The sequence below is a fragment of the Exiguobacterium sp. s160 genome, assembly GCF_018617575.1.
Taxonomy (GTDB): Bacteria; Bacillota; Bacilli; order Exiguobacteriales; family Exiguobacteriaceae; genus Exiguobacterium; species Exiguobacterium aestuarii_A.
In genome coordinates this window covers 769,796-827,466 of record NZ_JACSKK010000001.1, presented here as the reverse complement: position 1 = coordinate 827,466, position 57,671 = coordinate 769,796, and the positions used below count along the sequence as shown (strand labels likewise).

The window sequence follows — 57,671 nt, the reverse complement described above, 5'->3', positions numbered from 1 at the left end:
ATATGCCCGTCCAAAACCAAAAATTGTTCTACCGGTCGAGCATTCTCCTGAAACGAGAGAACCGTTCGAAATGAGCACAGAGTCTGATGTGGTTCTGCCAGAAGAGTCACTTCAAGATGAAGAGGCCACAAGCACTACTAGTCCTGAAATAGACGTAGAGCATGTTGAAGACATTTCCGGGGAAACAACCGAAGAAGAAAAATCGATTCTCGGTCAGGTTTCGATTCTAGATAACGGTTTTTCGTCCGTCTTTATGCAATCGACGGATTTATCCCGCTCGAAAAAAGAAGAGGTTGTAGAAGTTCATCATAGTGCAGCGCCAGATGAAAGTTTAGACATCGACGGATCTGTGGAACAAATCGGGGAATCGATTGAGCAGATTGCAGAAAAATTACAAACGCCATCTGAACAAGAAGAATTACCGGCTGACACCGAATTGACACCGGCTGTTCAAGTTTCGTTTAAAGCCGACCAACCGCCTGTAAACGTGATGATGACGCCAAAAGATCGCATGGCGATGTACCGTAGCCGACGACTTGCGCAAAAAAACAATAATCTGTAATAGCACGACTCAGTGAGTTTTGCTATAATGACAAAGGTTTGTCGCATTTTGACGAGCCGCAATGAATTAGGGGGGCTATTTACAGATGAACCGTTATCACTTCGTCGGAATTAAAGGAACGGGCATGAGTCCTTTAGCTCAAATTTTATTTGATATGAATAATGAGGTCCGTGGATCGGACGTTGAAAAAGCATTTTTTACAGAAGAAGCATTGAAACGAAAAGGGATTGAAATTTTGCCATTCGACCCTGAAAATATTTCTGAAGATCAAATCGTCGTACAAGGAAATGCGTTCAGCGACGATCATCCAGAAATCGTACGCGCGCGTGAACTCGGATTGACGATTTATAAGTACTACGAGTTTTTAGGTGAGCTCGCGAACCATTACACAAGTGTCGCCATCACAGGGTCACATGGTAAAACATCGACTACAGGCTTGCTTGCACACGTCATGCGTGGAATCGAACCGACATCATTCTTAATCGGTGATGGAACAGGTGAAGGTGTTGCCGATTCGAAGAACTTTGTCTTCGAAGCTTGCGAATATAAGCGTCACTTCTTATATTACCGTCCAGACTATGCCATCATGACGAATATCGACTTTGACCATTCAGATTACTTCTCTGGTTTAGACGATGTCATCGATGCATTCCAGGAGATGGCAAAACAAGTGAAGAAAGGAATCATTGCTTGTGGCGATGATGAGAATCTTCAGCACATTCAAGCGAACGTTCCACTCGTTTATTACGGGTTTGGGACGCATAACGATTTCCGTGCAGAAAACGTTACGTCGACAGAGAACGGAACGACGTTCGATGTCTTTTTACGTGATGATTTCTACGGAACGTTCCGCATTCCTGGATACGGCGACCATAGCGTGTTGAACGCACTTGCTGTCATCGCTACGTGTGATTACGAGAACTTACCGAAAGAGTTGGTGAAAGAGCGTCTTGCATCATTCAACGGGGTGAAGCGTCGTTTTAGTGAATCAACGCTTAACAATCAAATACTCGTTGACGATTACGCACACCACCCACGTGAGATTAGTGCAACGGTCGAAGCAGCTCGGAAGAAGTATGGAGAACGGGAAGTCGTTGCGATTTTCCAACCACATACGTACACACGTCTTAAATCATTCATGGATGACTTTGCAACAGCATTGGCTGAAGCAGATACGGTCTATCTTTGTGATATCTTCGGTTCAGCCCGTGAACAAGAAGGGACTGTCACAATCGAGGACCTTCAATCACGCATCGACGGTGCGCATATTTTGAAACGTGGTGGTACGAGCGTCTTACGCAATCATGACAAGGCAGTACTGTTGTTCATGGGTGCAGGTGACATCCAAACGTATCAACGTGAATATGAAGAAATCGTAAAACTTGAAGCATAAGACGGGGGAGGGACGAATGTCTCTCCTTTTTTATGTTTAGCCAACCAAAATCTCGGTAATAGTAGTATCGATGAATATGACAAAGGAGATGTTTGGAATGGCTAGTCAAGGTGCACTCAACACGTTAAACAAGGAAGTCGCAAACTATGGGTTACTGTTTGTGAAACTGCATAATTATCATTGGTACATTAGCGGTCCTCACTTCTTTACGTATCATGAGAAACTCGAAGAGCTCTATAACTTAGTGGCGGAACTCTACGATGACGTAGCGGAAAGACTTCTTATGAATGACGGTGAACCGTTTGCGACGATGAAAGAGTATTTGGAGCACTCGACGCTGACAGAAGGTGATCGTCATGCGGAAACGGATCAGATGATTAAAGATATCATCAACGACTTCAAACAAATTCGCCAAGAGATGCAAGATGCGATGGAAAACTTTGAAGACGGGGATGAAGCGATTGAAGATACGTTCGTCTCTCATATCGAGCGACTCGAAAAAGAAATTTGGATGATGTCTGCCGCACTCGGTAAAAAAACAAAATTGTAACCACAAAAATGGTGCGCCTTCGACAGGCGCACCATTTTAGATTATTTCAAGTTTTCGGGATTGAGTGGAAGCAACGCATCGATGACGAAACGTCCGTCTTTACGAATGAGGACATCATCGAACCAGATCTCACCACCGCCATAATCCGGGCGTTGGATGTTGACGAGGTCCCAGTGAACTGACGAATTATTGCCATTATAGGCATCGTCATACGCTTGACCTGGCGTGAAGTGGAAGCTGCCGTCAATTTTCTCATCGAAGAGGATATCTTTCATCGGATGTTGAATGTATGGGTTCACACCGATTGCGAACTCACCGACGTAACGAGCTCCTTCATCTGTATTGAATACTTCATTGATTCGTTCTGTATCATTGGCCGTCGCGTCCACGATTTTGCCGTCTTTGAACGTCAACTTCACATTCTCGAACGTGAATCCTTGGTATGGAGATGGAGTGTTGTACGTGATTACGCCATTGACCGAATCTTTTACCGGTGCCGTAAACACTTCACCGTCTGGAATGTTCATTTGACCAGAGCACTTGATTGCCGGAATATCTTTAATAGAGAACGAGAGGTCCGTTCCTGGTCCTTTCAATGTGACACGGTCCGTCTTGTTCATCAATTCGACTAATCCGTCCATTGCACGGTCCATTTTGCCGTAGTCGAGTGTACATACATTGAAGTAGAAGTCTTCGAACGCTTCGGTTGATTTACCTGCCAATTGTGCCATTGATGGAGAAGGGTAACGAAGTACGACCCATTTCGTCCCTTTGACGCGGTCTTCCGTGTGCATTTTACCGAGTGTGGCACCGACGAATTTTTGTTGCTCACTCGGCACATCAGAGAGTTCGTTAATGTTATCACCGGCACGTAAGCCGATGTAAGCATCCATTGCCTGCATCTGTTTCCGTTCGATGTCAGCCATGAGTTCGAGTTGCTCACGACTTGCTCCCGTATACAATTTACGTAAGATGCGGCTTTCTTTCAACAAGACGAATGGGTGTCCGCCTGCCTCATATGCTTTTTCGACGAGTGCCTCGACGAGCGATTCCTCTACGCCAAAATTCTCAATCAGTACTTTTTCCCCCGGTTGTAACTTGACGGAATAATTGATTAAACCGTCTGCTAATTGTGTAATTCTTGGATCTCTCACACGACCACCCCTAATTATTTTTATGAATTTCTATTTTAGTGTAATCGAAAACATAAAAACGGGTAAAGGAATAATCAGACCGAATGGCGAAAACGGTTGTAGCAAATCTTTTCAGTCATAATGGTGCTATAATGAAACAAGAAACGATTGAATAGGAGGAATGGATTGAATGGAGATCACATTAGGAGGCATCGCTGGCCTGATTGCGGCCCTCGCGTTTGTCGTACTCGTCATCTTCTTGGCACGTGTCTTATCGAAAGTAAACCGTACACTCGGTAGCGTCGCCAATACGACAGAAAACTTAGAACGCCAGCTCGACGGAATCACAATGGAAGTGACGGCGCTCTTACATAAGACGAACCGTCTCGTTGACAACGTGGAAGAAAAAACAGAGTTGCTCGCACCTGTTGCCCATGCACTCGATGAATTAGGTACATCACTGAACGAAGTAACTGAATCGGTCCGTACCGTCTCAACTTCTGTCCACTCGGCAGCGGATGAAAACAAAGAACAGATTGCTCAAGCGGTTCGATGGGGATCGGTCGCGGTAGAACTGTTCAAGAAAAACAAACCAGAATCATCAACTACGAAAGAACGTCCACGTCGTCGCACGCGACGTGAAAAGAAAGAGGAAGCACCTGTATCGCCCGACATGATTAACACGGACGATACAATCAAATAACGATACATCGGGGAGGAACTCACACATGACAGACCAAAAACAACCAACAGAACAGAATCAATCAAGTAGTGGATTTTTGACGGGTGTCATTCTCGGAGGGATCGTCGGAGCGGCTGTCGCACTATTGACATCACCGAAAAGCGGACGGGAAGTAAGAACATACCTAGACGAAAAGACATCTACATCGCGTGAACGATTGACTGTCAAATCGAAGGAAATGCGTGAAAAGGCAGAGCCAGTCGTCGGGGAATGGATTAAAGTGGCGAGTGATAAAGCGGCACCGGTCCTCAATATCGTGAAAGATAAGGCGCGTGAAGCGGCCGAATTGAAACAACAGATGGACGAGGATGACCTCTCAATCGAAGAAGCGATGGAGAAAGCGGATCAACTTGTCGCAGAAGCGGAATCCGAAGTGAAAGAACAGATGGAACGCGCGGCTGAAGAAGAGACGACGGACTCATCACTTGAATCTGAGTCGGACGATACGCTCGAAGCACCTGTCAATGAGATGCTCGATGATGAGTCGAAAGAAGAACTCAATGATTTGAAGAAAGACCTTAAAAAAGAAGAATGATGTAAAAGGACCGAACGCATTCGGTCCTTTTTTGGTGATTTTGTGACGTAGAAGGTTTCCTTATGACAAAGCGCACAAAGTTCGATATAATTAGGTTTCTGGAAAGAACGGCTTAAGAATGTGAGGGAAACGAATGAGTCCACAAGATCAATTGAATCGATTACGTCGAGAAATGGATGAATTGAACCATGAAATGCTCGACTTGCTGAGTCGGCGTGGTGCACTTGCCGTCGAAATTGGAAAAATCAAACGTCTTCAAGGCGTCGAACGATACGACCCGGTCCGGGAACGAGAGATGCTCGATTTCATCGCAGCTTCGAATCAAGGACCGTTCGAAACGTCACGTCTTCAACATATTTTTAAAGAAGTATTCAAAGCGTCTGCTGAACTGCAAGGCGAAGACCGGGATAAGACGTTACTCGTTTCGCGTAAACGTCAACCGGAAGATACGTTGGTCCATTTGAAGGACGTGACGATTGGAAATGGACGTCCGCAGCTGATTGCGGGGCCATGTGCCGTCGAATCGTTCGAACAAGTTAACGCGGTCGCAGAGAAGCTCGCCTTGTCTGGAGTGAAAGTGATGCGAGGCGGGGCATACAAACCACGTACATCGCCGTATGACTTCCAAGGCTTAGGTTTTGAAGGGTTGAAAATGCTGAAGGCAGCAGCGGACCGTCATGATTTACGAGTCATTACAGAGATCATGACGCCAGGAGCAGTCGAGTCGGCCTTGCCATATGTCGATATCATTCAAGTTGGTGCCCGGAATATGCAAAACTTTGATTTGTTGAAAGAAGTCGGTAAGACAGACAAACCGGTCTTGTTGAAGCGTGGATTATCCGCTACAATCGAAGAGTTCATTTATGCGGCAGAGTACATTATGGCGAGTGGGAACAGCCAAGTCATCTTGTGCGAACGAGGGATTCGGACGTATGAGCGTGCGACACGCAATACGTTAGATATCACGGCGGTGCCGATCTTGAAACAAGAGACGCATTTACCGGTTATGGTAGATGTCACCCATTCGACAGGTCGTCGTGACTTGTTGTTGCCGGCTGCGAAAGCGGCACTTGCCATTGGGGCAGACGGTGTCATGGTCGAAGTACACCCGAATCCTGCCATTGCATTATCGGATGCGCAACAACAATTGGATTTCGATCAATTCGATCAATTTGTGGAAGGACTAACGGTCCAGTTTCCTCAACTTGATTTGGTGAAAAAGTAAGCTTTCCAAATGGAAACGTTTTATATCGCATGAAGACAGGGTAAATGGATGACAGATACCTGTCTTCCTTTTTTAAGACGTTTTATGAAAACTTTTTGAAAATCATGACTTGTAGGAGGAGTAGTTTATGAATAGTAACAACGTAACGATTTACGATGTCGCACGAGAAGCCGGGGTGTCTATGGCAACCGTCTCTCGTGTCGTCAACGGAAACCCGAACGTCAAACCAACGACACGTAAGAAAGTACAAGATGCGATTGACCATCTCGGTTATCGTCCGAACGCCGTCGCACGTGGACTAGCAAGTAAGAAAACGACGACGGTCGGTGTCATCGTACCGGACATCTCAAACATTTTCTTCGCCGATTTGGCACGAGGCATTGAAGATGTGGCGACGATGTACAAATACAACATCATCCTTGGAAACTCGGATTCAAGTCGTGACAAAGAAGTCCATTTATTGAACACGCTATTAGGGAAACAAGTAGACGGCATCATCTTCATGGGTGGACGCTTGCATGAAGATCTCGTCGAAGAGTTCAAAAAATCACCGGTTCCAATCGTTCTCGCAGCGACGTTGAACCAAGGATATGACCTCCCGGCCGTCAACATCGATTATGAGCAAGCAGCATATGACGCGACTCAGATGTTGATCAACCACGGACATGACCGTGTTGGATTCATCACTGGACCGCTCGAGCAACAGATCAATGGCGAGAAGAAATTCGCAGGATACCGTCGCGCCCTTGAAGATGCAGGTCTTCCATTCCACGACAACGATATGATTCTCGGGAATTACACATACGCATCAGGTCTTGAAGCGATGCAAAAAATGTTGCAGCGAGACGATTGCCCGAAAGCAATCTTTGCTGGGACTGATGAGATGGCCCTCGGTGTCATCCATGCCATTCAAGATGCCGGCTACTCGGTTCCGAACGACTTTGAAGTAGTCGGTCACGATAACACGCGTCTTGCGACGATGATTCGTCCGAAGTTGACGACTGTCGTTCAACCGATGTACGATATCGGAGCCGTCGCGATGCGTCTCTTGACAAAGATCTTGAACGCAGAAGAAATCGAAGAGAAAAACGTCGTGCTTCCTCACCGGATTGAGCGTCGTGATTCGCTTCGCCAAGACTAACGAAAAGCCTCCCCATCCGTCACGTCATGTGAGGGAAGGGGAGGCTTATTTTTATAGGTATATTGACTTTCGGTCATTTGAAATAAACGGCCAAAAGGCTCGTTTCGTGACTTCCCAATTTTTTTCTTCGATTTGTTGACGTCGCGGGATATGGTCAAACGAATATAGAGAGTCGTCCCACCGAGTAGGCAACGGTTGATCCGCGATACCTGACCACTTCTCAATCCACTCGCGCGGGATATCTCCAGAGTAGGGCGCCTCTCTCGTCAACCCTGCCCACACTTGAGCCCAAGCGCGTGGTACGGCACGATACCAGTCATACCCACCGCCACCAAGGGCGACGAGACGGCCATCTGTATATTCATCGGCCAGGCGTGAGGCAATCTGTGGAATTTGTTCGAACGTCCGAATTGTTGATGCCAAATGGGTGAGCGGATCAAAGACATGTGCGTCTGCACCGTTTTGGGTCAAGATGATATCGGGTTTGAACCATTCGCACGCCTCGCGTAAGACAGTTTCATAGCATTTTAAGAAAGAATCATCTTGGGTGAACGCATCGACCGGTACGTTCCAGCTGTAGCCATATCCTTTGCCGTTTCCTCGTTCTGTCACCATTCCGGTACCTGGGAACAAATAACGTCCCGTCTCATGAATCGACAGTGTCATCACATCATCATCGTCATAGAAGAGCCATTGGACGCCGTCCCCATGATGCGCATCGGTATCGACATAAAGGACGCGCGACCCGTATTGTTTTCTGACATGTGCGATGGCGACAGCTGCATCGTTATAGACGCAAAATCCGGATGCTTTGCGTCGCATGCCATGATGTAAACCGCCGCCCACATGAAAGGCGCGCTCCGCTTTCCCGCTCGCGACCAGATCGAGTGCATGAATCGTCCCACCGACAAGACGAGCGGCCCCCTCATGTATCGTCGGAAAGATAGGTGTGTCTTCCGTACCGAGACCAAACTTATTCGCTTTCAGCGTAGAAAGTTCTCCCGCAGCCGCAGCTTGGACGGCTTCGATATAATCGAGATCGTGAACGAGCGCTAACTCTTCAACCGAGGCAAGTGGAGGAGACACACATTCCGATTTGGAAAGTTTTCCGGCTGCAATCAAAAGCGATGTCGTCAATTCCAGCCGTAGCGGATTGAACGGATGATCCTCATGAAAACGATAAGACGTCTCGTCTTCGCCAAATATGTAAATCGGTCTCATCGTGACATCTCCGGACCGAGGACATCATAGCCTTCACGTTTCAACCGTTCGATGATTCGGAGCGGGTTCATCGTCTGGACGCGGAACGAGATGATGCGTTTATACGGATCGCTCGTCGGATGAACGAAGACGTTGATGATATTGACGTTCGTTTTGGCGAGGAGTCGGGTCACTTTTTCAAGTGTTCCGGTTGTATTTTCGACGAGGATTTCAATTTGCGAACTTGGTTCGAGTGCCCCGGTCAATTGTACGAAATAACGTAATAAATCGGTCTCTGTCAATACACCAACGAGTTTCCCTTGTTCGACGATGGGGAGACAAGTTAGCCGGTTTTCGTAAAACAAAGCAGCAGCATCTTCAAAGAAGTCGAAGGGATGCGCTGTCGGTACCTCGGATCGCATGATGCTCGATACAGGGTTTTGAAAGTCTGCATTTTCACTTTCGGGATGAAAGACGCTCGTCGCACCACTCATCTCGAATTGTCCGACGATCCCGACGACTTGGCGGGCCGGATTTGTCACAATCAAATGTCGGACACGATGCTCGCGCATCAATTTAGCGGCATGAGCGATCGTATTGGTCGGTTGAATCGTCACGACATGTCGATTCATCATCTGTTCGATTAGCATGAAATCCCTCCTTAGTCGTACATAAATCGCCGGCGAAGTCGTAGCGAATCAAAATGATCGATTGATTCTTGGCGCACGTTTTTGCCGATGCGAGCCATCAAACAGTTGGCAGGGTGAGAGGCGATTTCAGGATCGTCTGTCGGGAAGAAGACAAGTCCACCGTGATTCATCATCTTCTCCATGACTTTTCGATAATCCCAAATCGAGAGTCCGCTGCCTTTCAAATCCCAGTGCCAATAATATTCGGTCGTCAAAATTAAAAAGTCATCCATATGTGGGTCCATCATCGATACTTCGAGTAATTGCTTCCCGATTCGTTGACCACGGAAGCGGGGACTCACCTCGATTGCCCCAAGTTCAAGGATGTATGGGTCGTTTCCTTCACTCCAACGCTCATATGGGTCCGGATAAAGGAATGTCACGTAACCGATCACGAGATCATCCTGTCTGGCGACGATGATTCTTCCTTCTTTCAACCCAGCAATATCGACAAGAGCCTCGTGCTGATCTTCTGGTTCACGAAAAGCCGTCAATCCTTCATCAAGACGATACGTCTGCAGCACGTCGGGCGCAACCGGACCGTCAATCGTGACGTCACCTTGTGAGGTCTGCCACACTTTTGAATGATATTGTTTTTCCATTGGGTCACCACCTTTTCCACCTCTTATTATAGCGCTTTCATCAAGTAGGAATCATCCTGTTTTGATGAAATTGGAAATTCATTGATTTGTCATAATTTTAACACTATACTGAAAGTGGTTATACCAATCTGTACAGGGGAGGCGAATCTTTAGCGATGGAAAAATTGAAAGCGTTAACAGGGGAACATCAATTAGCGTCGTATGAAGAGGCTTGTCAGTCGTTTGAATGGACACAAGCAGAAGCTTTATTTTCTTGGAACTTAACGGGGAAAGTCAATTTGGCATACGAAGCAATCGATCGTCATGCGGAAAGTGAATTGGCGACGAAAGTAGCATTGCTCTATTTCGATGGGGATCGGGAAGAGCGCTACACGTATGCGGATATGAAGCAAGAAAGTAATCGTTCTGGAAATGTTCTGAAGTCGATTGGTGTGGAGAAAGGCGACCGCGTCTTTATCTTTATGCCACGTCAACCAGAACTTTATTTTATTTTACTCGGTGCCATCAAACTCGGTGCCATCGTAGGACCGTTGTTTGAGGCGTTCATGGAACAGGCAGTACACGATCGATTGCTCGACTCTGAAGCAAAAGTGATCGTGACGACGAAAGAACTGTTGCCACGTGTACCGGTCGACCAATTGCCGCACCTCGAGACGATTCTGCTCGTCGGTGACGATGTCGAAGAGTCAGAGAAAGTGCTCGACTATCGGAAATTGGCGAACGAGGCGACGACAGAACTCGGGTTAACATGGGTCGATCGAGAGGACGGTCTGATTTTACACTATACATCGGGATCAACAGGGAAGCCAAAAGGGGTCCTTCACGTTCATAACGCCATGATTCAACATATGATGACCGGTAAATGGGTGCTTGATCTTCAGCCAGACGATATTTACTGGTGCACCGCTGACCCAGGCTGGGTAACCGGGACGAGCTACGGGATTTTTGCACCGTTCTTGAACGGGGCGACGAACGTCATCGTCGGGGGCCGATTCAACCCTGAGTTCTGGTATTCGGTCATCGAACGATTCGGTGTGACGGTCTGGTATAGTGCACCGACGGCGTTCCGCATGCTTATGGGTGCGGGCGATGAGGCGTTTGAAAAGTATGACTTATCGTCACTAAGACACATTTTATCAGTCGGTGAGCCGTTGAATCCTGAAGTCATTCGTTGGGGGCACGAAGCGTTCGACCTCCGGATCCACGATACGTGGTGGATGACAGAAACCGGCGCGATGATGATTTGTAACTATCCGACGATGGACATCAAACCTGGTTCAATGGGGAAACCGATCCCAGGATGTGAAGCTGCCATTTTGGATGACCGGGGTCAACCACTTCCGCCACACCGAATGGGGAACTTGGCACTCAAGACGCCTTGGCCATCGATGATGCGGAAGATTTGGAAGAACGATGCGAAGTATGAGAGCTATTTCTGGGGAGATTGGTACGTATCGGGCGACTCGGCTTACATGGATGAAGATGGATACTTCTGGTTCCAAGGACGTGTGGATGACGTCATTATGACGGCTGGAGAGCGTGTCGGTCCGTTTGAAGTCGAAAGCCGACTCGTAGAGCACCCGGCTGTCGCTGAGGCGGGTGTCATCGGGAAACCGGACCCAATCCGAGGCGAAATCATCAAAGCGTTCATCGCGCTTCGGAAAGGCTATGAGCCGTCGGATGAGTTGAAACAAGAAATCCAGCAATTCGTCAAAGAAGGATTAGCTGCGCATGCGGCACCACGTGAAATTGAATTCAAAGACAAGTTGCCGAAAACGCGAAGCGGTAAGATCATGCGTCGCGTCTTGAAAGCTTGGGAGTTGAATCTGGAGACAGGTGACCTCTCGACGATGGAAGATTAAGATAAATAAAACGGTCGACACGCGATGTGTCGACCGTTTGTTTATGCACCGTCCGAATCGGCATTCTCTTCAGCTGGTTGCTCAGCTTCTTGTTGCGCCTCTTCTTCAGCCTTCTTCTTCGCTTCTTCCTCAGCTTTTTTCTTTGCCTCGGCTTCGGCTTTTGCTCTAGCTTCTTCTTCAGATTTTTTCTTAGCGGCAGCATCGGCAGCGGCTTCTTGTTTCTTCTCTTCAGCCTCTTCCTTCGCTTCCTCCGCCTCTCGTTTCTTCTCTTCTTCTTCCTTCTTCTTCTCTTCCTCTTCTTTTTCTTTCTCTTCTACTTTCTTCTTCTCAGAGAATGAACCAGAGTCTTTGAAGTCTTTCGCAGTTACGCTAGAAGGTTGCTTGAAGCGGGCGTTGACATTGAAGGCATCGGCATTGGCTGCATACGCGAGGTTCATCGTTTCTGACCAGATCCGTTGCGTCCGTTGATAGTATTGACCATACCCGTTACCATTTTGCATGGTTGCCAATTGTGTGTCGTAGCCAGACCATACTGCTAAAGTCACTTCAGGATTAGAACCAATTAAATATGAATCTTTTCGATCGTTGTTTGTACCCGTTTTCCCAATCCAGTCGCCAGGCACATTGAATAGAGAGTTTGCATAAGTTGCAGTTCCGGATGTGAAGACATCACGAAGCATATCAACTACAAGATATGATGTGCGATCAGAGTATATCCGTGTTTTCTTTGGATTTGCCTCATAAATCGTTTCACCTTGATAGTCAATGCGTTCGACGAGATATGGGTCAACATGTTCTCCGTAGTTAGCTAACATTGCATACGCAGAGGCTAACTTAACTGGTGTGACTTCGCCTACCCCTAGTGCCATCGATGAGGCATTGCGGTTAACTTCCGAAACGGGAATGCCCATATCAACTAATTTTTTGGTGTCCGCGTATTTTTGGTTGTGTTCTTCATAAATTTTAACAGCTGGTACGTTTAAAGAAAGTTTTAACGCTTCGCGTACCGTGACAGGGCCTCGGAAATTCCCTCCTTCATTGGAGACAGGCTTCTCATCTTGGCCAGGACCAGTGAGTTGGTAAGAATATTTTTCGTCTACCACAACTGTAGCTGGAGTGATAAGTCCGGCTTCAATAGCGTTCGGATAGACTAGAATTGGTTTTGCAGTGGAAGCGATTTGTCGGTTTGCATAAAATGCTCTGTTCAAATCATCCGGCTTACCATTCACATAACGACCACCCACAAATCCGAGAACTTTTCCGGTTTTGTTTTCAATCATGATAGAAGATGTTTGTTCAGGATACGTTTTATCATTTTCCTTAACATACTGATTTGGACCGAAGTTCCCTGCATTTTTGGCGGGTTGTTGCATCGCTTCATGAATCTTTTTATCAAGTGTCAGGTGAATATTAAATCCGCCCTGCCGCAACATGTTGTGAGCACGTTTTGCGTAGCTAGATTCAATTTCTTTCAGTTCTTTTGGTTCAAGGTCGTTCACATTGATTCCGTCTTGTTTAATCAAATAGTCTGTAACGATTTGTCGTGTTTGAAGCTCGGCTTCATCAATAACGTACGGATATTTATCCCGTGGTTTCGACTGCGTCTTCATGAAGTCTTGTGTAATGTCGTAGTTATACGCTGCGTCATACTCTTCTTGTGTAATCTTCCCAGCGACATACATTCGGTTCAAGACGGTCTTCATTCGGTTGACCGCACCTGACACATCTTCTTTAATGACCCCACCTTGGTAGTAAGGTGTATAGAAGAATGGGTTTTTCGGAATACCTGCTAAAAATGCTGCTTGTGGAAGCGTCAACTTCTCGGCAGATGTGTTGAAGACGCCGTTTGCAGCGGCTTCGATTCCTGAAATGTTACGTCCCATCGAGTTACGACCGAATGAGACGACGTTTAGATAGGCATTTAAAATCTCATCCTTATCCATTGCTTTTTCAAGACGAAGGGCAAGTAGGATTTCTTTTGCTTTCCGTTCGAACGATACTTCATTCGTCAGCATTTGGTTTTTAATCAATTGTTGCGTCAAGGTCGAACCACCTGTGCGATCCTCTGACCCTGTCGCTTCTTGTAAGATGGCACGAAGCGTCGCTTTTGGCACGACACCATCATGTTCATAAAACTCGACATCCTCTGTCGCAAGAAGCGCATCGACCACATAGGGTGATACTTTTTCTACGGGGATTGGAATGCGTACTTCATCGGTCGTATAGTTCCCGATCCGTTCTCCGCTCCCGAAATAAATATTTGACGTCGACGTGTACGTATTGATTTGTGACGTCATCGTCTTATAGGCAGGGGTCGGCATATCTTTGACAAGGGATGCGAAATATCCGACACCGATTCCAGCACCTAAAAATCCGATTAGTACAACAGAAATGATGGTGAGGAGTAAGACGTTCCAGGACACATCATAGATCACATTGGCATAGCGACGTGCTTTCATGGACGTCGGATTATTCCATAAGTCTCGAATCTTCTGCAGCATGACAGCCTCCTTAATATGGTGTAAAACTATTTTAGACAGTAATATATTCGATTATAGCACAATTCAACCTACACCTTACCTTGAAACCGAAGTCTCGTGCAAGTTTCATAATGGGAGTTGACAAGTTGAAAACGATGCTTATAAAATGAATAGCATAATCAACGATATCATGACGCGATGAAGAAAGCGAAGTAGTCGGTGGGCCTCTTGTCCAGAAAGCTAGTGGTTGCTGTGAACTAGCCAATGCCAAACGATGAATTACACTTTTTGAGCGTGCCTTTATGCCGGTTCGAGACCGTTATCTCTCGCTCAAGCGGTCGCAAATTGCGACAAGTAGGGTGGTACCGCGGAATCTCCGTCCCTTCTCATATGAGAAGGGACGTTTTTTTATGTCAATTGAAGGAGTGGAACAGATGGAATTATTAAAAGACTTAGAGTTTCGAGGGCTTGTCAACCAAATGACAGATGAAGAAGGATTGAAAGAACAACTGAAACAATCAACGACGTTGTACACGGGATTTGACCCGACAGCTGACTCGCTTCATATCGGGCACTTGCTCCCGATTTTGACGCTGAAACGTTTCCAACAAGCAGGCCATCAGGTCATCGCGCTCGTCGGTGGGGCGACAGGTATGATTGGAGACCCGTCTGGTCGTTCGGATGAACGTTCATTGAACACATTGGATACGGTCAAACTCTTCTCGGACCGCATCAAAGATCAGTTGAGCCGATTCCTTCCACTTGAAGGGGAGAACCCGATCACGATTCGCAACAACTACGAATGGACGGAAGAGATGTCAATCATCGACTTCCTTCGCGACATCGGGAAGCACTTCCCAATCAGTTACATGCTTGCGAAAGATTCTGTCGATTCACGCATGGAGAACGGGATTTCGTACACAGAATTCTCATACATGTTGCTTCAATCTTACGACTTCTTGAAACTATACGAGACAGAGAAATGTCGTCTTCAAGTCGGTGGAAGTGACCAATGGGGGAACATCACGGCAGGTCTTGAATTGATTCGTCGCTTCGGCCATTCAGAAAAAGCATTCGGACTTACGGTTCCGCTCGTCACAAAGTCGGACGGACAGAAGTTCGGGAAGACAGCTGGCGGTGCGGTCTGGTTAGACGCTGACAAGACGTCACCATACGAGTTCTACCAGTTCTGGATCAACGTCGACGATGCAGATGTCATCAAGTTCATCAAATACTTCACGTTCATGTCGCATGAAGAGATTGAAGCACTTGCGACTGAAGTGGCAGAAGCACCTGAGAAGCGTGTGGCGCAGCGCCGTCTCGCAGAAGAGATGACGAAGCTCGTCCATGGTGAAGCAGGTCTTGAACAAGCGGAACGCATCACGACAGCATTCTTTAGCGGAGATTTGACGTCGCTTCAACCAGAAGACATGGAAGATGCTTTCAAAGGAATGCCGCAATTCGAGCTTGACGGCGAGCGCAACATCGTCGACCTCCTCGTCGAGGCGAAGATCTCACCATCGAAACGTCAGGCACGTGAAGATGTGACGAACGGAGCGATTTACTTGAACGGCGAACGCGAACAAGCGCTTGATAAAGTCGTCACGCGCGAAGACACACTCGGTGAATTTACAATCATTCGTCGCGGTAAGAAAAAGTACTTTGTGATTCGTCACGTATAATCATCACGTCCATTCCTCATTTGTTGAGGAATGGACGTTTTTTGTACATTCTATGTTATTCGGATTTGATAAAATGAGGAGATAGGAGGGATGACGATGGAGATTGAAGAATTTTTCGGCGACCAGTTCCATCAATGGCGCGAACACTTTCGATATTATGAAATGGCGATCACGGAGCTCGAGAGCGATCTCGGAATCATTGACTTGGATTGGCAGACGCGACTCGGTTATTCACCGATTGAACACGTGAAGACGAGAATGAAGACGTTACCGTCCATCGTGCGCAAAATGAAGCGGAAAGACTTACCTCTAGAGGTGTCTGCACTTTGGGAACACGTCCATGATGTGGCGGGGATTCGGATTGTCACGAGCTTCCGTGATGACATTTATGAGATCTTGCGTCATTTAGAGGCACGGGATGATTTGGACATCATCGAAATCAAAGATTACATCGAACATCCGAAGCCGAGCGGGTATCGGAGTTTACATCTGATCGTGAAGACAAAAGTCTATTTGGCCGAGCGGATCATCTGGGTACCGGCTGAAATTCAAATTCGTACGCTTGCCATGGATTTTTGGGCGGCGACGGAACATAAACTTCAATATAAATATCAGCACGAGGTACCGGAGTCGTCGAAAGAAGAACTCATTGAGGCGTCACGGATGGCCGATGCCCTCGATACGCAGATGGGACGCATTCGACAAGAAATTCTGAAGAAATAAAAAAATCCCCTTCGTAAAGAAGGGGATTAAAAGCATTAACGTGAGTAGTACTCGACGATAAGTTGCTCTTTGATTTGGTCGTTGAGTTCAGCGCGTTCTGGGAGACGTACGAATGTACCTTCGAGTTTCTCAGCGTCAAACGATACGAAGTCTTTTGTAGCTGGTGCTACTTCAAGAGCTTCAGCGATTGCTTTCACGTTTTTCGACTTTTCGCGAACTGCGATTACTTGACCTGGTTTTACGCGGTAAGACGCGATGTCTACGCGTGATCCGTCAACTGTGATGTGACCGTGGTTGACGAGTTGGCGTGCTCCACGACGTGTGCGAGCGAGGCCGAAACGGTAAACGAGGTTGTCAAGGCGTGATTCGAGCAAGAACATGAAGTTCTCACCGTGGATGCCTGGCATTTTACCAGCATCGTTGAAGATGCGGCGGAATTGCTTCTCGTTCACTCCGTACATGTGACGAAGTGCTTGCTTCGCTTGAAGCTGAAGACCGTATTCTGAGATTTTCTTACGACCATTTCCGTGTTGACCTGGTGCGTAAGGACGTTTTACTAATTCTTTACCCGTTTCGCTAAGCGAGATGCCTAAGCGACGCGAGAGTTTCCAAGCTGGACCTGTGTAACGAGCCATGATTGGACTCCTCCTTGTTGTTCATGTATTTTGCACAAAAGAACAACGGTGTCAAAGACGAGTAACGCCCCTTTCAAGGTGCAAGCACCTTCACTTGATAGCGAAGCTACGAGATGCCCCTCCGACTAAGTCGAGGCCCGAAAGGTGGATACGTTTGTCTATGACTGCTATCGTCATTTCATGCACAAAGATGAGTATACGATGAAAGTAAATGCTTGTCAATCAAATAAAGCGAAGTAGCGTCTCACAAAAACGTTCGAGTCCAACACGATCGACTTCGGAGAAACGATCGAATTCTGGACTGTCGATATCGAGGACACCGATTGTCTTCCCATCCCGTACGAGTGGGACAACGATTTCAGAGTTTGAAGCCGCGTCACACGCAATATGTCCTGGGAATTGATGAACGTCAGCGACGAGCTGCGTTTCCTGTGTAGACGCCGCTGTTCCACAAACGCCTTTTCCGAACGCGATATGCACACAAGCTGGAAGACCTTGGAAAGGACCGAGAATGAGGCTATCCTCAGAGTCTGTCACATAAAAGCCGACCCAGTTGATTCGATCTAAAAATTGGTTCAGTAAAGCACTTGCGTTGGCAAGGTTGGCGACCGCATTTGTTTCGCCTTCTAATAGAGCAGCGAGTTGTTTATTTAATAGATCGTAACCGGCAGCTAAATCACCTGAATAGGATGTTGTTTGGAACATATTGAATCCCCTCCATCTTTCTTGTTTTTAGAATTTAGCATTATGGTACACGCTAATTTCGGATTTGTCTTGCGTGAAAGTTCAGAAAAAATGAACAATCTCCACTGAAACCATTGGAAAACCTATGCAAATCATTGGTTCTATAATATGATTAGGTATATCTATTCTTATAAAATACTTCTTTTTTATATAAGGTACATAAGTCCACGAAAGCGGCTTGGAGGTTGTGACAAAGATGGATTACGGAATTTATGGGTTAATCATTGGAATCATCGTCGTCGTATTAGGCGGCATGTTGGGGAGTATGCTCATTCGAAGGAATTTTTACCAAAAAATCGATGACTTAGATATGAGAAAACAAAGTGTGCTCAGCGCGAGCATCCCGGTTGAACTTCAGAAGTTCAAGCAATGGCCAATGGAAGGGGAAACGAAAGAAAAGTTCGATCGTTGGCATCAATCTTGGGATGAGTTGGTCAGTGTGCATGCAGGTCAAATCGATGAAGCGCTATACCGAGCCGAGGAAGACTTGGACAAATATCGCTTTATGAAAGTGAAGGCGGACTTGAATGCGACAGAACAACTTATCGAAGAACTCGAGACGATGGTACACGCCATGCTCGATGAGATGGATGAGTTCACGACACACCACACTTCGCTCATGGACATCGTGAAGCAAGACGAGAAAGAATTGTATCAGTTCCGCAAAACATTGAATTCACAAAATCATGCGTTCGGCCCGACGTATGCGCTTGTCGAGCAAGAGATTGCCGCCGCTGAGGCGAAGCGCAGTGAAATGATCAACTTGAAACAAGTCGGTCAAGTCTCTGAGGCGTTCGAGACTGGACAAGCCTTATCGAACCAAGTCGGTCATATCCGTGAATTGATTCGAATCATCCCGCAATTCGTACGTACAGTCCAAGTAGAGTTGAAACAACAACTTCAACAGTTACGGGCTGGACACAAAGAAATGCAAATGGACGGGTATGCGCTCGAACCGCTCGGATTAATGGAAGAAATCGATCAAGCGGAAGAACGTCGTGAGGAACTGATGGCTCGCATCGAACGATTGGAATTTGATCATTTCGAAGAGGACATGCAACAGTTGAGTTCCGATATCGACCAGCTGTTTGAGGCGTTCCGAACGGAAGTCGATGCACGCCAATATGTGAAGAAGGAATTTGCGACGATTCAGGAACGTGAACGTCAGTCTTCCGAAATCATGGGCAACCTGCAAACAGAAATGTCTCGACTCGTCAGTAATTATGAGATCAACGCTCGTGTCGGCGAGGAGTTTGAACAGTTAGAACGCGAACGGACGACGCTCACGGCGAATGTACTTGATATCGAGCAAGCGCTCGTCGCCCAAATGTTGCCGTATAGCATGATTAAATCGAAAGTCCAAGAAGCGAAACGTTCGCTCGATCAATTCAATGCCATGCATGAGCGATTCATCGAGGACACGAATTCGTTACGTAAGGAAGAACTCGAAGTACGACATAAGCTCGAAACGTGGAAGAAAGAATTGTCTGCGCACCGCCGCCTCTTGGCGAAAAGCGCGATGCCTGTCGTCCCGAACGATTTATCCAACGACTTACGTCAACTTCAAAAAGGCGTCCAGTCTCTAGATGAACAGTTCGATAAAGCGCCATTCAATATGACTTATATCGTCGGACTCAGTCATGATGTAGAAGAAATGATGGATCACTTCCGCGACCGTGTCCATGCGCTGATTCGTCAAGTGACATATGCTGAACAGTTGTTACAATACGCCAACCGATTCCGTCGTCGTGACAACGAAGTGCACATCGCTTTGACACTCGCAGAAAACAAGTTTTTGCACGGAGAGTATGGTACTGCCGTTGAAATCGGTGAGCGTGTGCTCGGCCGCTTCGAAGAAGATGGGGCGCATGAGATTCGTCGACGCGTCGATCAAGGGTTAGAACAGCAAGAACTGCTAAAAAAATAAACGATGCATGAAGATTGACGGAAACGGGAAAAACGTAGACGTCAATCTTTTTTCAATCAAGGAGGAATCGTCAGATGGGTACGTTATGGGTTAATGGGAACATCTATACGTTGAATAAACCGGGTGAAATGATGCGGGCCATGTTTGTGGAGCATGGACGAATCTTAAAAATGGGCGAAGAGGGTCATCTCCGTCGTACATACGCCGGTCGGATTGAAGAGATTGTGAACTTAGAAGGAAAGAGTGTCTATCCTGCTTTCACAGACTCGCACATTCACCTTGTCGGTTACGGGGAAGCGCTAGACCGTGTCGATGCAAGCGAGGCGACCAACCTTCGAGAATTACTTGAGACGATGAAACAACAAGGGTCAGATGATGAATGGGTGGTCGCAGAAGGATTTGATGATCGATTACTGGGTGAAATGCCGACGCGAGACATGATTGATGAAGTCATTTCGGATCGTCCCGTCGTCTTGAAGCGTGTCTGCCGTCATGTTGCGGTCGTGAACTCGAAAGGACTCGAGCGCCTCGGCTTGATTCATCACACGGTCATCGAAGGCGGGAAGCTCGGGCGGGATGAGGAAGGGAAGTTGAATGGTGTCCTGTATGATGCCGCGCTCGACCTCTTATATAAAGAATTGAGTGGGAATCGAAAGAAAAATGCTGCCTCACTCCGACGTGCCATCGATTCGTTGTTCGCACACGGGATTGTTGGTGCCCACACCGAGGACTTGTTTTATCATGGTGACCCGTTAGAGACGATTCAAGCGTATGAGGACGTGCTAGATGAATTGCCATTCCAAGCGCATCTTCTCGTTCATGAACAAGTTGTGGACCGTGTCATTCAACATGATGCGATGACAAAACGAAAACGATTTGACTTTGGGGCGATGAAACTGTTCGTAGACGGCTCGTTCGGGGGACGGACAGCGCTGCTCTCAGCACCGTATGCCGATGACCGGGCTCAGCGAGGGATCGAAGTGCACCGACCGGATCATTTGGAAGCACTCGTGAAAAAGGCGCGTACGTACGGAATGAACGTCGCGGCTCACGTGATTGGGGATGCGGCCGTCGAACAGTTTGTCAGTCTGCTTGAGAAATATCCAGCTAAAAAAGGAACGCGGGACCGCATTATCCACGCTTCCTTGTTAAACGATTCACTGATCAAGCGCATCAAATCCTTGCCTGTTCTAATCGATGCGCAACCGGTCTTTCTTTCTGACGACTTAGATATGTTGTTTGAACGGTTAGGGAATGAACGCGTTCATGATGTGTATCGCTTCAAGTCACTTCTTGATACGGGAGCATTATTGTTAGGGGGAAGTGATGCCCCGATTTCATCCGTCGATGTTCGGAAAGGGTTGTTCGGAGCGGTGGCGAGACAGTCGTTTAAGGGTTCGAGCACGTTAAATCCGAGTGAGCGTCTATCGATGTATGAGGCACTTCGTAGCTTTACGTATTCACCTCATGTCGCCACGGGTACGCACGGAAGAAACGGATTATTGATTCAAAGTTACAACGCGAACTTCACCGTGTGGGACGAGGACTTCTTCCAATTACAAGGGGAGGACATTTTTCACAATCGTTTAGCCATGACGGTCGTCGAAGGAAAACCGGTATATGAGGCGGAAGTCGTCACATCGTAAATAAAAGAGGAGCCAATTGATCCGAGTTAGGATCAACCGGCTCCTCTTCTTGATTAGAAGAATGAACGTTGTACTTTATGCCAGAACGAGTTCGTGCGAAGTTTGACGGTCTTGATGACTTTGTCAGAAAGTTCGATGTCGATCCGGTCTGTGTACTTCAAACTGAGTGCTTCATTATCCATACCGATGATCGGGTAATCGTTTCCGTCTTCAACGATGCGAAGCGATAGCTTACGCGATTCGTGTACGATAAACGAAGAGCCGAGTGTGCGGTAACGGTTGTTGTTGACCGAAGCAATCTCGCTGACTTGCATACATGGGATGAGTGGGTCGACGACCGCGCCGCTCAACGATTTGTTATAAGCGGTCGAACCGGTCGGAGTCGACACGACCATTCCGTCCCCACGGAATGTCTCAAAGTGCAAGTCGTCGATATATACCTCGATTGCGAGTGATTTGATGATACTCGATTTAATAGAAGCTTCATTTAAACAAAGAAGCGGTGTCGATTCGTTGATTGATGCGGAGAGAAGTGGATATTTGCGTACTTCGAGACCTTCTTCGATTCGCGTCGAGTTGTCCGAGAAGAGGCGGTCGACTTCATCGAGTTTATGTATGTCAAAGTCACAATAAAACTCGTTCAATCCGCGTCCGAATCCGACATAGATAGCGTCCTGACGAAAGCCTGTATAGCGAACAGCCTGTAAAAAGGCGCCGTCTCCACCAACCGCAGCGATGATATTCGCATCTTCTGGTTGATTGACGATGTTAAACCCGTGTTTTTCCCCGATTTCTTTTAGCTTCTTCACTTCTTTAGTGAATTCGTTGACGTTACGATGGTACAAATAGACGTTATTTCTCATCTGAGTCATCCCCTTTGTCAATGGTGTCCCCCTTATTATAACGTGTTTCCTTCAACCAATATAGGGAAAACTGAAACAGAGCCAAAAGCAGGAAGTTTGTCAAAGGCTCAATTTCATCGATATGATGAGAAGGTAACTACAACAAAGGGGATGAGTTCATGCCAACATTTAAAGGGAACAACGTGACATTACAAGGAAATCCAGTGAAAGTGGGAGACCAAGCTCCTGACTTCCGAGTGTTGACGACAGCTTTAGAAGAAGTGACATTAGCAAGCTATCCGGGGAAAAAATTGATCAGTGTCATTCCTTCAATTGATACAGGCGTATGTGACGCACAAACGCGTGAATTCAATGAGAAAGCATCATCACTTGGCGGAACGGTCTTGACTGTGTCGAACGACCTCCCATTTGCACAACGTCGTTGGTGCTCGGCTTCAGGTCTTGACAACGTGGTCACGCTCTCTGATCACCGTGATCTATCATTTGCGAAAGCGTACGGCGTATTAATTGAAGAAATGCGTCTCCTCGCTCGTTCTGTGTTCGTCGTCGATTCAAACGATGTCGTCCAGTACGTTCAATATATGGATGAAATGACAGACGAAGTTGATTTTGAAGCAGCGCTTCAGGCATTCGAACAAGCGAATTGATTCGTTTGGCGAAATTGATTAAAATAGCTTACACTAGTACGTGAACCGACCGGTCCTCTTATGGGGGCCGGTTTTGTATGGAAAGGATGAACGAAAATGGAACGTTTTGAACAACTGTATCGTGATTGGAAGAAAGAAGCGAAAAAACTTGTCAACGACCTTGATGTATTACCGATTGAGGCACTCGTGCAAGTGTTTGACCATGTCGACATCGATAATGAGAAGATGGATGACGTGCGGAAAGCTATCAGTCTACTTGTGCTTGAAGAAACGACGCAACTCCCACCGAACAACCAACCGACTCCGGATGCGGTCAGTTTGTTCATGGGCTACTTGGCAACGAAGCTCCTCAAAGATGGTGCGACGATTCTCGATCTTGGGAGCGGCACAGGCACGTTGACACATGCGGTCCTCTCGCAATTGAAAGAAGCGACGGCACAAGCGGTCGAAGTCGATGAATTGTTGCTTCGTCTCTCTTATTCGATCAGCAATTTATTAGGAAAGCCGGTTTCATATTTCCATCAAGACGCGCTCGCCCCGTTGTTTGTCGAACCGAGTGATTTGTCACTTGCGGATCTACCGATCGGTTACTACCCAAATGATGAAGTCGCGGCCGAATACGACATGAAACGTAATGAAGGGCATGCCTATTCTCATTTCTTGATGATGGAACAGGCGATCCGTCATACGAAACCTGGTGGACACGGATTGTTCGTCATTCCGAACAATTTGTTTGAACAGGATGATGAAGGGAAATTAAAACAATGGATGGACCGTGAAGCGGTTGTCAAAGGTGTGATCCAACTTCCGACGACAATGTTTAAAGACGAACGTTATGCGAAAAGTTTGTTGCTCCTGCAAAAAGTGGGGGAAGGCGTCACACGCCCGAAACAAGCCTTATTCGTTGAGCTTCCGTCATTCACAGACGTTCGAGCGGTTGCCAATGTAGTGAAACAGATTGATGATTGGTTCAAAACAACGCAAAAATAATAGACAAAATACTTGAAAAAGGTATTCAAAATCAAGTATCTTCATTATGATACAGTTATCAGTTTTAAATTGAACAGATAAAGAAACGCGTTTAAAACGAAAGGTAAGAGGTGTATGACATGACGAAAATTATGGCAGTCAATGCTGGTAGTTCATCGCTCAAGTTCCAGTTACTCGAGATGCCAACGGAAGAGTTGCTCGCAGTTGGATTGGTTGAGCGTGTAGGGAAAGAAGATGCAATTTTTACAATCAAGTACGGTGAAGGACAGAAGTTCAACGTGGTCACGCCACTTCACACGCACAAAGAAGCGGTTGAATTGACGTTAGAGAAACTGATCGAACTTGATATCATTCAATCGTTCGATGAAATTTCTGGCGTAGGTCACCGTGTGTTACACGGGAAAGAGTTGTATGCGGATTCGGTTGTAATCGATGACGAAGTCATGAAGAACATCGAGTCTTTCACAGAGCTCGGACCACTTCACATCCCACCAAACTTGACTGGGATTCGTGCTTTCCAAGCAATTCTGCCAAACGTTCCACAAGTTGCGGTATTCGACACGGCATTCCACCAATCGATGCCAGAAGAGAACTTCTTGTACAGTCTTCCGTATGAATACTATACAGAGCACGGCGTTCGTAAATATGGTTTCCACGGGACTAGCCACAAGTATGTGACACAACGTGCAGCAGAACTTCTCGGTCGTCCGCTCGAAGACTTGCGTTTAATCTCATGTCACCTCGGTAGCGGTGCGTCAATCGCAGCCGTTGCAGGTGGTCGTTCAATCGATACAACAATGGGCTTCACACCGCTTGAAGGAATCACGATGGGAACTCGCTCAGGTTCGCTTGACCCAGCCCTCATTCCATTCTTGATGCAAAAAACAGGGAAGTCTGCTGAGGACGTCTTGAACGTCATGAACAAAGAGTCTGGTGTTTACGGTCTCTCTGGTATTTCAAGTGACTTACGTGACATCGAGCAAGCGGCTGCAGAAGGAAACCACCGTGCAGAAGTATCTCTCAAAATCTTCTCAAACCGTATTCACGGTTACATCGGTCAATATGCTGCTGAAATGAATGGTGTCGACGCCATCATCTTCACTGCCGGTGTCGGTGAAAACTCGGATGTCATCCGTGAGCGTATCCTCCGTGGTCTCGAATTCATGGGCGTCTACTGGGATCCTTCACTTAACAATGGTGCACGAGGCAAAGAGTTGTTCATCAACTACCCACACTCACCAGTTAAGGTCATCATCATCCCGACGAACGAAGAATTGGTCATCGCTCGTGATACGGTTCGCATTGCAAACCTCGTTGAAGAGCACGCATAAGATCACTCAAACCCACGTTACCTCGCGTAACGTGGGTTTTTTTTGAGTCTTTTTTCCTAACGTGCTAGAGGATGAATAGGACAAATGAATTTTCGCTTTGTAACAATGGGTGCATGTTTTATATCGTTTTGTAACATTTGAGTCATAAAAAAACCATATATTGGATGATTATTTATATAAATATCGCTACTTCGTTTCGGAAGTGCAATTTAAAGCAAAGAATCGGCTGTTTTGACATCAAGTTGTAACGTTCGTGACATTTAAATGAACCGTAAGTGTAACGGCACTGCTACATATTTCATCATATAGTTATCTGGACGAAATATTCGATGTGAAATTCATCGATGACACGATCTGAATTAAGGGAGGAACAATTGCATGCTTAAAAAGTTAGGATGGATGATGCTAATTACGATTTTAGTTTCAACGCTTTTCCTGCCACAATCGCAAGTGCAAGCTGCCTCTTCAAATAAAGTTTATGTCGTTAGTAAAGTGAACGATTTAAATATCCGTTCAGATGCACGAATGGGTACAAAAATTTTAGGTAAGTTAAACAAAGGTCAAAAATTGCAACGTTTAGGTTCAAAAGGAGCCTGGACACAAGTTTATTATAAAAAGAAAAAAGCATGGGTTGCGACAAGTTATGTCACGACAACAGGAGCGAAGAAACAGTCTGTCGGCAAAACGTACACGATGAAAGCATCGGCGTATACACCTTATTGCAAAGGTTGTTCTGGGAAAACGGCTCTCGGTTGGGACGTCCGTAAACAAAAACGTAATGTGATCGCGGTCGACCCGCGTGTCATTCCACTTGGAACGAAAGTTCAAGTATACGTAGGAAGCAAGTTGTTAGGAACTTATACGGCTGCAGATACTGGCGGCGCCATCAAAGGAAATAAAATCGACATCTTAATGTATTCGCACAGTGCGGCGATTCAATTCGGTCGTAAAACGGTTACGGTCAAGGTGTTGTAATAAAGAAAGGGGTCTTGCGATTGCGCAAGACCCCTTTTTCGAGAATAAATGATTATTGACGGACGATGAGCACGTCGCACTTCGCATAGCGGACGATGCTTTCTGAAACACTTCCGATAAAGAAGCGTTCGACAGCGTTCAACCCAGTCGCGCCACAAATAATAAGATCAATATCATGGTTAGGAGCAATCTTTTTAGCGATTGTCACTTTTGGAGAACCGTATTCGATCACGGTCTCGACTTCTTTCACGCCACGTTCTTTGGCACGGTTCACATAGTCTTCGAGTAACTCTTTAGCATACGTTTCTGCGCGTTCGGTAATCGTCCGATCGTAGGCTTCAACTGTCGCGAATGTACGCGTGTCAATCACGTGACCTACATACAGTTTCCCTTCGTTACGAATGGCGACATCGATTGCGGTCTCAAATGCACGTTCCGCCTCTTTAGAGCCGTCAACGGCAGATAGAATGTGTTTGTATACAATTGCCATGTAAATCCCAACCTTTCGCTCGAATTATACGTTCGGCTTACATATATAGTATACCACTTCTTTCGAATTTCACGCTTTTTCGTCATGAAAAGGAGTGAATTTTTTCATAGAATTGTTCACGACATGTCCAAGTTTGGAATTCACGTGAAAGAACGGGTAAAATAAGGCGGAGGAGGTTGGACGATGAAACATGTAATGATTACTTCTGGTGCGAAAGGGATTGGGCGTGTCGTGACAGAACGTCTTTTGCAAGAAGGGTGGCACGTCAGTATATTGCAGCGGAATCCGATTGATTGGGAACATGAGCGGATACATATGATCGAGGCAGGATTGACGAACCGCGAACAACTGCTCTCGGCTTATGAGGAGGCGGTCGAGCGGTTTGGTGAACCGAATGCCTTGATTCTAAATGCGGGTCCATACATTTTTGAACGGAAACCGCTCGTCGAATTGACGGATGAGGAGTGGGATGAAGTGGTGACAGGTAACCTGTCTGCCTCGTTTTGGTTGATGCGTCGCGCGATTCCTTCGATGCGCTCCAATCGTTTCGGGCGCATCATCTCATACGGGTTTCCGGAAAGTGCATCAGCTCCCGGATGGATTCACCGTTCAGCGTTTGCGGCAGCAAAAACGGCACTCGTCAGTTTGACGAAATCGGTCGCTCTTGAGGAAGCGCCTTTTGGGATTACGGCAAATATGGTCAATCCAGGAAACATCGTCGGATCTCAAAAAGAGATGCGTATCGAGGAGGCGGAAATCGATGAAGGAACTCCAGTCGGACGACACGGAACTGGAGAGGATATCGCACGACTCATTTCCTTCCTGTTGCATGAGGAATCAGATATGATTACGGGCGCCGTCATCGATGTGACCGGCGGGGTCAACGTTGTCCATCAGTATCGAAAGTGAGGGGGAGAGCGATGAAGATTGGCGTTGTGACTGACGTTCACGGAAATCTAGAGGCGCTAGAGGCAGTCCTTCATGCGTTAGATACAGAGCAGGTCGACATCATCTGGTCACTTGGTGACATGATTGCGATGGGTCCGGACTCAAACGCGGTCATGGAGCGATTGATTGACCGCGGGGCACACATGATTTCCGGTAATCATGATGAAGCGGTCGTCTCGCTTTTAGCCGGACAGGGACATCCAGAAAGCTATGCGCATACGCGACCGCATCACGAGTGGGTCGCGCGTCATCTTCAATCTAGATATGTGGATGTTCTTGGGTCTCTTCCGCGGACAATCACGGGTGAGTTGGCTAGTCAGAAGGCGTTCGGTATCCATTACCACATCCCGAGCGAAAAGCGTCAAGCTACCATCGTCGAAGAACCATTCCATGATCTTCTAGAGCCGACACTTGAAAACATGCAACGGTTGTATGGAGAGTACGATGGGGATGTCATCTTATTTGGACATCACCACCCGGTTCACCTATTCCAAGACGAGAAGAAGCGGTACGTCAATCCAGGTGCGCTCGGTGTAGCACGAGATGAACTTGCGCGGTTCGCGATTTTGTCAGACGGGGAAAATGGGATGCAGATTGATGTGCGGGCTGTGCCTTATGACAAACGAACATTTCTAGAAAAAATGGAACGTTATGAAGTTCCGCAACGCGACGTCATGTTCCGATTGTTCTATTGAAGAGTGCGTAAAAAGGTGAGGTCCTTGGACCCCACCTTTTTCTTATTGAATCTCTTGAAGTGTTTTCGGATAGCTCGTCAACGTAATCGGACCGCTCTCTGTCATGACGAGGTCATCTTCGATGCGGACACCACCTACGCCCGGTAGATAAATACCTGGTTCGACCGTAAACGTCATCCCGACTTGGGCTGTCATGTCATTGTTCGCCGCCATCGATGGATGTTCATGAACTTCGATTCCGATTCCATGACCGATACGGTGCGTGAAGTACTCACCGTATCCAGCGGACGTGATGACTTGACGGGCTGCGATATCGATCGCTCCGAGCGTCGTACCAACGTTCGCCATCTCGATCGCTGCTTCTTCTGCTTGTAATACCGTTTCGTAAATTTCACGTTGTTTCGTACTCGCTTCACCGAAGACTACCGTTCGGGTGATATCCGAGCAATACCCTTGCCAGACGACACCGAGGTCGAACAAGGCGAAATCGCCTTTCTTCAAACGGTTGTTACCTGGTACACCGTGAGGGTCAGCGCTGTTTTCACCGAACAATACGAGTGTGTCGAATGACATTTCACGAACGCCTTGTTGTTTCATTGCATATTCGATGTCCGCGATGACTTCGAGCTCGGTCACGCCTTCACGAAGTGACCGAATTCCTGCTTCGATTGCCATGTCTGCAAGTTCAGCGGCACGTTTCATTATACGTACTTCATCCGGTGATTTGATCATGCGTAACGTTTGGAGTTCGTCTGTCAAATCGATAATCGACAATCCGGCAAAACCAGCGCGGAGTTGCTCGACACGATTGAATGTCAAATGCTCGCCTTCAATCCCGATACGCTCAGGAACGATTTGGTTATCGAGGAACAACTTGACGATTTTATCCCACGGATTCTCGTGGTCCATGTACGTCACGATTTCACCTGACCAGTCACTCGCTTCGACAATTCCTTTTTCAAGGGCAGGACAAATGATGGCAGTTGTCCCATTCTTTAGGACGAGGATGGCAATCAGCCGCTCGTGTGCTTCTGCGTATACTCCCGAGAAGTAAAATACAGATGCCTTTGATGTGACGAATGCTGCGTCTAATCCTTTCGTCGCTAAAGATTGTGCAATTTGATTGGTGCGTTGATTCAAGATGAATCCCTTCCCTTCTCACTCTTACGTTGACTACTCGTCTATTATAGCTGTTTCGAAAACAGAAAGGAAATGTTGCAATTTGATTAGTACAGTTTGAACAAGTTTGACTGATACAGTATACTAGAAAGAGTAGAAAATGTATTGAGAGAAGGGACTCCGCGTATGACCACAAAACATGAACAGATCATAGCACATATCGAGTCACTCGATGTTGGGTCAAAAATTTCGGTCCGCCAAATCGCCAAAGAGTTAGCTGTATCAGAAGGTACGGCTTATCGGGCCATCAAAGAAGCTGAGAACCTAGGCTTCGTCTCTACCATCGAACGTGTAGGGACGATTCGGATCAAGCGTAAACAAAAAGAGAATATTGAGAAGCTGACATTTGCCGAAGTCGTCAATATTGTCGACGGACAAGTGTTGGGTGGACGAAATGGTTTGCATAAGACATTATCTAAATTTGTCATCGGCGCCATGAAATTGGAAGCGATGATGCGTTATATCGATGTCGATTCACTCGTCATCATCGGAAACCGGGAGAAGGCGCATGAACTCGTCTTGCAGTCCGGAGGGGCCGTGTTGATCACAGGGGGATTTGATACGACGGATGAAGTAAAGCGAATGGCGGATAAGTATGATATGCCCGTCATCTCGACTTCTTACGACAGCTTTACCGTCGCAACGATGATCAACCGAGCGATTTATGACCGCCTCATCAAAAAAGAGATTCTACTTGTCTCGGACATCGTCATCCCGCTTCATGACACGTTTTATTTGAAGTCGGATGACACGGTGAAACGTTGGCACGAATTGAATGAGCGGACGAAGCATAATCGTTATCCGGTCATCGATGAGCAGATGAAGGTGGTCGGGGTGATTACTGCGAAAGATGTAATCGACAAATCGCACGACTATGATATCGAGAAAGTCATGACAAAGAGCCCGATCACGGTCGGCGTCCAGACGAGCGTGACCAACGCTGCGCACCAGATGGTATGGGAAGGGATTGAGATGCTCCCTGTCGTCGATAACTATGGTCGCTTGCTCGGAATCATCAGTCGTCAAGATGTGTTGAAGGCGTTGCAGCTTGCGAATCGTCAGCCGCAAGTCGGTGAAACGTTCGACAACATGATCACGAACCAATTGAAAGAAGATCCTGCGTCGAACGGTACGGCGTTTACTGTCGAGGTTGCTCCGCAAATGACGAGCCATATGGGGACCGCGTCATCAGGTGTGTTGACGACTTTGTTAGTCGAAGGGGCGACGCGCAGTCTGCGTCATATGAAAAAAGGGGATTTGGTGGTCGAGAACATCACCGTCTATTTCATGAAACCGATTCAGATTGAGAGTCAGATTCGAGTGTCGGCAAACGTCTTCGATCTTGGGCGGAAGTTCGGGAAAGTTGATGTGGAGATGACACAAGGTACACAACTTGTCGCCAAGGCGCTTGTCACGGCACAGTTGATTGATCGGTAACTTAAAAGAGCACCGGCTACACGAGTAGCGGGTGCTCTCTTTTTATGAAGGTGTATTCGTCGGTTCTTCTGCGGCGAGCGGATAGATTTTACGGTAACGGATAAATCCAACGACCGCATTGCCTAAGCCGACGACCAACATGACGATACTGACAATCCAACCGACCGATGAATTCAAACCGAATCCACCAACCATTTGGTTCGCGGCGAATAGCGCGAGGAATAAACTTAACCAGATTAAAGCTTGTGTATTGAACAAGGCTTTACGGTTTGGCGTCTTTGTCAAAAAAGCACGACGCTTGAAGACAAGGTACGCTCCGAGCGCAAACAAAATGAGTCCAATCATGACAAGTTGCAAGTGAAGGAACCCCTTTCTTTCTCGTAATCTGTTATCATCATACCATAATAGTGTGTAGGAAAGTGAGGAATCATCATGTGGGCATGGGCGAAAGCGGATTCAATCAAAACAGAAATCGAGGCGGCTGACACCATTTTTATTCATCGACATGTCAGACCAGACCCCGATGCATTGGGGAGCCAGCTCGGGCTCCAACGTATTTTAAAGTCGGTTCATCCGGATAAAAAGATCTATGTAGTCGGCGGTATGGTGCCCGACCTTGAATTTTTAGGAAAGATGGAACACGTTGAGGAAGAAATGTATAAGGATGCGCTCGTTTTGATTCTAGATACAGCGAATCAGGAACGAATCGATGGACCATATGCGTTAAAAGGAAAAACAATCATTAAAATCGACCATCACCCTGATGAAGACCCGTATGCGATGACACAAATCGTGGACACCACGGTCAGTTCGACGTCCGAGATGATTGTGGAGCTGGCGAACATTTGGGATTATCCGATCGATCAAGAAGCGGCATTCTTATTATATGCCGGTATCGTAGGTGACACGGGGCGCTTCCAGTTCCGTAATGCCACGGCACGTACGTTTGAGATTGCTTCGAGATTGATTGACAAAGGCATCGATACGAACAAACTGTACCGACACATGTATAAGACCAACTTAGCGACGCTACAGTTACAAGGGTATGTGTTACAGCACGTCAATGTCACAGAAGAAGGCGTCGGGTATGTGAAGATTGATAAAGATGTGCTCCGGACGTTCCATGCGTCCCCGGAAGCGGCATCGCAACTCGTCAATAGCTTCTCTGGCCTCGAAGGATTGAAATGTTGGGTCATGTTCGTCGAAAACAAAGAAGAGATTCGTGTCCGGATTCGGTCGAAAGGACCTGTCATCAATGAAGTGGCGAAGCGTTACCGTGGTGGTGGCCATCCGATGGCGTCAGGTGCCACGATTAACACGTGGGATGAAATGGATGACGTCATTGCTGCTTTGAATGAAGTCGCAGGAGAGTTCACGTTTGAAGAAAATGAAGAGAGCTGACCGCGGTCAGCTCTCTTCATTTGTCTCCGTTTTCTTGTGGGATAAACCACGTGCCGCGGTCGGTCACATCTTCGACGACATCGAGTTGATATTCTGCAATATACTTTCGAAGTCGGTCGATGATTTCAGGACTGTCCGCAAAGACGGTTTGACCGTTCTGTAATTTTTCTAACTTATCGCGCGCAATTTGTCCCCGATTGATAATCATACGCTTTTGCCCCCTTTTGTCGTGAGTTTTGTCTATAATTATTGTATCAGAGAAGTGGAGAATTGAGTTTGACAATATCATTAAATAGAGAGGAGGACGAAGATGATTCATCTTAATGTCAGAACTGCTTATAGCTTACTACAAAGCACGATTCGACTAGAACAATATGTGATGCAGATGACAGAGCGAGGGAGTCGAGCGGTCGCCATCGCAGACGATGCCTTTTATGGTGTGCCGTCGTTTCTATCCTACTGCAAACGCTATGGGGTGAAGCCGCTCATCGGACTGAGAACCGTCCTTCGACTAGACGGGCTCGATGTGTCGGTACTTGCTTATGCTTCGAACGAAGCAGAACTACAAGAGCAATACCGAATCATCAAGAAAGGCGGGATCGATGAACGTACGACGATGCCCCTCATTGTCCTACCGGAAAACTGGAAAGCGAGCGACCCGGTCCATCGACGTCGTCTTTATCATCAACTGCTGTCTTTTGTAGACGAGAACAGACTATGGCTCGGTCTCCCGGCACCGCAGACGACAGAACAGGTACAGCTGTTAAAGCAACTTCGCATGATGAGAGAAGAGCTTGCCGTCCAATTGATTCCGGTCCCTGAAACGAGATATATGCGACCTGAAGATGTGGAGGGTTTCCGGGCAATCTCTGCCATTCGAGAAGGCGAAGTGATGTCAGAGGAGGATGTACGTCAAAAAGGATTGCACGTGCGGCTTCCAAGCGAAATGAACGACTGGTTCACCGCAGATGAACTGGGCGAACTTGAGCGATTTGAAGCACTGATTCAACTCGAGCAGCTTCCACAAGCGGAAGGCGCGATTCCAGAGTTACCGGACGCTGATCAAAAGTTGAAGCGGCTCGTCGGTGAACGGTTAAAGGCGATGGAACTGATGAAAGAGCCGTATATCGGACGAGCGAAGTTTGAGCTTGACGTCATTGCCAAGACCGGGTTTTCTTCGTATTTCCTGATTGTCGAAGATATCATCCGATTCGCCCGTGAGTCCGGGATCGAGGTCGGTCCAGGTCGGGGGTCGGCGGCCGGCTCGCTCATCAGTTTTGCACTGCACATTACAGAAGTCGACCCAGTTCGCTATGGCCTCCTATTTGAACGGTTCCTCAATCCGGAACGCGTCTCGATGCCGGATATTGACTTAGATTTTGAAGATGAGCGTCGGGAAGAAGTCGTTTCATACGTGCTATCGAAATATGGGGAGGCTCATGCGGCGCAGATTGGTACACTCGCAACCTTTGGGGCAAAGGCGGCCATCCGTGACGTCGCGAGGGCGCTCGGCATGACGTTAGAAGAAGGGCAGGCTGCAAGTAAACAAGTGAAATCAGGTGGGTTGGACGAATTGATGGCGAATCCAAAACAGATGAAATGGTTCGCAGGTAGCCAGAAGCGTCAACAGTTGATTCGGATTGCGAAACAGCTAGAAGGGTTGCCACGTCAATCATCCATACACGCCGCTGGGGTTGTACTCAGTCGTCAACCGATTGAAGACGTGACACCACTTCAACCCGAACTCGAGGATCATGTGACCCAATATAATATGAAGGATTTGGAAGAAATCGGACTACTCAAAATTGATTTGCTCGGGCTCCGAAACTTGACTCGCCTTCGTCAAATGGAGGAATTGGCCCGCGAGAGTGACGCGATGTTCTCCTTAAAGACCATTCCCTTACATGACGCCCGAACGTACCGATTGTTAGCAAGAGGAGAGACGGACGGAATCTTCCAGTTTGAGTCGTCGGGTATGAAACAGGCGTTGCGCCAAGTCAAACCGACAGAGTTTGAGGATATCGTCGTGACGATGTCGCTCTATCGACCAGGACCGATGCAGTTTATTGAAACGTATGCAAAACGAAAACATGGTATGCCATATCAACCGATTCACCCGGACGTCGAAGAAATCATGAAGTCGACATATGGCGTGCTCGTTTATCAAGAACAGGTCATGCGACTTCTTCGAAAACTCGGTGGATATTCATATGCCGAGGCGGATTTAATCAGACGAGCGATTGCCAAAAAAGATACCGGTACGATTGAACGAGAACGAGAGCGGTTTTTACGTCAATCTGAAGGAAAGAACCGAGATGTCTTGTCACAAATCTTCTCTTGGATTGAAAAGTTTGCAGGGTATGGGTTTAACCGTTCCCATGCGGTCGCCTACAGTTTGATCAGTTATCGATTGGCTTACGTCAAAGCGCATTATCCACGTGTTTTCCATGTCGTGACGTCGGAGAAGACAAGTCAACTCGTGAGACTATTGCGTAAAGACAAAATCCCTGTGTATCCGCCAGACGTATTGCACGGTCATGCCGATGCGACACTTGAAGGTCCTGGCGTCCGTCTTGGGCTTAAAGCGATTCAAGGACTGACGAAACGAGACGTCGAACGACTCATCGAGCTGAATGGACAGCTAAAAGACGTCCGGACTCTTCAAGAAGCGATGGAATGGAAGAGTAAAGATCAACTCAAGTTGAGACGTTTGCTAGGAGCTGGAGCGCTTGACCGAATGTATCACGGTGATCGGACGAGTGCGTTTGAAGCAGTCGAACGTTTACGTGAAGAGGCTGGTACGCACTTCTTACCAGATGAACTATCATCACTCGGGCTTAAGCAGAAAAAAGCGAAAGAACCAAACTGGTCTGAAGAAGAGCGGGAAGCACTCGGAACATGGGTTGTGCACTCGCCGCTTACGACGATTCCGGACGTGGGAATTGAGCCCTCCACGATTGAAGACGTTCTGCACGGGACGAACGGGTATCTAGTCGTGTATGTGGATGACGTGCGTACGTTTATGACGAAAAAGCAAGAGCGGATGGGTGTCATGATGGTAGACGATGGGGTGACGCAAGAAGAAGTCGTCGTCTTTCCAAGAACCTTTGCCCAGTTCAGTCGCTCCCTCTACGTAGGAAACATTTTGTTGCTTGAAGTCCATTCGAACGAGCGAGATGGACGCAAACAATTGATTGTCGAACGAGTGCGCCCATTACATGGTCAAGCTTTGTTCGTAAGGCTCACGTTAGATCGATTCTCTGAACTAGAAGATTGGATTCAGCGTGCACAGGGTGACGTTCCGGTCGTTTGTCGGTTCACGGATTCAAAAGAAGTGAAACAACTGGCATCCGCTTTTGCAATCAACCCGAACGAGGAATATGTGTCAGAGGCGAAGAGGCGATTCGGAGAAGAGAATGTTGTCTTAAAACGAGTCGATATGAAAATGGTTGGTCCAGAAACTAGTACCAAGTCCTAAATGATGATATAATTGCACTAATTGGTCTGACCACTTAAGATTGATAAGTGATCCAAATAAGGGAGTTGAACGGTCAGATGCATGAAAAACACGCATCCACATTTCACGAAAATATTTCAAAGATACGAAAATTAATTGTCCAATCGTCACTGGTCCCGGGGGATCGACTTCCATCCGAACGTGAACTTGCGGAGACGCTAGCTATTAGTCGTGCCTCCGTTCGTGAGGCGTTACGCGCATTGAGTTTTTTAGGTATCGTCGAGACAAGGCGCGGCGGGGGTACTTTCCTATGTGAACAGGACCGACATCGCTACATCGAGATTTTGTCGGAGTTCATCGTCACGAAACAGACGAAAGCGACCGATATCATCGAAATGCTTAGACTGTTAGAGCGAATGGCGTTTTCGGAAGTAGAGCCGACGATGGAGCGACTAGCTCAATTAGAGGCAGTGATCGAAGAGGATCGAACGTTTCGTCAGCAACTCATTTTTCAGTTGAAGAATGACTTGTTCATCAGGATTTGGAGCGAAGTGAACCGATTTTTTGAGGGACTAGATGTTGGGGAGTTATATACGCTCGAAGAACGTAAGCGTTTTGTCGAGACGTGGCGTGGAATGGGGATGCCGGAATGAACGAGGGGGAAGCGATGACTGCTTTTTTCAAGAAACCGAAACGATATATGCCGTTGCGTCAACGAGAACCAAAAATTGACGCTCCACAGGGATTGATGACGAAGTGCCCATCTTGTAAATATATGCATTATACAAAACAGTTGAACGAAAACCATAAGGTATGTGACTGTGGCTACCATTTTCCGCTTCATGCACAGGAACGAATCGACATGCTCGTCGATGAAGGTTCTTTCGAACGGTTTGCGGGACCTTCCGTCAAAGCGAATCCGCTCGATTTTCCGGATTACGAAGAAAAGTTGAATAAAGACCGTGAACGGACCGGGATTGAAGAAGCGGTCGTTTGCGGAAAAGCGACGATTGATGGACTACCACTCGTCGTTTGCGTGATGGATGCTCGATTCCGAATGGGGTCGATGGGTGCTTACGTAGGCGAAGCGATTGCCTCTGCTGTTCGCCAAGCGACATCACTTCGTCTTCCGGTCGTCTTATTCACGGCGTCAGGTGGCGCACGAATGCAAGAAGGGATGGTCAGTTTGATGCAGATGGCGAACACGTCCATCGCTTTAAAAGAACATGATGAGGCGGGACTTCTCTACATCGCCTATTTGACACATCCGACGACAGGTGGGGTTTCAGCAAGTTTTGCGATGCTTGGCGACTTAAACGTCGCAGAGCCTGGAGCGCTTATTGGATTTGCGGGAAGACGAATCATCGAACAGACGATTCGGGAAAAACTTCCGGAAAACTTCCAGACGGCAGAGTTCTTACTCGAGTCTGGACAATTGGATGCGGTCATCCATCGTGAACAGATGCGTTCGTTCTTGAAGAAAATGATCGGATTACACGATGGGGGTGTTCGACATGTTTGACCCAATCAAAGAAGTGACCGAACAGTTAAACAAATTGCGTGAGACAGCCGAAACGAAAGGGATTGACCTATCACGTGAGATTCGTCACCTGGAGTTGAAGCTCGACCGATTAGAAAAAGATATTTATGGGAATATGAAACCGTGGGACCGCGTACAATTGGCGCGAAACCCGAAACGTCCGACAACACTCGATTACATCCATCATATGTTCCCTGATTTCATGGAACTCCATGGCGATCGACACGGGTATGATGATGCGGCAATTGTATCGGGACTTGCGACATTCGAAGGTGTTCCGGTGACCATCATCGGGCATCAGCGTGGTCGGAATACGAAAGAAAACATGAAGCGGAATTTTGGGATGCCTCATCCTGAAGGATACCGAAAAGCTTTGCGTTTCATGAAGCAAGCCGAGAAGTTCAACCGTCCGATTTTGACATTCATTGACACGAAAGGGGCTTATCCAGGGAAAGCCGCTGAAGAGAGAGGTCAAAGTGAAGCGATTGCTCGAAACTTGTTTGAAATGGCGACGTTGAAAGTACCGATCGTTTCCGTTGTAATCGGAGAAGGCGGTTCTGGTGGTGCGCTTGGAATTGGTGTTTGCGACCGATTGTTGATGCTTGAGAATAGTACGTACTCGGTCATCTCGCCAGAAGGTGCAGCGGCACTTTTATGGAAAGATGCCAAACAAGCAGAACGTGCAGCAGAAACAATGAAAATTACAGCACAAGATTTGTTCAACCTAGGGATTGTGGATGAAGTTGTAGGGGAAGTGTATGGGGGCGCGCATGTCGATGTGTCATTACAGTCATCACTCTTGAAACCTGTATTATTACAGCACATGAACGAGTTGCTCGATCTGTCGACTTCTCAGCTCATTCAAGGACGTGCGACCAAATATCATCAAATTGGCACAATTAGTGAGTGAAAACGGTAACAATGGCTTTGAATATAGAGTTATTCATTCATCAAGTGACTGCTTTGTAACATACCCTATGCATTTTTTTCACATACTTGTGTTGTAAAACAAAGGTCAGACATGGTATTTTATTTTCAGATTTCGTTAAAACACATAAGAGGTGAGTGACGTGAATTTAAAACGTATTGCGGTATTAACGAGCGGAGGAGACGCTCCTGGAATGAACGCTGCTGTCCGTGCCGTGACCCGAAAAGCGATTTTCGAAGGTCTTGAAGTGTACGGTGTGTATAACGGCTACCAAGGATTAATCGAAGGTGATTTAGTCGAATTAAACCTTGGATCAGTCGGCGACATCATTCAACGTGGAGGTACGTTCCTTCGCTCTGCACGCTGTCCTGAATTCAGAACTGAAGAAGGACGTGCAAAAGCAGTAGAACAGTTGAAGAAGTTTAATATCGATGCCCTCGTGGTCATCGGTGGAGACGGCTCTTATCGCGGAGCTCAAAAATTGACGGAACTCGGATTCCCAACAATCGGCCTTCCTGGTACGATTGATAACGATATTCCGGGAACGGATGCGACAATCGGTTTCGATACAGCGCTCAACACAGCGCTTGACGCAATCGACAAAATTCGCGACACAGCTTCATCTCATGAACGTACGTATGTGATTGAAGTAATGGGTCGCGATGCTGGTGATATCGCGCTTTATTCTGGTCTCGCTGGTGGCGCGGAGTCGATTCTTGTCCCAGAACGTCCAGAAGAGTTGAATGCAATCGTGGAACGAATCAACCACGGGATTGCGCGCGGTAAGAAGCACTCAATCGTCATCGTTGCTGAAGGTGCCGGAAGTGCTGAAGAAATCGGCAAATTGATTGCCGAGAAGACGAACTCAGAAACACGTGTTACGATTCTCGGACACATCCAACGTGGTGGTTCCCCAACTGCTGCAGACCGTGTACTTGCCAGCCGTATGGGTGCTTACGCTGTCGAGATTCTTCTTGAAGGGAAAGCGGGCCGCGTCGTCGGAATCCGTAATAACCAGATGATGGATCTTGATATCGATGAGGCGCTCGACCATAACAAGCACACAATCGATATGCAATTGATTGACCTCGTCAACCAATTGTCGATCTAAACGATTTAAGAAGTTGCAGAGACGGGATCAGGTCTATGGCCCCCCGTTTTCTGTATGTAAGTTGCACTATATCCCCTAGGAGGTTTTTATATTATGCGTAGAACGAAAATTGTATGTACGATTGGACCGGCTTCTGAGAAGCGTCTTCCTGAAATGATTGAAGCTGGAATGAACGTTGCCCGTCTCAACTTCTCACACGGTGACTATGAGGAGCACGGTGCACGTATCCGTGACATCCGTGAAGCGGCGAAAGCAGCTGGGAAAGTGGTCACAGTCCTTCTTGACACGAAAGGTCCAGAAATCCGTACACATACGTTTGAAGATGGAAAAGCTCTTCTTGAAAAAGGGAAAGAAGTCACAATCGTTTCAAGCGAAGAAATCGTCGGAACGAAAGATCGTTTCTCTGTAACGTATGAAGGTCTTTACGAAGACGTAGAAGTCGGTTCACACATCATGCTCGACGACGGTCTCATCGGACTCCGTGTCGTTGAAAAACTTCCGAACCGCGACCTCCGTTGCGTAATCGAAAACGAAGGAATCATCAAGACGAAGAAAGGTGTTAACTTGCCAAACGTCAAGGTAAACCTTCCTGCCCTCACAGACAAAGATATCTCGGACATCGAGTTCGGTATCTCACAAGACATCGACGTCATCGCAGCATCGTTCGTACGTCGTGCGTCTGACGTGGTAGAAATTCGTCAACTTCTTGAAAAACACAACGCGTCACACATCAAGATTTACCCGAAAATCGAGAACCAAGAAGGTGTGGATAACATCGAAGAAATCTTGGCAATCTCTGACGGCTTGATGGTTGCTCGTGGTGATCTCGGTATCGAGATCCCGACAGAAGAAGTAACACCTGTTCAAAAAGAACTGATCAAGAAGTGTAACGACCTCGGTAAGCCGGTCATCACTGCTACGCAAATGCTCGACTCGATGCAACGTAACCCACGTCCGACACGTGCGGAAGCATCTGACGTAGCAAACGCCATCTTGGACGGAACAGATGCAGTCATGCTTTCTGGTGAAACAGCTGCAGGGGACTACCCAATCGAGTCAGTTCAAATGCAAGCTGCAATCGCAGAACGCACTGAGCGTATGCTTGACTACAAAAACTTGTTGAAAGATCGTCAGAAGCGCAGTGAGCATACGGTAACGGATGCGATCTCACAAGCGGTTGCTCACACAGCAATCAACTTGAACGCGAAAGCAATCTTGACGCCAACACAATCAGGATACACAGCTGCTCGTACGGCGAAATACCGTCCAGAAGCGAACATCATCGCAGTCACTGAATCAGAGCGCGTTGCTCGTCAATTGAACCTCGTTTGGGGCGTATACCCGATCGTTGCTGAGACGATGCCAAACAACACGGATGAAATGTTGGTTCAAGCATCAGAAGCAGCACGTCACGCTGGATTCGTCACTGACGGTGACCTCGTTGTCATCTCAGCTGGTATTCCTGCGGCGACAGCTGGTACGACGAACATGATGAAAGTCCACATCGTCGGTCATGCTCTCGCAGACGGACGTGGAATCGGTGAGCGCGGTGTCGTTGGAGAAGTCGTTGTCGCGAAAAATGCGGAAGAAGCAAACGCGAAAGCGAAAGACGGCATGATTCTCGTCGCGCCATTCACAGATAAAGAAATGATGCCTGCCATCGAAAAAGCGGCTGGAATTATCACGGAAGACGGCGGATTGACGAGCCACGCTGGTATCGTTGGACCATCACTCCGTAAGCCAGTCATCGTAGGTGTGGATACAGCTACAACTTCACTTCGTGACGGTCAGATGATTTCAATCGACCCACTCACAGGTAAAATCTACAACGCATAATTGAACGACAATCGAACCGGCCTTCTACAAAGGTCGGTTCTTTTTCCGTTCGAAGAAAGGAATACGTATGAGTGCATATTTATTTTTAATTCTATTGGTGCTAATTGGCGTCATTGCACAAAACCAGTCAATCATTATCGCGAGCAGTGCGTTACTTATCATCAAAGCATTAGGGTTTGGTGATCAATTATTTCCGACACTTGCATCGAAAGGAATCAATTGGGGTGTGACGATTATTACCATTGCCGTACTCGTCCCGATTGCAACCGGAGATATCGGTTTTAAAGAATTGTGGAATAGTATTCGTGGTCCAGTTGGAATCGTTGCATTTGGTTCAGGAATATTTGTAGCCTTAGCAGCGGCGCAAGGCGTGCAATTGATGCGCGTCGACCCGGTCGTCACGACGGCACTTCTCGCAGGCACGATTCTAGCGGTCGGATTCATGAAAGGCGTACCTGTTGGACCGTTGATTGGAGCTGGAATTGCAGCCTTGATTTTAGGTGGATATCAAGTCATTGAAAAATGGTTTTGATATTTTCTGACAACTGAAGCCGCTTACATTTCTTTTTTGCAATAAATTGTTTATACTATATAAAGGACAGGGTAAACGGAGACTGGGTGAATGCAGGGGAGAAGCCCGTCCCGTATCCTTATTCCCTATACACAGACTGTTTTTACGGTCGACTACTTTCAAACAAGACTGAGGGGGAGTTATGAATGTCAACGACAAAAGGGTTAGAAGGTATTGTGGCAGCAGCCTCAAAAGTCAGCTCAATTATTGACGGACAATTGACTTATGGAGGATACACCATTGATGATTTAGCGGACAACGCCACATTTGAAGAAGTTGTATTCTTATTGTGGAATGATCGCTTACCAAATGCAGAGGAATTGACAGCGCTCTCAGAGGCACTCGTGAAAGAAGCGACGTTGCCAGAAGAAGTGATTGATACGTTAGCCCGTGCACCGAAATCAGCCAATGCAATGGCGACGATTCGTACGGCGCTCTCACAACTTGCTCTATATGATGAAGAATCTGAAGACATGAGTGACGAGGCAAACATGCGTAAAGCGATTCGTCTTCAAGCTCAAGTCGCTACAATCGTGACGGCATTCGCACGTCTACGTAAAGGCGAGCAACCTGTCGCTCCGAAGGAAGGTCTCTCCTATGCAGCGAACTTCTTATACATGTTGAATGGAGAAGAACCAAGCGAAGTCGCAGAGAAGACAATCGACAAAGCACTCATTCTTCATGCAGACCATGAATTGAACGCTTCGACGTTCACGGCACGTGTCTGTGTGGCGACGCTTTCTGATATGTACTCTGGTGTGACGGCGGCAATGGGAGCACTCAAAGGACCGCTTCACGGTGGTGCAAACGAAGCAGTTATGAAAATGCTTCATGAGATTGACTCGGTCGACCGTGTTGAAGAATATGTACGTGGTAAATTTGAACGCAAAGAAAAAATTATGGGCTTCGGTCACCGTGTCTACAAAGACGGCGACCCACGTGCGAAGCACTTGAAAGAAATGAGCCGCCAGTTGACTGCTCAAATCGGCGAGCCGAAGTGGTATGAGATGTCTGAGAAAATCGATCATCTCGTTGAAACAGAAAAAGGATTGAAACCAAACGTCGACTTCTACTCGGCATCAACATACTATGCGCTCGGTCTTGAAGAAGACTTATTCACACCAATCTTCGCCGTATCACGGATGTCAGGTTGGATTGCGCATATTCTCGAGCAATATGCGGATAACCGCTTGATTCGTCCACGTGCGGAATATGTCGGTGAAACAAGCCGTAAATATGTTCCTGTGAACGAACGTTAATTCGAGACACATTTTAGACAAAAGTTTGGTAAACTAACAAGTGACGTAGGTCGGCGTACGCGTCGACCTACAGTAATGTACTTAGGGGGATTCATTATGTTGACACAAGGACAAAAAATTACAGTTGAAAACGGTGTATTGAACGTACCAAACGTTCCGACAGTACCATTCATTATCGGTGACGGAACAGGTCCTGATATTTGGAACGCGGCTGTTCGTGTATTCGATGCTGCAGTTGAAAAAGCATACGGCGGCGACAAGAAAATCGAATGGATGGAAGTATACGCTGGGGAGAAAGCTTATAACGAAAAAGGTGAGTGGCTCCCGACAGAAACACTCGATCAAATTCGCGAGTACTTGATTGCGATCAAAGGACCACTTACGACACCGGTCGGTGGTGGAATTCGTTCATTGAACGTTGCGCTTCGTCAAGAGCTCGACTTATACACATGCCTTCGTCCAGTTCGTTACTTCACAGGTGTTCCTTCACCAGTAAAACGTCCTGAAGATACAGACATGGTCATCTTCCGTGAAAATACAGAAGATATCTACGCAGGAATCGAGTACGCGTCAGGAAGCGACGAAGTGAAAAAACTTATCAAATTCTTGCAAGATGAAATGAACGTGAACAAGATCCGTTTCCCAGAGACTTCAGGAATCGGCATCAAGCCTGTTTCTTCTGAAGGGACAGAGCGTCTCGTCCGTGCTGCAATTGAGTACGCAATTGATAACAACCGTAAATCGGTCACGCTCGTACACAAAGGGAATATCATGAAATATACAGAAGGTGCATTCAAAAACTGGGGTTATGCACTCGCTGAAGCTGAATACGGTGACAAAGTGTTCACATGGGCACAGTATGACCGCATCAAAGAAGAGTCTGGCGAAGCAGCTGCGAACGAAGCTCAGTCGAAAGCAGAAGCTGAAGGGAAAATCATCGTTAAAGATTCGATCGCTGATATCTTCCTCCAGCAAATCTTGACACGCCCACGTGAGTTCGATGTCGTCGCGACGATGAACTTGAACGGAGACTACATCTCAGACGCACTTGCGGCGCAAGTAGGTGGAATTGGGATTGCACCTGGTGCGAACATCAACTACATCACAGGACATGCAATCTTCGAAGCGACACACGGCACAGCTCCGAAATACGCAGGTCTTGATAAAGTAAACCCATCTTCAGTCATCCTTTCAGGTGAGATGATGCTCCGCCACATGAACTGGAACGAAGCGGCTGACCTCATCATCAACTCAATGGAGAAAACAATCGCTTCGAAAGTTGTCACATATGACTTCGCACGTCTCATGGACGGCGCGACAGAAGTGAAGTGTTCTGAATTTGCGGATGAATTGATCAAAAACATGTAATTCAAACGAATAAGTCGCCAATTGAGGGGGAGAGCTCATGATTCGTCGTAACAAAATTTCTGTAATTGGAAGTGGCTTCACCGGTGCAACCACTGCACTATACCTGGCTCAACGTGAGCTAGGGGATGTCGTTCTACTCGATATGGAAGAAAAAGTTGGACCGACGAAAGGGAAAGCGCTCGACATGCAAGAAACGGCTCCGATTCAAGGGTTTGACGCTTGGGTCACAGGAACATCGGATTACGCCGATACGGCTGATTCGGACATTGTGGTCATCACGGCGGGAATCGCGCGTAAGCCAGGGATGAGTCGAGACGATCTCGTTGCAACGAATGCAAACGTCATGCGTTCTGTCGTCAAAGAGATTGCTCGCTATTCTCCGGAAGCGATTTTGATTGTCTTGACGAACCCGGTAGATGCGATGACTTATGCGGCGTTCAAAGAATCGGGTTTCCCGAAAGAACGCGTCATCGGACAATCTGGTGTGCTGGATACGGCTCGTTTCCGGACGTTTGTCGCTCAAGAATTAAACGTTTCCGTCAAAGATGTATCCGGGTTTGTTCTCGGAGGACATGGTGACGATATGGTGCCTCTCGTGCGTTACTCGTACGCCGGGGGAATCCCGCTTGAAAAACTCATACCACATGAGCGGATCGAGCAAATCGTCGAACGGACACGTAAAGGTGGCGGTGAGATTGTCCAACTGCTAGGTGACGGTTCGGCGTATTATGCGCCAGCTGCCGCAATCGTAGAGATGGTCGAGGCGATTTTAAAAGATCAGCGTCGAATCTTACCTGCTATTGCTTATTTAGAAGGCGAGTACGGATTTAGCGATTTGTATCTTGGCGTCCCGACTATTCTTGGGAAACATGGCATCGAGCAAGTACTTGAGCTCGACTTGACGGATGAGGAGAAAGCAGCACTTTCACGTTCTGCCGACTCGGTCCGCTCCGTATTAGGCGTCTTATAAGAAGAAAGTGCTTCCTACAATTTTGTGGGAAGCACTTTTTTGCGGTTTCCATCATGTGGGGCATGCTACACTGAAAGTGGATTTGTTTTGTTTTTGTAAAGATTTACTTTGAGGTTGGTCGTTGCAAGCTTTGATTTGTAAAATAGAGAGTGACATTTGATGGATTAAGAGGAGGAAGTAGTGTGGCTGATAAAGTAATAGTTGTCGACGATGAAGTATCGATTGCGACGTTATTAAAATTCAATTTAGAACAAGCTGGTTTCGAGGTGGAGACCGCGCATGACGGGAAAACGGGATTGGAACTGGCTGAAAAGAAAGATGCCGTCTTAATCGTGCTCGATTTAATGCTTCCGGAAATGGACGGACTTGAAGTGTGTAAACGACTCCGTCAACAAAAAGTCAACACACCGATTTTGATGCTCACGGCGAAAGATGATGAGTTTGATAAAGTTCTCGGACTCGAGCTCGGTGCAGATGACTATTTGACGAAACCGTTCAGTCCCCGGGAAGTCGTGGCCCGTGTCAAAGCGATTCTAAGACGCTCGGCGCCACAAGAAACCGCGGTTGAAGAGGATGTCATTCAAATTGGTGACGTAAAAATTGTCGCTTCGAACTACGAAGTGTTCAAACAAGGAGAACGTCTTGAATTGACTCCGAAAGAATTTGAACTGTTAGCTTATTTAGCCAAAAACAAAGGACGTGTGCTGACACGAGACCAATTATTATCCGCTATTTGGAATTACGATTTCGTCGGTGACACGCGAATCGTCGATGTCCATATCAGTCATCTCCGTGAAAAAATCGAACCGGTCACGAAGAAGCCGACGTATATTAAAACGATTCGTGGACTCGGTTATAAAATGGAGGAGCCGACTTCGGAATGAAGACGTATCGCTCTAGATTCATGACGACGCTCATTCTTCTCGTCACGGGCGTACTTTTGACGCTTGGCATCGTGCTCGGCCAACTGTTTAAAGATTTCTATTTGGATTCTGAACGTGACCGCTTGAAAGAGGATGCTCAGCTCGCTGCCCTATACCTTGAAGGGGGAGAGCTAGACGAAATTCGAGAATATGTCGGTCAAATCGATGACGGGAGTAGCTTTGATATTTTGCTACTCAATAGCAGGAATGAAGTCATCGCCGGGACACCGTTTCGTGTCGGCTCAATCGATTATAAGATTGAGCCAAGTCTAGTGCCTGAAGACGGAACGTTTGGTGAAGCGGACGAAGATGAGTTGATCCAGTTCACAAAACCGATTGAACTTGCGACGGGGGAGACAGTCTATTTAACGTTCATCCGTTATGTTTCAGACCTTGAAGGCGTGTATGATCGAATTTGGTTAACAATCGCGCTCGCGCTGTTCTTTTCATTTTTCATCATCTTATTCGTCCTTCAGCATCTGACGAACCAATTTATACGACCAATCGATGAGGCGACCATCGTCTTACGGGAACTCGCCGATGGTAATTATCGGGCTCGCGTTTACGAACTGCGAAATGACGAGGAAACCGGAAGTCTCGCTGGATCAATCAACGTCCTCGCCCGAAATTTGGAGTCAATTTCACTCGGAGAATCGGTTCAGCGAGCACGACTCGAATCACTCATCGAATATATGGGGGCAGGGCTCCTTCTCGTGGACGAGCGAGGCATCGTCACATTAGTCAACCGTTCGTATCGCGAGATGTTCCAATACGATGATTTGTCGATTGGACAATTTTATCACGGGATGTTACCGAGTCCTGATGTTGAGACTCTGATCGAAGACGTGTATTTGACGGAAGAAGTTCATCGTCGTCAGCTGTCGATTCGAACCGGCTTCAATCAGAAAACGTATATGGTGTCTGCTGCACCGATTTTCAGTGATACGGGAATGCTTCGTGGGACGACATTATTATTTAACGACATCACGGAGCTGAAGCGACTCGAGAAGATGCGGAAAGACTTTGTCGCGAACGTCAGTCATGAACTCAAGACCCCGCTCACCTCCATTCGTGGATTTAGTGAGACATTACTCGACGGGGCTAAAGAAGTCCCTGAACTCCGCGACCAGTTCTTAGACATCATTCAAAAAGAGGCGACGCGGATGCAGATGCTCGTTGAAGATTTGCTTGAGCTGTCGAGATTAGAGCGTGATGATTTCCAGATGGAGTTGGTATCCGTCGACTTGAACCAGCTCGTCGATGAGGTATGTCTCTTGCTCAGTCAGAAAGCGGACAAAAAGTCGATTCATCTAGAGGCGAAGCATCATGGGACGGCCGTCTTACAGGCCGATTTGAACCGGATGAAACAAGTCATCATGAACCTCGTCGCGAACGCCATCAACTATTCTCCGGAAGGAAGTCGTGTCGAGATTTCCGTCGAGGCGAATGAGGATGCGTACAAGTTACGCGTGAAGGATAATGGAATCGGGATTGCTGAAAAAGAAGTCAGTCGAATCTTTGAGCGCTTCTATCGTGTTGACAAAGCAAGAAGCCGAAATTCAGGTGGCACGGGTCTAGGTCTTGCTATCGTGAAACACATCATCGATCTCCATCATGCGACAATCGATGTCGATAGCGTCGAGGGCAAAGGGACGACGTTCACCATCACGTTCCCGCGGGTTTGAATCCCACTTGACCGCTGATTCTTAGTCACTTTACAAAACCTTGCTATTCAATTCATATTTACTTTACAAAACCTTGCTATTCTTATGAATGAGACCTCTTCATCATCTCGTGACTCGATCGGTGCTCATCTCCACACGGTCGAGAATTTGGCCCTTTTCTATTCGTAGAAAAGGGTCTTTTTTTTCGAACGCTTGTACCCGTATGGTATGATGAATGAAGAGAAGAATGGAGGTCGATTGAATGAATAAACTACTAGTCCTAGATGGGAACTCCTTAACATATCGTGCGTTTTTTGCACTGCCTCCGATGTCGGACGCGTCAGGTCGAAATACGAACGCGGTGTACGGCTTTACGATGATGTTGTTGAAATTGATGGAAGATGAGCAACCGACGCACTTTGCCGTTGCGTTCGATGCGTCAAAGAAGACATTCCGTCACGATACGTTTGCTGACTATAAAGGAGGGCGTCAAAAGACTCCTGGGGAATTACGCGAACAGTTCCCGCTCGTGCGAGACGTCTGTCGTGCGTTTGGTATCGCTGTCTTAGAACTTGATCAATATGAGGCGGATGATATCATCGGCACGCTCTCCAAGGATACATCATACGATCAAGTGACGATTGTGACGGGAGATAAAGATTTACTCCAACTGATTGATGATCGCGTGACCGTCTACTTGACGAAGCGAGGCATCACAGATGTCGAAAAAATGGACGAAACGGCATTCCAGGAACGTTATGAGGGACTACAACCGATTCAGATGATCGACTTAAAAGGGTTGATGGGGGATAAGTCGGATAACATTCCAGGTATCCCAGGTGTCGGTGAAAAGACGGCGCTCAAGTTGATTTCAACGTATGGAACCGTCGAATCCCTGTACGAACATACGGATGAACTAAAGGGGAAACAGAAAGAAAAAGTGGAAGCGAACGAGCGAGAGGCGAAGATGTCAAAACAGTTGGCGACGATTTATACGGACGTGCCAATTGATGTGACAGTCGACGATCTCGTCTTTAAACCTTATGATGCTTCTGTCGTGAAGCCCCTGTTCATGGAACTTCAATTCAAGTCGTTGATTGGTAAATTAGCGGACAGCTCTACAGAAGAAACGGTCGAAAAAGAAGTACGGCCAACCATCGACCTTTCTGAACAAGATTTGTCTCGAGCTGTCCTATTCCTCGAACAACTACACGATGACTATTTCGAAGAAGACATCGTTGGGGTTGCAATCGCATCAGATCGTGGCTTGACCGTCGGTGACGTGACACTGTTACAAGATGCACGAGTCAAGGAATGGATTGAAGACGAATCGAAGACGACGATTTGTCTCGATGCTAAACAAACAATCATTCAGTTGAAACGTCATCAGTTATCCCTTCGCGGTTACGAAGATTTACTCGTTTCCGGATATTTGTTGAATTTATCTGGTGGAACGTCACTCAGCTCGATTGCTTCTCATTTCGCATACCCTCTTGAAGAAGATGAAGCAGTTTATGGGAAAGGCGCAAAAATAAAAGTCCCTGATGAGGAAGTATTCCATTCCCATCTCGCGGAGAAAGCACATGCGATTTTGACGTTGTTCGAACGTGTCGCTTCAGAGTTGAAAGACAACGAACAGACGGAATTATATGAGGCGCTTGAAAAACCGCTCGTCTCGGTGTTAGCCGAGATGGAATGGGCAGGCATTCATGTAAACGTGGAAACACTTAAACACATGGAGACAGATCTTCGTGAGCGCCTGTCTGCGCTTGAAGTAACGATTCATGAATTGGCCGGCGAACCGTTCAACATCAACTCGCCGAAACAGCTAGGGGTAGTCCTGTTTGAGAAATTAGCGCTTCCCCCTGTGAAAAAGACAAAGACGGGTTACTCGACTGCGGCGGATGTCCTTGAGAAGTTGGCGCCGCTTCATCCGATCATCGAGAAGATCATGCATTATCGTGAACTCGGGAAACTACAGTCGACCTATGTAGAAGGATTGCAGAAAGTTGTGAAGGAAGATGGCAAGATTCACACCCGGTACACGCAGACATTGACGCAAACGGGACGACTCTCGTCGGTCAACCCGAACTTACAAAACATTCCGATCCGATTAGAGGAAGGACGTCGAATTCGTAAGGCGTTCACCGCAAGTGAGCCGGGCTGGGTACTCTATGCGGTCGATTACTCACAGATCGAACTTCGAATCATGGCGCATATGTCACAAGATGAGAAAATGATGGCGGCCTTTTTGCATGATGAGGATATCCACACGTCGACGGCGGCGAACGTGTTCAAAGTCGCAAATGAGGAAGTCACTTCACTCATGCGTCGTCAGGCGAAAGCCGTCAACTTCGGAATCATATATGGAATCAGTGATTATGGGCTCTCGCAAAACCTAGGTATCACACGAAAAGAAGCACAAACGTTTATCGATACGTACTTTGAACAATTCCCGGGAGTGAAGACGTTCATGGATGCTGCGATTGAACGGGCTCGTGAACATGGGTTCGTCGAGACGATGTTAAAACGACGTCGTAATATCCCAGACATTCACTCTCGTAATTTCAACTTGCGTGGATTCGCTGAACGTACGGCCATCAACACACCGATTCAAGGAACGGCAGCCGACATCATCAAAAAAGCGATGATTGACGTCGATCACGCTCTTCAATCATCGCAACTTCAATCCAAGTTGTTGTTACAAGTACATGATGAATTGATTTTTGAAGGTCCGGCTGAAGAGATGGAAGCATTAGAAAAATTGGTGACGGAAGCGATGGAACATACGGTGACACTCGATGTTCCGTTACGTGCGGATGGAGCCGTTGGAACGACATGGTTCGATACGAAATAAGAAGATAGAAAGGAAATCAGTATGCCAGAATTACCAGAAGTCGAAACGGTTTGTCGCAGATTACGACCTGCCGTTTCTGGAAAGACGATTCAGTCTGTCGATGTGCTTGATCCTAAAATCATTCGGGGACTCGAGCCAGAAGAATGGGTACACCATTTGATTGGAGAGACCATTACAGATGTAGAACGTCGAGGAAAATTTATTTTATTCAAATTAACGAACGGGTATCTCGTCTCCCATCTCCGGATGGAAGGGAAGTTCTTCCCATATGAGACAATCACAGAACCGGCTAAACATACGCATGTCGTCATCAACTTCACGGACCAATCGACCCTACATTATAACGATGTGCGGAAGTTTGGAACGATGGAGTTGCGGACGAATGAGGCGGTTCATACGACACCACCACTGTCACTGCTCGCATATGAACCGTTTGACGAGCGTGTGACAACTGATGCATTGCATAAGCGTCTAGAGCGGATGAAGACACGCGCTATCAAGACGGCGCTTCTCGATCAGTCCATCTTCGTTGGATTAGGGAATATTTATGTAGATGAAACATTGTTTCGTGCTGGTGTGCATCCGACACGGCCAGCTGCTAGTTTGACGCACGAAGAAGTGGAGCGTGTACGCATTGAAGCGGTAGCCGTGCTAAATGAGGCCATTGAACGTGGAGGAAGTACGATTCGGAGTTATACGAATCCAGACGGAGCAACGGGAACGTTCCAAGAACGACTTTATGTATACGGACAAGCCGGTGAACCATGTCGTCGTTGCGGACAAGAAATTGAAAAGATGAAACTAGGCGGTCGTGGCACGCATTATTGTCCACACTGTCAACAACGTTAAGGAGTGGGCGTTATGTTGAAAATTGGATTGACGGGTGGGATTGCAACCGGGAAGTCCACGGTGTCTCGACTATTTCGGAAAAAGGGGATTCCGATCATCGATGCCGATTTGATTGCGAGGACGGTCGTCGAACCTGGAGGGAAGGCGATTGAGGGTGTAAAAGCGGCATTTCCAAAATGTTTTGACGGCGATGTCTTAAACCGTCCCGCGCTAGGGCGTGAAATCTTTCATGATGAGACGAAACGACAACACCTCAATCAACTGATGCATCCAGCGATTCGTGAAGAGATGAAGGAACAGATGCGTGATTATGAAGCATCCGGCGAGTCTGTCGTTATTTTTGATATTCCTCTCCTATTTGAGGGGACAATGCTCGACCTCGTCGATTATTCTGTCGTCGTCTATTGTCGCGAAGAGATTCAACTGATGCGTCTCATGGAGCGGAATGGATTGACGAAAGAAGAGGCACTCGCTCGCATTCATTCTCAAATCCCGATTGAAGAGAAAAAGCATCAGGCCGATTTTCTCGTCAATAACAACGGTTCACTCGGTGACTTACCACCGCAAATTGACCGTTTGGTCGAACAATTTAAGACGATTGAAAAAGAAGGCGAATGATCATTCGCCTTCTTTTCGTTTGGTTAGTTTAATGGATCGGATTCGGGTGATCCTTTCTTCCACGTATCATAAATGGCACGTCCATCACTTGGGTGACCGTTCGAATAATAGATGGGATACAGTGAAAAGAAAATATAGTAAAACGAAAAGTAGGCGAACTGATACGTATACAACGTCGGTTCAATATCTCGTCTTAAGATAAACGCATTGACAATTAAGATACTCGCCAGATTAAAAATGGCTCCACCGCCATATACAAGCGTGCGGGTGACCTTGTTGCTCCATTTTAAATCTGTAAACTGACACCACGCATCATAAAAATAGACGCGGTTCACTTGAAGACGTCCTACTTTAAATAGTTTTTTTCCTGTGCCGATTTGCATGTCGAGCGAGCCCCCAAACAACTTTGCGAAAAAGAAGTGTCCGAACTCATGAATCAACGTCACAATCGGTAAGATGATGAAAAACGAAATGAAGAACTTATCGATATCTCCCCAATCAAACATGGTGACGCCTCCTTTCTGTTGTGCTTCACGACAAGAAATTTCCCTCATTTTCAAAAAATAAACAAAGAAAAATGAAAAAAATGTGACGAATCATAGTGAAAACGCTTACAGCTATCCGTTATAATGAAACCGTAATGTAGAAAAAGGGGGATTTAGCATGGGGACAAAAGTTGCGATTAACGGATTCGGTCGAATCGGGAGAATGGTATTCCGAAAATTGATGCTTGAGGGACGTCATGAAATCGTGGCGATCAATGCGAGTTATCCTGCGGAAACGCTCGCTCATCTCATCAAACATGATTCCATTCACGGTCCATTCGGATTGACAGTTCGAGCGCAAGGGGATGCGCTTGAAGTCGATGGGAAGCGAATCGAACTCATTTCAGAACGTGATCCATCACGTTTACCATGGGCAGACCTTGGCATCGACATCGTGGTCGAGGCGACAGGGAAGTTCAACTCGGATATCGGGGCAAAACTTCATCTAGATGCAGGGGCGAAAAAAGTGATTTTAACTGCGCCAGGGAAAGGGGATTTACGCACGATTGTGATGGGGGTCAACGATCGAGACTATCGCCCGGAAGAAGACCACATCATTTCAAATGCATCGTGTACGACAAACTGTCTAGGACCTGTCGTGAAAGTATTGCATTCGACATTCGGAATCGAGACAGGTTTAGTGACAACTGTTCACGCGTACACGAATGACCAAAATAATATTGATAACCCGCATAAGGACTTACGCCGGGCGCGTGCTTGTGGCAGTTCGATCATCCCGACTTCGACAGGAGCGGCTAAGGCGATTGGGCTTGTCATGCCAGAGCTACAAGGGAAATTAAACGGAATGGCACTCCGCGTTCCGACACCGAACGTATCACTCGTCGATTTAGTCGTCGAGCTTCACCGTGACGTCACCGTCGATGAAGTGAATGAAGCGTTTGAGCGGGCGGCGTTTGGAGAGATGACGGGCGTGTTAGGTGTCTCTCATGAACCGCTCGTATCGATTGACTTCAATGGAGACGATCGCTCGTCGATTATCGATATGGATTCGACGATGGTACTCGGCGGGAATCATGTAAAAGTACTCGCATGGTACGACAATGAATGGGGCTATTCGTGCCGTGTCGTCGACTTGTTGGATATGGTGGCGAGTTACCTTCAAATCGGGCAACAAGAAACACACGCCTAAAAAAATATTACGGTCTAAAAAATATTTTTGATTTTTTTAAACAAATGTCTTGTAACGACGTCCCAAACACGTTACACTCAGTTTCGTGAACTTCAATTGGTCTGACAAACGCAACTTAAAGGGTTAGGACCTCTTAGGACTAACTTGCCCCCGTGGTTGTGGGCGATTCAGGCACAAAGTGAGTGATCATCAACTACTTTGAGACCATTGATGTAAAGGGGGATCCACTAATATGGATACTATGGGACGTCACATTATTACAGAACTTTGGGAGTGCAATCCCGACAAATTGAATGATATCGACTACATCGAGCGTTTGTTCGTCGATGCAGCTCTTCGTTCGGGCGCTGAAGTCCGCGAAGTCGCTTTCCACAAATTTGCGCCGCACGGTGTGAGTGGAGTCGTCATCATTTCAGAATCACACTTAACGATTCACAGTTTCCCAGAGCATGGCTACGCGTCGGTTGACGTGTTCACATGTGGAGATCGAATCGATCCAGCTACGGCATCGCAATACATCGCCGAAGGATTGGATGCAAAAGTACGTGAAGATGTGAAACTTGAGCGTGGAATGGGACCAATTCGTGTTCCAGAAGCACAAGTTGCACTAACTAAATAATTCTGAAGAACCTTTTGAGGCTGGCCGTTTGACGGTCAGCCCTTTTAATTGTTTTGTTGTTGCCTTAATTTTGATATGCTTAACGTATATAACTCAGGCGTTGAGGTGGATTATGGGACTGTTAGATAAGTTACAAACACATATTGAAACGAAAGATACACATAAAAATGAATCGCTTCGGACACGCTACTATGCGGCATCTCCGAACGCAATCTTACAATGGTTAGAAAGTCAGATTCAGTCAAATGGTCAGACGGTCCGTCGAATCGACGCGAACCGTGGCGAACTCTCGTTCATTGGTGACGGATGGGACGGACTCATTACGATCGTACAAGTAGACGGAGGTCGTACAGCAGTCGATTTTACATTGAACCGCGAACAGCGACTCGGGACAGACCTCGCACAAATCGTTACTCACTATTACGAGGCGCTTACACAACAATTCCCGCTTCGTGCTATCGGAAATAAATCTGTCGAACGATAAGGAGGCTTGAGCATGCGTTGTCCGAAATGTGATCACAATGGAACGAGAGTGCTCGATTCCCGACCGGTGCAAGACCATTATTCGATTCGACGTCGTCGTGAATGTGAAAAATGTGGGTATCGGTTCACAACGTTTGAAACGGTGGAACAGACACCCCTCATCATTGTGAAGAAAGATGGAAACCGTGAAGAATTCAGTCGCGAAAAAGTGCTCCGTGGAATCATTCGTGCGTGTGAAAAGCGACCGGTCACGCTTGAACAGCTTGAAGGGGTCGTGACAAAAGTCGAACAACAACTTCGCGCCCTCGCGCAGTCGGAAATTCCGAGTGAGCAAGTGGGTGAGTTGGTGATGAATGAACTCGCGCGTGTCGATGAAGTCGCATACGTCCGCTTTGCATCTGTTTATCGCCAATTCAAAGATATCACTGTGTTCTTTAAAGAACTTGAAGATTTAATGAAGCAAGAAAATTCGACCAACTAAAGGGCGGCCTGCTGGTCGCCCTTTTTCAGGGGAGAGAGCTATGGAGAAAGAACGTACAATCTTTGGGACGGACGAACTGCTCATTATGAGTACAGGTCTTGTTGACCGTGAATCGTATCAGTCCCTCTACCACTTATATCAGCCTGTTATCGGTGTCAAAGCGCTCGCGCTGTATCAGACGCTGTGGAGTGAATTGAAGCCAGGCAAAATGAAATCGAACTATATGTCTCATAGTGCCTTGTGTGAGATGTTGGAGTACTCCATCAATGAATTGACGGATAATCTATTTCGCCTCGAAGCCATTGGATTGGTACGGACGTACAAAACGAAAGATGCCCGATTGACGCAATACGTCTATCAGTTGCGTGTGCCGCTCGCACCGCATACGTTTTTAAACGATGGACTGTTATCGAGCTTTCTCTTCTATAAAGTAGGGGAAGTGCGCTTTAAACAACTTCAGGGGCGTTTCACAATTGACCCTTTGCCAGCGGGAATCGTCGAGGTGACGAAAGACTTTAATGAAGTGTTTGATGTCAAAGGTGTCAATCATCGAGCGTTCACGCAAAAGAACTACGAAAAACCAGATCGTGCGAAGATTGAAATCAACTATTCGTTCGATATGGATATTGTGAAGAAATTGACGAATTTCCCAGTCGGATTTTTCACAAAAAAATTAGACGAAACCATCACAAAACTGGCCTATGTCTCTCAACTCGACGAAGAGACGATGGCGGAGATGTTGAAAGAATATTTCGTTCACGAAGCCTATCTTCCGCTCAGTGAGCAGGAGAAGCGGGACGGATGCCGTCAGATGGTATTACAGTTGAAGAAAAAGCAGACACGGCATCGAAAAGAGAAGACGGTGGAGCTTGAAGAGACCAAACTGGGAGATTTACATGATCCAGCGGTAATGGAAGCGGCGCACCCCCATCAGTATGTATCGACACTTCGGAAGACGCCTCAGCTGTCGAAGAGTGACGAACAGTTGGTCATCGAACTCGTCGATACGCTCGGGCTCGCACCGGGCGTGATCAACGCACTCTTCTATTATTGTATTGAAGTGAAGAAACAGACTCGTCTGAACGAGAACTATGTCCTTCGTATCGCGACGAGTTGGAAGACGGCTGGTTATACGAACGCGAAAGAAGCGTTGGAGCAAGAAGCGTCACAAGATGCGCTCATTGAGAAGAAGCAACAAAAACGTGAAAATGTACAGCGGACGACTGTCGGTTCGCGTCGGAAACCCCAACAAGGCGAGATGCCGAAATGGCTCGAAGATGAAGCGAAACAACAGCGATCGTATGATCAGGCGAGAAAGAAAGAATTGGAGTCTTCCGTTCCGGATGACGCGGAGCTCGTAAAACTATTAAATGAATTGAAAGAGAAGGGGTGAGGGGATGGAACGAATCAACCAGTCGTTATCGCAGTTGATGAATCGAAAAGAAGTCCGCGAAGCGTATGAGTCGATTCGCAGACGAACGCTCAATCATCCAGGAGTGATCGCCTTTTTGAACGCTCATCCTGAGTTAGAAGAGAAAGCGATTGAAATTGGATTCACGAAGCTGAGTGAGTATGCCGAGCAGATGGATGGGAAGACGTTCATGGAAGAACAAGCCGTCATCCCGGGTCATCAACCGGTGCTCTATGTCGATCTCGGACAGATCGCCATTCGCTATGAAGAGACGGTCGCTCATCGACAAGCTAGACGCCAAAAAGAGATGGACCGTAAGTTTAAGAGCTTGTTCTTACCGGAAGAAGTTCGTGAGGCGAGCTTTGAGTCATTTGATTGGGCGGACGATGCACGCAAGATCGCACTTCGGGAAGCGATGCGTTTCGTAACGGGGATGAAGTCCAAACAAAAAGTAAACGGACTCTATTTACACGGGAGTTTCGGTGTCGGGAAAACGTATCTACTCGCCGCCATTGCCAATGAATTGAAAGTGGCGGATATCGAGACGATTTTAGTTCATGCCCCTGGATTCGTCTCGGAAGCAAAACGCAAAATTCGCACCGAA

54 protein-coding genes and 1 other annotated feature (2 of these 55 running past the window's edge) are annotated in these 57,671 nt (G+C 47.1%); of the genes, 41 read left to right on the top strand and 13 right to left on the bottom strand.

What is annotated here, in order from left to right:
- From KNO86_RS04275 to KNO86_RS04265, 3 genes are all read left to right on the top strand, one after another.
- Positions 1–562 carry the 3' portion of a hypothetical protein gene (locus KNO86_RS04275; protein ID WP_214693314.1) on the top strand. The gene continues 146 nt to the left of window position 1, outside the view, so only the last 562 of its 708 coding nucleotides appear in the window; its start codon lies beyond the left edge, outside the window; its stop codon occupies positions 560–562.
- Positions 563–647: 85 nt separating this feature from the next.
- Complete coding sequence (gene murC, locus KNO86_RS04270; RefSeq protein WP_214693311.1) at positions 648–1,955, top strand: UDP-N-acetylmuramate--L-alanine ligase; 1,308 nt, start codon at positions 648–650, stop codon at positions 1,953–1,955.
- A 97-nt stretch (positions 1,956–2,052) separates the two neighbouring features.
- Entirely contained in the window at positions 2,053–2,505 is a 453-nt protein-coding gene (locus KNO86_RS04265) for a Dps family protein (RefSeq protein ID WP_214693309.1), read from the top strand.
- 41 nt (positions 2,506–2,546) lie between these two features.
- Here KNO86_RS04265 and KNO86_RS04260 read toward each other — a convergent pair whose 3' ends face one another.
- Entirely contained in the window at positions 2,547–3,659 is a 1,113-nt protein-coding gene (locus tag KNO86_RS04260) for an aminopeptidase (protein WP_214693307.1), read from the bottom strand.
- Positions 3,660–3,828: 169 nt separating this feature from the next.
- Between KNO86_RS04260 and KNO86_RS04255 the strand changes: the two genes are divergently transcribed.
- The 4 genes from KNO86_RS04255 to ccpA all read left to right on the top strand — a co-directional run bounded on the left by KNO86_RS04255 (position 3,829) and on the right by ccpA (position 7,281).
- Positions 3,829–4,341, top strand: a complete 513-nt coding sequence (locus KNO86_RS04255; protein WP_214693305.1) for a DUF948 domain-containing protein — start codon at positions 3,829–3,831, stop codon at positions 4,339–4,341.
- A gap of 25 nt (positions 4,342–4,366) precedes the next feature.
- Entirely contained in the window at positions 4,367–4,915 is a 549-nt protein-coding gene (locus KNO86_RS04250; protein WP_214693303.1) for a YtxH domain-containing protein, read from the top strand.
- A gap of 133 nt (positions 4,916–5,048) precedes the next feature.
- Positions 5,049–6,140 (top strand): bifunctional 3-deoxy-7-phosphoheptulonate synthase/chorismate mutase, encoded by a 1,092-nt coding sequence (locus tag KNO86_RS04245; protein ID WP_214693301.1) that lies wholly within the window; start codon positions 5,049–5,051, stop codon positions 6,138–6,140.
- A 127-nt stretch (positions 6,141–6,267) separates the two neighbouring features.
- Complete coding sequence (gene ccpA / locus KNO86_RS04240; RefSeq protein ID WP_214693299.1) at positions 6,268–7,281, top strand: catabolite control protein A; 1,014 nt, start codon at positions 6,268–6,270, stop codon at positions 7,279–7,281.
- A 51-nt stretch (positions 7,282–7,332) separates the two neighbouring features.
- Here the strand turns inward: ccpA and KNO86_RS04235 are convergent, their stop codons facing one another.
- The 3 genes from KNO86_RS04235 to KNO86_RS04225 are packed head-to-tail and all read right to left on the bottom strand — an operon-like array spanning position 7,333 to position 9,772.
- Positions 7,333–8,502 carry an acetoin utilization protein AcuC gene (locus tag KNO86_RS04235; protein WP_214693291.1) on the bottom strand — a complete coding sequence of 390 codons (1,170 nt, stop codon included), beginning with the start codon at positions 8,500–8,502 and terminating at the stop codon, positions 7,333–7,335.
- Entirely contained in the window at positions 8,499–9,131 is a 633-nt protein-coding gene (locus KNO86_RS04230) for an acetoin utilization AcuB family protein (protein ID WP_012726747.1), read from the bottom strand. The genes KNO86_RS04235 and KNO86_RS04230 overlap by 4 nt, the downstream gene beginning before the upstream one ends.
- Before the next feature lie 11 nt (positions 9,132–9,142).
- Complete coding sequence (locus KNO86_RS04225) at positions 9,143–9,772, bottom strand: GNAT family N-acetyltransferase (protein WP_214693289.1); 630 nt, start codon at positions 9,770–9,772, stop codon at positions 9,143–9,145.
- A 155-nt stretch (positions 9,773–9,927) separates the two neighbouring features.
- Between KNO86_RS04225 and acsA the strand changes: the two genes are divergently transcribed.
- A complete protein-coding gene (gene acsA / locus KNO86_RS04220) occupies positions 9,928–11,634 on the top strand; it encodes an acetate--CoA ligase (RefSeq protein WP_214693287.1) in 1,707 nt (568 codons plus the stop codon).
- A 41-nt stretch (positions 11,635–11,675) separates the two neighbouring features.
- Here the strand turns inward: acsA and KNO86_RS04215 are convergent, their stop codons facing one another.
- Positions 11,676–14,135: a transglycosylase domain-containing protein gene (locus KNO86_RS04215; RefSeq protein ID WP_214693282.1), complete on the bottom strand. Its 2,460-nt coding sequence runs from the start codon at positions 14,133–14,135 to the stop codon at positions 11,676–11,678.
- A gap of 168 nt (positions 14,136–14,303) precedes the next feature.
- Positions 14,304–14,501: a binding site (T-box leader), on the top strand.
- Between the two features lie 47 nt (positions 14,502–14,548).
- Here KNO86_RS04215 and tyrS point away from each other — a divergent pair.
- Positions 14,549–15,796 carry a tyrosine--tRNA ligase gene (tyrS, locus tag KNO86_RS04210; RefSeq protein ID WP_214693275.1) on the top strand — a complete coding sequence of 416 codons (1,248 nt, stop codon included), beginning with the start codon at positions 14,549–14,551 and terminating at the stop codon, positions 15,794–15,796.
- A gap of 96 nt (positions 15,797–15,892) precedes the next feature.
- On the top strand, positions 15,893–16,519 hold the full coding sequence (locus KNO86_RS04205; protein ID WP_214693273.1) for a GTP pyrophosphokinase: 627 nt from the start codon (positions 15,893–15,895) through the stop codon (positions 16,517–16,519).
- A 35-nt stretch (positions 16,520–16,554) separates the two neighbouring features.
- On the opposite strand, the gene rpsD is transcribed toward KNO86_RS04205, so the two are convergent.
- Both rpsD and KNO86_RS04195 read right to left on the bottom strand, forming a co-directional pair.
- Positions 16,555–17,154, bottom strand: coding sequence for a 30S ribosomal protein S4 (rpsD, locus tag KNO86_RS04200; RefSeq protein ID WP_074033444.1), 600 nt, complete (start codon positions 17,152–17,154; stop codon positions 16,555–16,557).
- Positions 17,155–17,376: 222 nt separating this feature from the next.
- The gene (locus KNO86_RS04195; protein ID WP_214693271.1) at positions 17,377–17,859 is read right to left on the bottom strand and encodes a GAF domain-containing protein; all 483 of its coding nucleotides are present in this window, start codon (positions 17,857–17,859) and stop codon (positions 17,377–17,379) included.
- Between the two features lie 235 nt (positions 17,860–18,094).
- On the opposite strand from KNO86_RS04195, the gene ezrA reads away from it, so the two are divergent.
- A complete protein-coding gene (gene ezrA / locus KNO86_RS04190; RefSeq protein WP_214693268.1) occupies positions 18,095–19,825 on the top strand; it encodes a septation ring formation regulator EzrA in 1,731 nt (576 codons plus the stop codon).
- A 74-nt stretch (positions 19,826–19,899) separates the two neighbouring features.
- Positions 19,900–21,471 (top strand): amidohydrolase, encoded by a 1,572-nt coding sequence (locus KNO86_RS04185; protein ID WP_214693266.1) that lies wholly within the window; start codon positions 19,900–19,902, stop codon positions 21,469–21,471.
- 53 nt (positions 21,472–21,524) lie between these two features.
- On the opposite strand, the gene KNO86_RS04180 is transcribed toward KNO86_RS04185, so the two are convergent.
- Positions 21,525–22,343, bottom strand: a complete 819-nt coding sequence (locus KNO86_RS04180; RefSeq protein WP_214694006.1) for an NAD kinase — start codon at positions 22,341–22,343, stop codon at positions 21,525–21,527.
- A gap of 149 nt (positions 22,344–22,492) precedes the next feature.
- Here KNO86_RS04180 and tpx point away from each other — a divergent pair, with 149 nt between their 5' ends.
- From tpx to KNO86_RS14750, 4 genes are all read left to right on the top strand, one after another.
- Complete coding sequence (gene tpx, locus KNO86_RS04175) at positions 22,493–22,981, top strand: thiol peroxidase (protein WP_214693264.1); 489 nt, start codon at positions 22,493–22,495, stop codon at positions 22,979–22,981.
- Between the two features lie 96 nt (positions 22,982–23,077).
- Positions 23,078–23,971: a class I SAM-dependent methyltransferase gene (locus tag KNO86_RS04170; RefSeq protein WP_214693262.1), complete on the top strand. Its 894-nt coding sequence runs from the start codon at positions 23,078–23,080 to the stop codon at positions 23,969–23,971.
- Positions 23,972–24,090: 119 nt separating this feature from the next.
- Positions 24,091–25,302, top strand: a complete 1,212-nt coding sequence (locus KNO86_RS04165) for an acetate kinase (RefSeq protein ID WP_214693261.1) — start codon at positions 24,091–24,093, stop codon at positions 25,300–25,302.
- Between the two features lie 378 nt (positions 25,303–25,680).
- Entirely contained in the window at positions 25,681–26,277 is a 597-nt protein-coding gene (locus tag KNO86_RS14750; RefSeq protein WP_214693259.1) for a 3D domain-containing protein, read from the top strand.
- 52 nt (positions 26,278–26,329) lie between these two features.
- Here the strand turns inward: KNO86_RS14750 and KNO86_RS04155 are convergent, their stop codons facing one another.
- A complete protein-coding gene (locus tag KNO86_RS04155) occupies positions 26,330–26,767 on the bottom strand; it encodes a universal stress protein (protein WP_012726732.1) in 438 nt (145 codons plus the stop codon).
- 183 nt (positions 26,768–26,950) lie between these two features.
- Here KNO86_RS04155 and KNO86_RS04150 point away from each other — a divergent pair, with 183 nt between their 5' ends.
- Together KNO86_RS04150 and KNO86_RS04145 are read left to right on the top strand one after the other, a co-directional pair.
- Positions 26,951–27,676, top strand: a complete 726-nt coding sequence (locus tag KNO86_RS04150; RefSeq protein ID WP_214693257.1) for an SDR family oxidoreductase — start codon at positions 26,951–26,953, stop codon at positions 27,674–27,676.
- A gap of 11 nt (positions 27,677–27,687) precedes the next feature.
- Complete coding sequence (locus tag KNO86_RS04145) at positions 27,688–28,410, top strand: metallophosphoesterase family protein (RefSeq protein ID WP_214693256.1); 723 nt, start codon at positions 27,688–27,690, stop codon at positions 28,408–28,410.
- A gap of 42 nt (positions 28,411–28,452) precedes the next feature.
- Here the strand turns inward: KNO86_RS04145 and KNO86_RS04140 are convergent, their stop codons facing one another.
- Complete coding sequence (locus tag KNO86_RS04140; protein ID WP_214693254.1) at positions 28,453–29,550, bottom strand: M24 family metallopeptidase; 1,098 nt, start codon at positions 29,548–29,550, stop codon at positions 28,453–28,455.
- Positions 29,551–29,715: 165 nt separating this feature from the next.
- On the opposite strand from KNO86_RS04140, the gene KNO86_RS04135 reads away from it, so the two are divergent.
- Positions 29,716–31,026 carry a DRTGG domain-containing protein gene (locus KNO86_RS04135; protein ID WP_074033433.1) on the top strand — a complete coding sequence of 437 codons (1,311 nt, stop codon included), beginning with the start codon at positions 29,716–29,718 and terminating at the stop codon, positions 31,024–31,026.
- A 42-nt stretch (positions 31,027–31,068) separates the two neighbouring features.
- On the opposite strand, the gene KNO86_RS04130 is transcribed toward KNO86_RS04135, so the two are convergent.
- A complete protein-coding gene (locus KNO86_RS04130) occupies positions 31,069–31,383 on the bottom strand; it encodes a YtpI family protein (protein WP_074033432.1) in 315 nt (104 codons plus the stop codon).
- A gap of 75 nt (positions 31,384–31,458) precedes the next feature.
- Here KNO86_RS04130 and KNO86_RS04125 point away from each other — a divergent pair, with 75 nt between their 5' ends.
- Positions 31,459–32,427, top strand: coding sequence for a DHH family phosphoesterase (locus KNO86_RS04125; RefSeq protein WP_214693252.1), 969 nt, complete (start codon positions 31,459–31,461; stop codon positions 32,425–32,427).
- A 16-nt stretch (positions 32,428–32,443) separates the two neighbouring features.
- Here KNO86_RS04125 and KNO86_RS04120 read toward each other — a convergent pair whose 3' ends face one another.
- Entirely contained in the window at positions 32,444–32,635 is a 192-nt protein-coding gene (locus KNO86_RS04120) for a YtzJ family protein (protein WP_074033430.1), read from the bottom strand.
- Positions 32,636–32,737: 102 nt separating this feature from the next.
- On the opposite strand from KNO86_RS04120, the gene dnaE reads away from it, so the two are divergent.
- From dnaE to coaE, 15 genes are all read left to right on the top strand, one after another.
- Positions 32,738–35,905 carry a DNA polymerase III subunit alpha gene (gene dnaE / locus KNO86_RS04115; protein WP_214693250.1) on the top strand — a complete coding sequence of 1,056 codons (3,168 nt, stop codon included), beginning with the start codon at positions 32,738–32,740 and terminating at the stop codon, positions 35,903–35,905.
- A 77-nt stretch (positions 35,906–35,982) separates the two neighbouring features.
- Complete coding sequence (locus tag KNO86_RS04110; RefSeq protein WP_214693242.1) at positions 35,983–36,537, top strand: FadR/GntR family transcriptional regulator; 555 nt, start codon at positions 35,983–35,985, stop codon at positions 36,535–36,537.
- Between the two features lie 14 nt (positions 36,538–36,551).
- Positions 36,552–37,406 carry an acetyl-CoA carboxylase, carboxyltransferase subunit beta gene (accD, locus tag KNO86_RS04105; RefSeq protein WP_214693241.1) on the top strand — a complete coding sequence of 285 codons (855 nt, stop codon included), beginning with the start codon at positions 36,552–36,554 and terminating at the stop codon, positions 37,404–37,406.
- Positions 37,384–38,334 (top strand): acetyl-CoA carboxylase carboxyltransferase subunit alpha, encoded by a 951-nt coding sequence (locus tag KNO86_RS04100; RefSeq protein WP_214693239.1) that lies wholly within the window; start codon positions 37,384–37,386, stop codon positions 38,332–38,334. Before accD ends, KNO86_RS04100 begins: the two co-directional genes overlap by 23 nt.
- Before the next feature lie 160 nt (positions 38,335–38,494).
- Entirely contained in the window at positions 38,495–39,463 is a 969-nt protein-coding gene (gene pfkA / locus KNO86_RS04095) for a 6-phosphofructokinase (protein ID WP_214693237.1), read from the top strand.
- Positions 39,464–39,556: 93 nt separating this feature from the next.
- Positions 39,557–41,299, top strand: coding sequence for a pyruvate kinase (gene pyk / locus KNO86_RS04090; protein WP_214693235.1), 1,743 nt, complete (start codon positions 39,557–39,559; stop codon positions 41,297–41,299).
- A gap of 67 nt (positions 41,300–41,366) precedes the next feature.
- Positions 41,367–41,831: a DUF441 domain-containing protein gene (locus KNO86_RS04085; RefSeq protein ID WP_074033425.1), complete on the top strand. Its 465-nt coding sequence runs from the start codon at positions 41,367–41,369 to the stop codon at positions 41,829–41,831.
- Positions 41,832–42,016: 185 nt separating this feature from the next.
- A complete protein-coding gene (gene citZ / locus KNO86_RS04080; RefSeq protein ID WP_214693233.1) occupies positions 42,017–43,129 on the top strand; it encodes a citrate synthase in 1,113 nt (370 codons plus the stop codon).
- 99 nt (positions 43,130–43,228) lie between these two features.
- A complete protein-coding gene (gene icd, locus KNO86_RS04075; RefSeq protein ID WP_214694005.1) occupies positions 43,229–44,497 on the top strand; it encodes an NADP-dependent isocitrate dehydrogenase in 1,269 nt (422 codons plus the stop codon).
- 37 nt (positions 44,498–44,534) lie between these two features.
- Positions 44,535–45,467, top strand: coding sequence for a malate dehydrogenase (gene mdh, locus KNO86_RS04070; protein WP_074033422.1), 933 nt, complete (start codon positions 44,535–44,537; stop codon positions 45,465–45,467).
- 182 nt (positions 45,468–45,649) lie between these two features.
- Positions 45,650–46,351, top strand: coding sequence for a response regulator transcription factor (locus tag KNO86_RS04065; RefSeq protein ID WP_074033421.1), 702 nt, complete (start codon positions 45,650–45,652; stop codon positions 46,349–46,351).
- On the top strand, positions 46,348–48,075 hold the full coding sequence (gene pnpS / locus KNO86_RS04060) for a two-component system histidine kinase PnpS (RefSeq protein ID WP_214693231.1): 1,728 nt from the start codon (positions 46,348–46,350) through the stop codon (positions 48,073–48,075). The genes KNO86_RS04065 and pnpS overlap by 4 nt, the downstream gene beginning before the upstream one ends.
- Before the next feature lie 241 nt (positions 48,076–48,316).
- Positions 48,317–50,911, top strand: a complete 2,595-nt coding sequence (polA, locus tag KNO86_RS04055) for a DNA polymerase I (RefSeq protein ID WP_214693229.1) — start codon at positions 48,317–48,319, stop codon at positions 50,909–50,911.
- 21 nt (positions 50,912–50,932) lie between these two features.
- The gene (gene mutM / locus KNO86_RS04050) at positions 50,933–51,760 is read left to right on the top strand and encodes a DNA-formamidopyrimidine glycosylase (protein WP_214693227.1); all 828 of its coding nucleotides are present in this window, start codon (positions 50,933–50,935) and stop codon (positions 51,758–51,760) included.
- A gap of 12 nt (positions 51,761–51,772) precedes the next feature.
- Positions 51,773–52,378, top strand: a complete 606-nt coding sequence (gene coaE / locus KNO86_RS04045; RefSeq protein WP_214693225.1) for a dephospho-CoA kinase — start codon at positions 51,773–51,775, stop codon at positions 52,376–52,378.
- A 23-nt stretch (positions 52,379–52,401) separates the two neighbouring features.
- On the opposite strand, the gene KNO86_RS04040 is transcribed toward coaE, so the two are convergent.
- Entirely contained in the window at positions 52,402–52,884 is a 483-nt protein-coding gene (locus KNO86_RS04040; protein ID WP_214693224.1) for a site-2 protease family protein, read from the bottom strand.
- Positions 52,885–53,041: 157 nt separating this feature from the next.
- Between KNO86_RS04040 and KNO86_RS04035 the strand changes: the two genes are divergently transcribed.
- The 6 genes from KNO86_RS04035 to dnaI all read left to right on the top strand — a co-directional run.
- The gene (locus tag KNO86_RS04035) at positions 53,042–54,073 is read left to right on the top strand and encodes a glyceraldehyde-3-phosphate dehydrogenase (protein ID WP_214693218.1); all 1,032 of its coding nucleotides are present in this window, start codon (positions 53,042–53,044) and stop codon (positions 54,071–54,073) included.
- A gap of 232 nt (positions 54,074–54,305) precedes the next feature.
- Positions 54,306–54,692 carry an adenosylmethionine decarboxylase gene (gene speD, locus KNO86_RS04030; RefSeq protein WP_026825618.1) on the top strand — a complete coding sequence of 129 codons (387 nt, stop codon included), beginning with the start codon at positions 54,306–54,308 and terminating at the stop codon, positions 54,690–54,692.
- Between the two features lie 112 nt (positions 54,693–54,804).
- The gene (locus KNO86_RS04025) at positions 54,805–55,176 is read left to right on the top strand and encodes a hypothetical protein (RefSeq protein ID WP_214693217.1); all 372 of its coding nucleotides are present in this window, start codon (positions 54,805–54,807) and stop codon (positions 55,174–55,176) included.
- A 12-nt stretch (positions 55,177–55,188) separates the two neighbouring features.
- Entirely contained in the window at positions 55,189–55,656 is a 468-nt protein-coding gene (gene nrdR, locus KNO86_RS04020; RefSeq protein WP_012726705.1) for a transcriptional regulator NrdR, read from the top strand.
- A gap of 40 nt (positions 55,657–55,696) precedes the next feature.
- On the top strand, positions 55,697–57,049 hold the full coding sequence (locus tag KNO86_RS04015; protein ID WP_214693215.1) for a DnaD domain protein: 1,353 nt from the start codon (positions 55,697–55,699) through the stop codon (positions 57,047–57,049).
- Positions 57,050–57,053: 4 nt separating this feature from the next.
- Positions 57,054–57,671 carry the 5' portion of a primosomal protein DnaI gene (gene dnaI / locus KNO86_RS04010; RefSeq protein WP_214693213.1) on the top strand. The gene runs 297 nt beyond the window's last position, so 618 of the gene's 915 nt are visible here — the first part of the coding sequence; its start codon is at positions 57,054–57,056; its stop codon lies beyond the right edge, outside the window.

Bases quoted from the DNA above. Each gene is read 5' to 3' on its own strand.
- murC (WP_214693311.1), top strand. From the start codon at position 648: ATGAACCGTTATCACTTCGTCGGAATTAAAGGAACGGGCATGAGTCCT.
- KNO86_RS04265 (WP_214693309.1), top strand. From the start codon at position 2,053: ATGGCTAGTCAAGGTGCACTCAACACGTTAAACAAGGAAGTCGCAAAC.
- KNO86_RS04255 (WP_214693305.1), top strand. From the start codon at position 3,829: ATGGAGATCACATTAGGAGGCATCGCTGGCCTGATTGCGGCCCTCGCG.
- KNO86_RS04250 (WP_214693303.1), top strand. From the start codon at position 4,367: ATGACAGACCAAAAACAACCAACAGAACAGAATCAATCAAGTAGTGGA.
- KNO86_RS04245 (WP_214693301.1), top strand. From the start codon at position 5,049: ATGAGTCCACAAGATCAATTGAATCGATTACGTCGAGAAATGGATGAA.
- ccpA (WP_214693299.1), top strand. From the start codon at position 6,268: ATGAATAGTAACAACGTAACGATTTACGATGTCGCACGAGAAGCCGGG.
- KNO86_RS04235 (WP_214693291.1), bottom strand. From the start codon at position 8,502: ATGAGACCGATTTACATATTTGGCGAAGACGAGACGTCTTATCGTTTT.
- KNO86_RS04230 (WP_012726747.1), bottom strand. From the start codon at position 9,131: ATGCTAATCGAACAGATGATGAATCGACATGTCGTGACGATTCAACCG.
- KNO86_RS04225 (WP_214693289.1), bottom strand. From the start codon at position 9,772: ATGGAAAAACAATATCATTCAAAAGTGTGGCAGACCTCACAAGGTGAC.
- acsA (WP_214693287.1), top strand. From the start codon at position 9,928: ATGGAAAAATTGAAAGCGTTAACAGGGGAACATCAATTAGCGTCGTAT.
- KNO86_RS04215 (WP_214693282.1), bottom strand. From the start codon at position 14,135: ATGCTGCAGAAGATTCGAGACTTATGGAATAATCCGACGTCCATGAAA.
- tyrS (WP_214693275.1), top strand. From the start codon at position 14,549: ATGGAATTATTAAAAGACTTAGAGTTTCGAGGGCTTGTCAACCAAATG.
- KNO86_RS04205 (WP_214693273.1), top strand. From the start codon at position 15,893: ATGGAGATTGAAGAATTTTTCGGCGACCAGTTCCATCAATGGCGCGAA.
- rpsD (WP_074033444.1), bottom strand. From the start codon at position 17,154: ATGGCTCGTTACACAGGTCCAGCTTGGAAACTCTCGCGTCGCTTAGGC.
- KNO86_RS04195 (WP_214693271.1), bottom strand. From the start codon at position 17,859: ATGTTCCAAACAACATCCTATTCAGGTGATTTAGCTGCCGGTTACGAT.
- ezrA (WP_214693268.1), top strand. From the start codon at position 18,095: ATGGATTACGGAATTTATGGGTTAATCATTGGAATCATCGTCGTCGTA.
- KNO86_RS04185 (WP_214693266.1), top strand. From the start codon at position 19,900: ATGGGTACGTTATGGGTTAATGGGAACATCTATACGTTGAATAAACCG.
- KNO86_RS04180 (WP_214694006.1), bottom strand. From the start codon at position 22,343: ATGACTCAGATGAGAAATAACGTCTATTTGTACCATCGTAACGTCAAC.
- tpx (WP_214693264.1), top strand. From the start codon at position 22,493: ATGCCAACATTTAAAGGGAACAACGTGACATTACAAGGAAATCCAGTG.
- KNO86_RS04170 (WP_214693262.1), top strand. From the start codon at position 23,078: ATGGAACGTTTTGAACAACTGTATCGTGATTGGAAGAAAGAAGCGAAA.
- KNO86_RS04165 (WP_214693261.1), top strand. From the start codon at position 24,091: ATGACGAAAATTATGGCAGTCAATGCTGGTAGTTCATCGCTCAAGTTC.
- KNO86_RS14750 (WP_214693259.1), top strand. From the start codon at position 25,681: ATGCTTAAAAAGTTAGGATGGATGATGCTAATTACGATTTTAGTTTCA.
- KNO86_RS04155 (WP_012726732.1), bottom strand. From the start codon at position 26,767: ATGGCAATTGTATACAAACACATTCTATCTGCCGTTGACGGCTCTAAA.
- KNO86_RS04150 (WP_214693257.1), top strand. From the start codon at position 26,951: ATGAAACATGTAATGATTACTTCTGGTGCGAAAGGGATTGGGCGTGTC.
- KNO86_RS04145 (WP_214693256.1), top strand. From the start codon at position 27,688: ATGAAGATTGGCGTTGTGACTGACGTTCACGGAAATCTAGAGGCGCTA.
- KNO86_RS04135 (WP_074033433.1), top strand. From the start codon at position 29,716: ATGACCACAAAACATGAACAGATCATAGCACATATCGAGTCACTCGAT.
- KNO86_RS04125 (WP_214693252.1), top strand. From the start codon at position 31,459: ATGTGGGCATGGGCGAAAGCGGATTCAATCAAAACAGAAATCGAGGCG.
- KNO86_RS04120 (WP_074033430.1), bottom strand. From the start codon at position 32,635: ATGATTATCAATCGGGGACAAATTGCGCGCGATAAGTTAGAAAAATTA.
- dnaE (WP_214693250.1), top strand. From the start codon at position 32,738: ATGATTCATCTTAATGTCAGAACTGCTTATAGCTTACTACAAAGCACG.
- KNO86_RS04110 (WP_214693242.1), top strand. From the start codon at position 35,983: ATGCATGAAAAACACGCATCCACATTTCACGAAAATATTTCAAAGATA.
- accD (WP_214693241.1), top strand. From the start codon at position 36,552: ATGACTGCTTTTTTCAAGAAACCGAAACGATATATGCCGTTGCGTCAA.
- KNO86_RS04100 (WP_214693239.1), top strand. From the start codon at position 37,384: ATGGGGGTGTTCGACATGTTTGACCCAATCAAAGAAGTGACCGAACAG.
- pyk (WP_214693235.1), top strand. From the start codon at position 39,557: ATGCGTAGAACGAAAATTGTATGTACGATTGGACCGGCTTCTGAGAAG.
- KNO86_RS04085 (WP_074033425.1), top strand. From the start codon at position 41,367: ATGAGTGCATATTTATTTTTAATTCTATTGGTGCTAATTGGCGTCATT.
- citZ (WP_214693233.1), top strand. From the start codon at position 42,017: ATGTCAACGACAAAAGGGTTAGAAGGTATTGTGGCAGCAGCCTCAAAA.
- mdh (WP_074033422.1), top strand. From the start codon at position 44,535: ATGATTCGTCGTAACAAAATTTCTGTAATTGGAAGTGGCTTCACCGGT.
- pnpS (WP_214693231.1), top strand. From the start codon at position 46,348: ATGAAGACGTATCGCTCTAGATTCATGACGACGCTCATTCTTCTCGTC.
- polA (WP_214693229.1), top strand. From the start codon at position 48,317: ATGAATAAACTACTAGTCCTAGATGGGAACTCCTTAACATATCGTGCG.
- mutM (WP_214693227.1), top strand. From the start codon at position 50,933: ATGCCAGAATTACCAGAAGTCGAAACGGTTTGTCGCAGATTACGACCT.
- coaE (WP_214693225.1), top strand. From the start codon at position 51,773: ATGTTGAAAATTGGATTGACGGGTGGGATTGCAACCGGGAAGTCCACG.
- KNO86_RS04040 (WP_214693224.1), bottom strand. From the start codon at position 52,884: ATGTTTGATTGGGGAGATATCGATAAGTTCTTCATTTCGTTTTTCATC.
- KNO86_RS04035 (WP_214693218.1), top strand. From the start codon at position 53,042: ATGGGGACAAAAGTTGCGATTAACGGATTCGGTCGAATCGGGAGAATG.
- speD (WP_026825618.1), top strand. From the start codon at position 54,306: ATGGATACTATGGGACGTCACATTATTACAGAACTTTGGGAGTGCAAT.
- KNO86_RS04025 (WP_214693217.1), top strand. From the start codon at position 54,805: ATGGGACTGTTAGATAAGTTACAAACACATATTGAAACGAAAGATACA.
- nrdR (WP_012726705.1), top strand. From the start codon at position 55,189: ATGCGTTGTCCGAAATGTGATCACAATGGAACGAGAGTGCTCGATTCC.
- KNO86_RS04015 (WP_214693215.1), top strand. From the start codon at position 55,697: ATGGAGAAAGAACGTACAATCTTTGGGACGGACGAACTGCTCATTATG.